The following is a 57,671-nucleotide window of genomic DNA, read 5'->3' as shown; positions in this document are numbered from 1 at the left end:
TTATAGCTTATGGACTAAAGAAGTCTTTATACCTCTTATTTCTTCGAATATACATTCACGTTCTCTTTTTAGCAAAAAATTCTGTAGTAATAAATTATCTATTGTTTATTAACAACAATTGATAATTTATAGTTAACATGTTTGTTTAATTCAATAAGAAACTGATCTAATGATTCATTAGATGAGAATTTACATTCGAGAAGATAACAACCATCTCCGCTAATTTTATAATTGTTGATCACATATTTTTCTTGCTTCTTTACAAAAGAGAGATATGGTTGATGGTGAGTATCTTTAGTATAAATATTGATTAATGCATGAACAAAGTATCCCATTTTCACTTCATTTACTTTGATGGTATATCCTTCAATCACACCGCTATCTTCTAATTTAGCTACTCTAGAAGCGGCTGCTTGTCCTGTCAAATGAACTTTCTCACCTAACTCTTTCATCTTGATTCGGCTGTTCTTAGACAGTTCTTCTAATATACGTATATCTGTATGATCTAACATGTATTCAAATCCTTTCAAAAATCAAGTGGAACGGCCAAAAGACTTGATTTAATCCCTGTATTTGCTATGTGTCCCTAGTATAAACTATCCGTATATTAAAAAAAAGGAGTTAGTAACCATGAATATTAAACACATTCGAAATGCAACACTAGTTGTAGAATATGCAAATAAAAAATTCTTAATCGATCCAATGTTAGCTGAGAAAGGAACATACCCTCCTTTCCCAAATTCACCAAGACAAGATCAAAAGAATCCTTTAGTAAGCTTACCAACATCTGTTGACGACATTATAAATGGAATTGATGCAGTCATTTTAACTCATCTTCATTTAGATCACTTTGATGAAGTGGCAAAAGAAGTGCTACCAAAAAACATTAAAATGTTTGTGCAAAATGAAGAAGATGCAAACGAAGTTAAAAATGCTGGTTTTCAAAATATAGAGGTATTAACAGAGGATACAGTCTTTGAAGGTATTCAATTAGTCAAAACAAAAGGCGAGCACGGAAGAGGAGAAATCTTAAAGCTTGCAGGTTTAGTATGTGGAGTTGTTTTTAAACATTCAAGTGAGAAAACATTATATGTAGCAGGAGATACAGTATGGTATGACGCAATTCAAGAAGAGATTGATAAGCATAACCCAGAAATCATTGTAGTCAACGGGGGCGATAATCAATTCTTTGAAGGTGGTTCTCTTGTTATGGGAAAAGCGGATATCTACGAAGTATACAAAGCAGCACCGAACGCTCAAATTGTTGTCGTTCACATGGAAGCTGTCAACCACTGGGGATTGTCTCGTGAAGATTTACACAGCTTTATTCAAGATAAAGGTATGTCTTCTCGTGTTGAAGTTCCAGAGGATGGAGAAGAATACATCTTTTAAGACAAGGGGAAGAAGAAATAAAAACGTCAGTCCAAGTAAATAAAGAATTAGTTCGACGTTTCTATGAAACCATTGAACAAGAAAACTATAGGGCATTGAAAGACTTTTTTTCTCAATTTTCCTCTTAAATAGCCAGAAGACCCTTAACGTAAGGGTCTTCTTTATAAATTGATTAAAATAGGTCTTTTTCATTTAGGAAAAGAAGATAGACATATAAATTTCATCTACATATTCATTATGAAAATAAGCTTGTTCTTTCATAATACCTTCTTGTTCAAACCCAACTTTTTTATATAATTGATATGCTACTTCATTAGAAGCAAAAACGGTTAAGGATAGTTTATGAAGATTATTTTCTTTACACCAATTTAGTGTATAGTTCATAAATTGCTTGCCAATCCCCATTCCTTGTGCTTTAGAAATCAGCCATGTACGGAAGAGACCTGTATGACGCTTCATCTTAATTTCGCCTCTTAGAACACGAGCAATACCTAGCACTTCACCTTCTACTTCGGCTACAACGTACATATGATTGTTCTTTTCTACTTTCGCAATGAAATTTTGCTCTTCTTGAATTGTACGTGGTTCATCTTTTTGAATGAATTCCCCAGCTTCAATAATTTCTCTGACTGCTGTTGTAATGTGCTCTGCATCACTTGCTTGCGCAGGACGAATAGTCACCTCACGTCCATCTTTTGCTTTAAACTTCACTATGTTTTTCTCAGCTGTAATCATCTATATCAACTCCTGTATTTCCAACTTTAGTATTGCTATTTCATATTCAGTGTGAGTAATTTCTTCACTTTTTGGTCTAACAATCAAGCAGAATAAACCCTTTTCGAAATGCTTATTTTTACACAGACCTACTAGAAATGCAATTAATTATGCTGAAGAATCATTATTTAGAATTTTCTTTGTGTTTTGTACTTTCATAACTTATTTTTGAGTGCTTCAGTCACAATGTAGAAAGAATCCTTAGAAAAAGCTTACATACAGTCTAATGATAAAACAGGCTCTTAAAAATATAATTTGTTTAAAGAGATCTAGAATTAAAACGCTGATGACTGATGCAACAAGAAGGAGAGATATAGATGTTTTTAAAAAAACTCACGAGCAAACATTCACTTACAGTTATTTATTGTAGAAATGGACTCCTACAAACGTGTAAAGGGGAGGTTCACCAGCTAGACTTGTATAAACAAACCCTTTTTATAAAAGATAAAAATCAGCAAATCTATTCTATTTCTTTATTTGAAATAAAGGAAATTTGTTAAATCTTCTCTTTATGAGGCTAATAAAACAGGTAATCCTAAAGTTATGATTTCATAATCATTTTCTATAAAACATAAGGAGACTGAGATGATAAATAGACAACTTAAAAATAAAAAGACGTTTAGAGAATTAGTAAAAGAAAACAAGGAGGCATTACTTCAAGATAAGCAAGCTTTAGAAAGGATTGAAAAGCGTATTGAAAAACGTCACGAGCTTTTAAATAAATATTAAGGACGTAGTGATCGTGCTTTTCACTTAATTTAGTTATAAAAAATATGGTAATAACGTTAGGTTCCTTTCCTAAGAAGAAGTACAACTATTAGTATCTATAAAATCAAATATCTAAAAAATGATGTTCTTCTACCCATGAATAAACATACTTGATAAATATTTTAGTTGCGGGAGAACTGTTAGGCTTAGCAGCAATACCGATAAGCCGAAAACAATCTTTCTCTAACTTAGCAACATGTACATTATCGGGAATATGAGTTAGCGTCATTTCTGGGCGGACACTAATACCTAAATTATTTTGCACCATCGCCATAATTGCTTGATCATCGGAAACTTCAAATTTCACCTTGGGCTTGATGTTATTTTCCCGGAAAATCTGACGTGTCTCGTTATCCCAAGATTCTTTAGGCATGATGAGGGGTTCTCTTTCTATTTGTTCAAAAGAGATTTTATCTTGTCTAGAAAGAGGGTGCTCGTTTGACAGGATACAAACCATTTTATCTTTTTTCAACGGTTGAAATTCAAAAGACTTAGATGAAGGTGAAACAAGGAAACTACAATCAATTATGCCTGTTGAAATCCACTGTTCTAATGTAGAATAATCCCCTTCAAGTAATTTTACTTCAATACCCTCATAATCATCTTGAAACTCTTTTATGATATAGGGCAACCATTGAGTGGCAACACTAGTAAATGAGCCTACTCTTACTACTCCAACTTCTAAATCCATTTATTGCTGCAGCTTCCTGCTTAATTGTATTATTTAAGGTCAAAATATCACGAATATATGGAAGCATATGTTCACCATTATGTGTTAAATGAATACCTGACCGATTTCTAGTAATTAAAGAAAAGCCTAACTCATTTTCAAGACTCGTAATCGCGTGACTTATGCCAGGCTGTGTTAACTTTAATATCTCTGCAGCTTTTGTTAAACTACCGCATTGCACGATCGTGTAAAAGACTTCGAATTATAAAGAGTATTAGATATTTCTATTCATTCTATAAAAGGGTATCTGTCCCTACAAAATTTAAAAGAAACCAACTTTTTTCACTATCGCTAAATTTAGCCTATAGGTCATTATACTCTTTCTTTTACTTGTATTAAGGATAATCACTTATAGGTAATTGTCTTCCTGAAGAGCACTTACATTAACTAATTTACAAAAAACAGGCGATTTTAACTATTGTATCCAAATACGATTGACGGAATAATGGAGAGGTAAAAAACGAAGGAGTGAGAGATTTGTCAAAATGGTTTCATGCATGTTTATTTTTAGGCATCTTTTGTCTATTCATTTTCCTCCCCAATCCAGCTTTTGCGAATGAAGAACAAAGTGTTTCAGAAACAGCTCAAAAGTATCTGGGGGTTTCTTATCTTACAGACGGTCAAGAACCCAATCAAGGATTCAGCACGGGTGGGCTAGTTCAATATGTTTTTAAAGAAGCTAAAGGTGTGGAGTTACCTCTGTATCCAAGAGAACAATTCGAGCTTGGTGAAGATGTAGAAAAGGAAAATCTCCAGGCTGGTGACCTTGTCTTTTTTAAAGGGGAAAATACAGAAAATGTCACAAGTGTTGGTATTTATAATGGTAATAATGAAATAATCATTAGTTCCGTCTCAAAAGGGGTTATAAAAGCTGAGTTAACAGAGGGAGGCTACTACGCTAATAAGTATATTGGAGCTAAACGACTTGATCCTAACAATCTTTATCAAGTTGAATCTCCTCTCTTAAAAGAAGCGATGAAGTACCTTGGAGTTGGTTACTCAAGCAATGGAAAGACACCTGAGGAGGGGTTTAATTCGGCAAGATTCGTTCAGTATGTATTTGATCAAGCTCTCCATCTCAAAATTCCGGGTAACTCTAGTGAACAATGGAGTTTAGGAGAAGACATATCAAAGGAAAATCTTCAGCCTGGCGACGTTCTTTTCTTTAAAAACGCTGATACAGGAAATATTACGACAACAGCTTTTTATGTAGGAAAGGGAAGAATGATTTATAGTTCGTCTACAAAAGGCATAACTCTAATTGATTTTGAAGATTCTTCCTATTGGAATCCCCGTTTTTATGGAGCTAAACGAATAACAGAGGTTCGGGACATTGATCGTGAAGACCCACTAATCAGTGAGGCCCTAAAATATATGGGAGCACCTTACGTTGAAAGTGGTAAAACACCAAGTGGTTTCGATTGTTCTGGATTCACAAAATATGTGTATGAAAAGGCGCTCGGCATTTACTTACCTGGAGCACCTGAACAACAGTGGGAGCTAGGTACACCTGTTAAAAAGGAAGATATTGAAGTAGGTGATCTCGTATTCTTCCAAAATACACATCGTCCAGGCATTTCTCATGTAGGAATATATGCAGGAAATAATCAAATGATTCATGCTTCACGAACAGGCTCAGCAGAAGTGAGAATCAATTACTTATCCTATAATTTCTACACAGAAAAATTTGCTGGTATTAGACGAGTGAGAAATCTAGTCATCCCTAAGGATATCCCAGCTGTTAAAGAAGCGATAGATCTTCTAAATGTTCCTTACAAATCAGGAGGTACATCACCGGAAGGATTTGATACTAGTGGATTTGTTCAATATGTTTATAAACAAATAGGCATTAATTTACCCCGTTATGGGAAAAACATGCTTCAAGAAGGAACAGAAGTAAAAGAAGAATATTTGCGACCAGGAGATCTTGTATTCTTCAAATCTAGCAGTATTATTCCCGCTATCTATGTTGGAAATGGACAAATAGCTGTTGTTTCAAGAACTGAAGGGGTTCGAATTACAAATTATAAAGTGAGTTCTTATTGGAATCCTATTTATTATAGTGCTAGACGTCTCAATGTCGAAGGATAACTCTTGGGTGTAGCTTTAAATGAAACTTCTCTTATAAAGTAGAGATCTATTTCAAAATATCATCTTTAACAAAAAAAGGCTCCTTTGCTCTCAATATGCAAAGGAGCCTTTTAAGTTTATGTTCGTATAGATACATTATTCGTTTTATAGATGGTTTACCTTTTCACAGCGTGAAGAAAATGAATCGTTTCAAAAGCTGATAAGTAATCTCCTCGTTTGGAAAAATAAAGCTCATGAATCTGAGAGGGAGATAAATGTTCATAAATAAGTAACCGTGATTTTTCTAACATATGCTTTAATTCCTTGTAGGAAAAACAAGACTTCATAGGTTCTCCGCTTGCTTCAGCCATTTTTATCATGTTTTCAACTCTATTGGAGAATCCTTTTTCTTTAAAAAGGTTTTCATCCCCGTAATCAAAGACAATGGAACTTCCTGCAGGGACTTCAGCAAATAAATGATTGATTAAGCTTGAAATTTCATCTTTCGTTAAATAATAAGAAACACCTAGAAGACTAAAAAACGTTTTTTTGTTACCAAACCCTTCGTCTATTAGGGGTTGATAAGAGAACGTTTGAGTGAAGTCCATAGGAACAAAGTGAAGATTAGCCGGAATCTCGAATTTAGCTTGTTTTAAGCGGGCCTTTTTAAATTGCTGTGTAGAAGGATGATCAATTTCAAATATCTCTAGACGGGGTTGCAACTCTGGATGCCTAAAACAAAAAGTATCCAATCCAGCTCCAAGGATGACATATTGTTCTAACCCTAACTCTATTTCATGTAGTAATACCTTTTCACAATATGCAGCACGTGCCAAGGGAGTTGGAGAAAGTTGAACTTGGTTAATCCACTTTAAAATTCCCTCTGCATTTCCTTTAAGTTTTTGTGCTATATCTTTGTTGAAAAAATGTATTCCTTGAATCATATTCTCTTTAATGTTATTGAACTCTTGTTGCGAAATTAACTCTTTAGCTAGGTAGTCGTCAAAGATTTTAGGGGTATTAAATTGACTGTGATAAGCTCTGCCAAAAGTAGATATCAATGAAGTTAAACTGGATTCATCTTTTTTCACGCAAACCCGCTCCTTCAATTTAGAACAAAAAAATAGGATTCTCCTGGCCAGGAGAATCCTATTATATACGTTAATTTATTAATTGTAAATTATAGCATAAAATAATTTTTTTGTCAAATTTCAAGTGGTAAGTACTGTTTTCTCCTTATTCATTGTATAAGGGTAAAGCTACTTTAAAAAATAGTTTTTTGTTTAGACAAACTGAATATTCATCACTTCACTTAATTTCATTTTCTTCTTTAATTTAGAGTTTTCATAAGTGAACATAAAGATGTCTCTAGAGGGATCAACAAACTGAATGAACCCCGTTTCCGTGATGTGTTTTCCATGCTTGTAGCAGGTTAGATATACTTTTTGATTCGTATATAAAGCTTCAACCAATACTTGATTCATCTGTTCCATTTGGTCTTCTGTTAAAAGGGGCTTAGGTATTTCTAATTGCTTATCTATAATTTCCTGTAATCCTATGTATTGTTCAGGTATGCTTGCAAAAGCCCTCCATTTTTTCATTCCTCTATCTTCTTGCATGTCATCATCCTCCTTTATGATTTATGTCCTCCCATTAAGCTATTTCGATAACGAACGGTTGAATAATCGAGAGAGCTTGAAGCGCGCAGAAGACTATTCTTCCCATAACGAAGACGAATCTCATCGATCGTTTTGGCTAATACATATGCTTTTTCGCGCTGATTGCTATCCTCAAACAAACTTATTTGTTCTTCTTGTTGAATGTTTGTATTCGATAGTGAAATGCCAATAGAGCGGATAGGTATTCCGTTGTCATATGTATGTAAGATTGTTAAACAATAGGGGGAAATATCTTGGCTTAAGTTGGAATCTCTTACCATTTTTTTGTCTTGAAAATCCTCTACCCCTTTATGTGCTATAACCAATGTATAAATGAACCGTTTGAGCGACTACGTGATGCATTCGTAAACGAAAGCATATATCATCTAATAACTCTAATAGCAATAATTCAATTTCTTTTCGATTTGTATAATCACGAAATAAAATTTGACTCTTCCCAAATGAACGAGAACGAGGAATGTATATCTCTGAGATACGATTATAATCAACGTCATTAGCATGCTGGTGGAGTTCTTCCCCTACGACACCGAATTCTTTTTTTAACATTTTTCTAGAAGATAGGGCTAGTTCTTTGATCGTATAAATGCCTAACCTGTTTAATCGTTTTTCTGTAGCGGATGAAATTCCCCAAAAATCTTTCATCGGATGAATGGACCATAACTTAAAAGGAACATCTTCATAGCGCCAATAAGCAACTCCTGTTGGGCTATGCTTTGCTTCATGATCTAAACTAATTTTAGCGAGTAAGAGATTCGAACCAATTCCAATTGTAGCTGCCAGCCGCGTCTTTTGATAAATCTCATGGATAATTTTATGAGCTAACTCCTCTGGTGTTCGAGCAAATAGATGTAAAGAAGCTGTGGCGTCAATAAATAACTCATCAATACTATATGCATGGAAATCTTCAGGAGCAACATATTGTAAGACTAGACTTGAAATATAGTTGGAAGCTTTAACATATCGCTCCATAGAAGGATTCACAACATAAATATCTTTCCTTTTCGGAATATCGAGGAGGCGACTTCCTGTTTGAATTCCTTCTCTTTTTAATAACGGTGTAGAGGCTAACACAATAGATCCTGACCGTTTTGTATCTCCTACAACAGCAAGTTTTGTTTTTAAAGGATCTAACCGTCGTATTACGCAAGAAACGGAAGCAAAAAAGGACTTTATATCAATACACATAATGACTCTGTTTGGTAGCTGCTTGTAATCCATAAAAATAACCCCTTGAAAAAGAACATTCGTTCTATTATATAAGAACAAATGTTCTTTTATAAACCTATTAAAAATTGGATATATTCCATAACCCTTAAAATTAAGTATAAAATAACCATTTTTTGAGCTTTAAGTTAGGAGTCTGTTAGTTTACTAATTTGTAGAAGATAAAATTATCAGCATGATAAGAGGTAACATTCAACATGATATTGATATTTCTTATCTATTACTAGGTTGTTTTATTTACGCTTCAGTCATCTCTGTTTATAGTATGTGAAGAGAGAGAACCAGCTGGGGATTCTATAAATATCAACACATTTTACCTTTTCGCTAATAGCGATTAAACAAGGTAAACGTATATATTAAGATGCGAAATATCTAGAAACTCTTATAATTAAGAGGATAAGAACAAATATAAGATGGGGGAATTTATATGACTAAAGATGTTAATAACTTTCCATTCATTGAAACAAATAGGCTACTATTAAGAGAAATTGTAAAAGATGATGCAAATGATATTTTAAAATATCTGTCTGATGAAGAAGTAATGAAATATTACGGTTTAGCACCTTTTAAAACCATCAACGAGGCTTTAAATGAGATTTCCTGGTATCAATCAATACTAAATGAACAAACGGGAATAAGATGGGGAATCACTTTAAAAGGAAAAGATGAAGTTATTGGGAGTTGCGGCTTTCTTAATAGAGTCCCCGAGCATTACCGAACTGAAATTGGTTATGAATTAAGTAAAGATTATTGGGGACATGGAATTGCGAGTGAGGCATTGGAGGCTGTCATAAGGTATGGGTTTAAATATTTAAAGTTTCAAAGGATAGAAGCTTTAGTCGAGCCTCCTAATATATCTTCACACAAATTAATAGAAAAACACGGCTTTATTAGAGAAGGGTTATTGAGGAATTATGAGTTCGCATATGGGAAATTTGATGATTTATATATGTATTCTTTGTTAAAGCAAGATTTTGAGAAACTGCAAGAAAGTAAGCTAAATATGTAAACAAACATGCACCCATATAGAAATTAAATTTTTTCTTCATATTATACTAGAACTCTTAATTTGTGTTAAAATTTACCTGGTTATTAATTGTGGCATATAGGAACAGTATCCTTAGATTAAATTTGGACTCTATCTTCTTTGCTTGTTGGTTGAGAAATAACAAGAAATTCAACATCTTCGTCAGAGCGATTCATCATTTGGTGGGCAACATGAGGAGGAACTTCTACTCCTTCAAGTGGTGTTATATTTCCTAATTGTCCATCTATTTCTAATGTAGCAGTTCCCTTTAATACAAAGAAAAACTGTCGAGATTTTGTATGGTAATGGCGTACTTCAGAGGTATTAGGGGGCATACGTTCATGGATAACACTTAAATCTTTTTGATTTACTAAACGCCATCCATCGCATTGATCTCCCCAAATATAATGTTCTGCATTTTTTTGACTGATTTTCATTTTTATCTCGTTCCTTTCAGTATGATCAGATAATTCTGTGAAATGAATACTATAACTATAACTTTTAGATTCTTACTTTACAATAACGGCTTTCTTGAATAATCCAAATCTACATCAGTATTTGGCTGGTTTTCTTGAGGTTATAAATAGAAAAGCTTATACTTGCGAGGTAAACTTTTTTACATATAGGGGGAATAGGCATGATTTTGAAACCTAAAGCAATATTTTTAGACATGGATGGGACAATTTTAAACCGCTATAATAAGGTGAGTGTGGCAACAAAAGAAATTATTGATGACTTGCGGGCTCAGGGAATATTTGTTTTTATTGCTACAGGAAGAGCCTTTGATGAAATAGAAGAATTAGTGCCAAAAGGATTTAAAGTTGATGGATGTATTACCTCAAATGGTATGGCAGGATATGTAGACGGAGAGGCCGTATTTAAACATTCTCTTTCCCTTGAGTTGGTAGAAACGATTATTAAAAAAGCGAGAAAAAACAAGGTGTACTATGAGCTTTTCCCATATGATGCTCAGCGTATGACATTAAAACAAGATAAACAATACGTGGAAGAAGAAATTCGAGAGCCAAAGCCAGACAGTGTTGAAATTAATGAGTGGCTTTCACGCAAGAATGCCCTTAAAGAAGAAATTGCTTGGAAAGATGACGTTGAGGGAAGTGAATTTTCGAAGTTCTATTTCTTTTCACGAACAAAAGAACATATTAATAAATGGAAAGATGAGCTTAACGAACTAAAGAAAGAAATAGATTTTACGACTTCTACTTCTTCTAATCACAATGTCGAAGTGATGGTTGCAAATGTAAATAAAGCAACAGGGATCAAGCAGATGTTAAATCATTTTGGATTGGCTGCGGATGAAATTCTTGCTATTGGGGATAGTAATAATGATTTACCAATGTTTCAATTTGTTAGCCATGCTGTAGCAATGAAGAATGCTTCGGCTTCTATTCAAGAAATTGTTGATGATGTAACAGAGTTCACATGTGATGAAGATGGAGTATATCACTATCTTTCTCAATTCAGACTGCAAAAGCCAAATCAAGAGATGATCACTTCTAAAAAAGATAATAAATAACCTAATTCATCAGTTCTTAAAAAAAGAAGACAAAAGCATAGCCCTGTTAGCTATGCTTTTTGTTGTTAGCTATGTTAGTTTATCAGTCTTAAGCAAAAATGAGGAGCTTTTATTATAAGCTATCCTCTTATAGTTGTTGAAAATAGGTTAAAACATATATACTTAATACATGTTTAAGGTTTTTAGAAAGAAATGAGGAGAGTATGTAAAGATGGGTCAAAACAACCAACTATATCATTTTTTATTAGAAAGAACACGCTTATTGACTGAACAATGGTATGAAGCTTTAGACAAAGACAATTCATCTGGTGTGTATGCATCTGATGACCCTGAAGTTGTTGAGATGGTAAAGAACCAAAATTATGAGTTTCATTTACGTTTTTGTAGAGTCTTTGATGAATCATGTTCTAAGGATGAGTTTTTATCTGCTTTCAATAAATGGATTCATGAGACTTCCCGGGAAGAAGAACATCAACATACACCAACTCACTTGATATTGCGAGAGTTCTTTAATAATCAAGAACAGTATCTAGATTACATACAAGAATTTGTAAAAACGAGCAAAGAGACCTATTCACAAGAAACGATTAACGGATGGAACCGTAAGATTATTGAAACCTTTAATCGTGTGATTTTAGCTTTTTCAAAAGAAAGTTATAAATATGCGGAAGAACGTCTAGCTGCTCAAAAGGATATGATTCATGAATTAAGTTCCCCGATTATTTCACTTAGTGAAGAGCTCGCTCTTCTCCCTCTTGTAGGAGATATTGATACTGATCGTGCTCAGAAGGTAATGGAAAATACTTTACAGCAATGTTCAGATCAATAAGTAAATCATCTTTTAATTGATTTATCTGGAGTACTCATTATCGATACGATGGTGGCTCATCAAATTTTTCAATTAATCAAGGCTTTGAAATTAATTGGTGTGACCTGTACACTTTCAGGAATTCGACCTGAAATTGCTCAAACCGCCATCCAAATTGGAATCGATTTTGATGAATTATCTGTGGTTTCTAGTATCCATCAAGCTTTAGCTCAACGCAATTTACTTCAGTAACCTGTTATTTGCATGCAGTCGGGTTATAGATATGAAAAGGGAATTTAGAGAAACGAAAACCTTTAAATAAGCAAGTTTTGTATTTGTCAATAAATAAAAGATTAAAAAGACCTTATTAATAATTAATAAGGTCTTTTGAGTGTGAGTAATCAAGATTATGTACACTAACGGTTATATGTAAACTGAATTTGTATAGAGTAGGTATTAAATAATGTCGTTTACACACCTCTTTATGGTAAAATTTAGAATGTAATCTTACATTTTAAGGAATGAAGAGGTGTTTACAGATGAAGCAAGTTGAAGATGTTGTAACTTTGTTTTCTAAGGAAGAAAGTAATGTTATTAAGGCTCTAAAATTAATTGCGAGAAATCAACAAGTAAAGACAAAAATTCAGGAATCTGAAGAACTTTATCCTTTATTGAAACGTGCAGCAAAAAGGTTTGTTGCGGGAGAAACAAAAGAAGACGGAATCCTAAAAGGAAGAGAATTGCTAAACAAAGGATATGCTATTTCTCTTGAATATATAGGGGAAAATACAGACACAGTTGAGGAATGTGAGTGTGCTAAGGAAAGGTTTATGGATTTAATGGAAAGTCTGGGGGAAGCATCTATGTCATCTACCATATCTCTTGATTTATCTCACATAGGCTTGTCCGTTCAATCCGATATTGCCCTCAAAAACCTTATAGAATTGGCTGCGAAAGCAAAGAAATACAGTTTATACATTATGATTAGTATGGAAGAATCAAATAAAACCGATAGGATCATTGAAATTTATAAAAAGGTATCTCGAGAATATGATAATGTCGGTCTTACACTACAAGCTCATTTGAATCGTTCCGAAGATGACATTCTTGATTTACTTCATTATCCAGGGAAAATTAGGTTAGTAAAAGGTGCTTATCAAGAGCCATCTAATCTTGCTATTACGAGGTCAGATGAATTAAATCATCGTTACCTTCAGTTTGCTGAGCTATTAATAAAGAAAAACCATCCTACCTCTATTGCAACTCACGATGAATCTATCATTCAAGAACTAAAAAAACGAGGCCATTTAAATCACGACAACGTAGAACTTGAAATGTTATATGGAGTAAGAGCTGATTTAATGAAACGTTTAAAGGAGGAAAATTATAAAACAAGAGTGTATCTTACATACGGAACAGAGTGGTACTTGTATTTGTGTCACAGACTTGCTGAATATCCGCCTAACATCTATGTAGCCCTCACAGATATGATTACTCCCCACAAAGGCAATCAGTCTCTATACTAAGCGCAGAATGAGTAAAAAAGGTTGTTAATTATCCAACCTTTTTTACTTTGTTGTGTCATTATTTTATGTAAGTACTAAAAAGTTACATTATAATCACTAAAAATGTGTAGAACATCCAACCTAAAAAGGGAAAGCTAAATGAGTTAATCGTTCACTAATCCTTTTAGGGGTATTAAATTTAATTTATTACACAGAATAATTCTAGTTTACCTTAATAGTAATGAGATTTTTATCTTTAATAGGAGTTGTTGTGTAATGAAAGGAAAATCAGTGTTGCTTGCTGTGCTTCTATTACCTTGGTTATCGCTTTTTAAGGTTGATAAGTTGACTTTTAAAAGATATTTACCTGTTTTAACTTTTAGTTCGTTAGTGATTGCTCTAATCAGTGAACTATCTAAAAGTTATACATGGTGGAAAGTTAAAACACCCATTTTTCCAAGACTTTCAAGTGACATTTCTTTTATTTTTGGGCCATTCTTTATAGCAAACTTTTGGGTTTTTAAATTAACGTATGGGAAATTTAGTCATTATATGCTCCTTAATATTTTATTTGATTATATGTTTGCTTATCCTTTAACAAGCATTGCAGAAAAATTAAAAATCTACAAAATGGTAAGCATGACTCATTTTCAATTATTCATCTTATCAATTGCTACAGCCGTTATTAATTATGGTTATCAATTTTTTATACAAGATGTTTTAAAGTCAGATAGGGAAATAAAAAAGCAAAACTAGGCATGTGCCTATTTCAATAATTTATGTCTGGTCATTGCCATTACTCTGATAAAAAGGCAATACTATATTCATTTTAAAAATAGAGGTCAATTGCTTTTACTATTATGCTTTATAAAAAGTGTGATATGGATTAGAAATGAATATGTAAAAAAGTATCTATCATTAAGCAGAGAAAGCTTACGAAATGTAGTCTCATAAACTAAAGGTCAAGGAACATTTCTGTTTGGCTTTCATTATAATTTAAGGAAGAGTCCAAACTCGTTGTTGATTAACGACTTTGGGCTTTTTTACTTTCTTAATTTTTGCTATTCTACACTGTCTTTATTCTATTATTTTCTCCTTTTCAAATAGACATTTATCATCAAATTCCAAATTCAGTAATCTACCTGTGCAAAAACCCATTCTATTTAATATAATATAGATAAGCTTATTTTAATTACATTATTAACAAAGGAGCATGGAGAGTGGAAGAAAGAGAATTACTTGTAAAAAATCTAGTACTAACCTTTAGGACACAAATCAAGAGAAAACGCTCAACTATCCAACCTATAGTAAAACATTATATCCCGTTAAATGAATTTTACGTGCTAAAAGTTTTATTTGAACATAATCAAAAGATGACAGTTTCGGAAATTTCAAATAAGCTTCAAGTAGCAACAAGTCATATTACAGGTGTTAGTGACAGGTTAATTAAAAAAGGGTTAATCACTCGAGAACGGAGTACAACAGATCGTAGAATTGTATACGTTACCATGACGGATAAGGGAATAGAACTTACTAAGGAAATGAAACAAGTGCTATATGAATGTTTTGATGAGAAATTTGAAGATTTCACAAATGAGGAACTAGAAGACTTTATTTATTTGTTAAAAAAGATAAAACTCGAAAGAACGTGATGATCAATAATATGACTTTAGCTATGCCTTCTACACTCAGTTCTAGAAGGTAGATCTAAGGGAAAGAAAAAGTACAAACTCCTTGTAAGGCAACGGAATTGTGCTTTTTCTTTTTATGACAAGACATAAACCATATTGAAAACCATAATCTCAACAGCTTTTTACGTACGATATTTTGTGTTAGATGAACTAGACGTAACTAGAATTGCCAAAGCTCCTCTCTCGTAATTATCTATGTAATAATCATAGAACTTTTGTTTAATGTGTTCGTATAAAATAGAGGGGAATAAATAGATGCTACAATAAAAATGAGTGCGGGAGATTAGTTCACGAATAGAATATGGTACCTTAGTAAAAGCAAATCTTCTTTTTTAAAATGAAGGGAAGTATAGATAGAAGATTTTTAGAGAGAGTTGGAAGAAACGATGGGAGACAACATCTAAACTGTTTTGTATTTTGTACATAATGCTCCTTCTTGGAATGATGATTTCTTTCTTTATTCAAGAATTTGATGCCTAGTTTTAAGAACATAAAATAAAACGATATGATGAAACCTAGATCGTGGAGGAGGAAAGATATGTTGAAAGGATTAAGAGTTTTTTTATCAGTAATAGTTGTTATTTTATCTGGATATGGCTTACTCACTCAAAGTTTTAAGCTTATGCCATATTCTATGTTACTATTGAGCGCTCTAATATTAATAACAGGATTCATTGAACTTCAAAAAAACAAAAAAGAATTTTGGGGTTATGTGTGCATTGTAGTTTCCTTATTTGCCTTATCTGGATCTATACAAGGGTTTTTATTAAATTAGTGGTTGTAACAGTTAAATATTTTGTTTGAGAAATTCTTAAAAGAAAAAGGAGTGGTTATCTAAAAGATCTCACTCCTTTTTCCTGCTTATAATCAAGATCATAGTCACTGAGTTTTATTATAATAAACAGTCAATTCTTATAATTGTGTTGTCTCAATTGAATTTAACTTTTGTATTACTTCTTCCGTTGTCAAAACTTTAGCAAACTCATTATCTAAAGTTGCTAAAGAAACATTATGGATTTGTTCAGCGGAATAATAGGTGTTGTCTGCTCCTTTGATGGCAAATGCAGCCGTTGCATCAGATACTAAGTAAGTTTCAAATCCTAAATTACCGCTCATTCGAGTAGTAGTAGATACACAATGAGGAGTTGTTAATCCTACGATGACAACTTTTTGTATGTTGTTTTCTTTTAAATGTTCCTCAAGACCAGTTCCTATAAAAGCACTGTTTACCTTCTTTTTTAAAATGGTTTCATCTCTTACGGGAACTACACTATCTTTAAAAGCTGAACTTTGTTTACTAGGATGGAAGATGGATTGATCGTTATCAGATAAATGCTGAATATGTACAATTGGATATTCTCTTTTTCTCCACGCTTTTAATAAGAGTTTAATATTGTCCTCAGCATGCAGGTTGTTTCTTGGGCCCCATTTTTCATCTTCAAAAGCTTTTTGGACATCAATGATTATTAAAGCCGTATTAGTAAAGTTTTCTCCCATGTGTCAATCTCCTTACGTCTTTTCTACATATTTTAACATTTATATTATAGAGATGGATTAAAAGTAAGAATTTTATTTAAACTTCCTAAAATATGTTTTTAGAAGTTTTATATCCATCGCTAGCTTATGAAGCTAACTTCTTGCATTCTTATGCACATGTTTGACAATGATCATGATCGTGTTTTTTGCACTCGTTCCCACATGCTTCACAAATAGCTGCACATACTTGAGCTAATTCAGAAACAAAGGGTGTCCCTCTTCCTAAAGCTTGTTCTAAATAAGCACAAATATCTACACACTCTCGATCCAAACGAATGCATTGAGCCATCATTTTAACTCAAGCAGGCATCATAACAGTGATTACAAGTAGTCATACATTCATGTAGAGTTTCAATTATAGATTGATAGTTTTCATTATGTGCAATTTCCTATAATAAATAACCTTTAATCAAAAGAAAATCCTTTGCTTGGTACAGCAAAGGATTTTTTCATTTATCCGAATAGGGGAGGGAATACATAATTAGTCTGTCCAAACTATTAGATTAATATACTTATATATTTTAGAAAGTTCCCTTTAGTAGTTTATGTACGATAAGTAACATTATGGTAACTAGGTTTATGTCCTTTATACAATGTAAAAACAAAAAAGGAGATGAGAGGGCTCCAGTATCCTTTTTTGCTTAGAGCAAGATAAGGCTTAAGGAAGCTGGAAAGCTCACAACCCCTTGAATAGTTTGCTCATTAATGTAGGATTTTATCGTGTATATAGAAATAGGTTTCACTAAAAATAATATAGAAAAGGAAGTTATATTATTTACAAAACAAAGGTATTTTAATATTTACCATGATAGGGATCATCAACTATTATGTTATGGTATTTAGATAATAACCTATAGTATAAATATAGGTGAACGTCCAGAATAAATACATATAAATTAAAGCAGTATTTATAAGAAAGCAAAATATCCTTTAAACATAGGGAGAAATAATGGACAGAGAATAAAAGGATATAGGGAATAGGTGAAATGAATGAATACAAGACAAAAGGAAGTTCTATTTTTATTGTTATCTGAATCTGATGAACATGTATTGGTGCAAGACCTTGCAGATCGAGTGAATTGTTCGGAAAAAACGATTCGTAATGACTTTAAAGCAATTGAGGATTATCTTATGAAGTATTCGAGTGCCCTTCTTGTTCGAAAACCCGGATTAGGAGTGTACTTAGAGATTGGGGAACCTGAAAAGATAGATTTATTTAATAGATTGTATCGTGTTCATAATCGTACAAAGTATGAATCAGATGAAGAAAGAATTTTAGAGATTGCTTATAATTTGTTGATGAATGTAAAGTCAGTTACAGCACAGGAGATGGCTACTCAGCATTTTGTCAATCGGGCTACTATAAAGAAAGATTTAGATAACATTGAAAAGTGGTTAAGTCGTTTTGGATTAACGATCATTTCCAAACAGAGAGTGGGATTGATGATTGAGGGAAGTGAAAAGGATAAAAGAAAGGCGCTAGCTAGATTGTCAGATTTAATTCGTAATTCGGATTTTACACATCAATTTATTAAGAAGCAATTTCTATATCATGAAGTTGAATTTGTTATGAATGAATTGAAAGCGCTACAAAAACGGCATTCCTTGTTCTTTACAGATGATACATTTGAAAGTTTATTGACGCACACGTTACTTATGATACGGAGAATAAAACTCAAGCAGTCTATTTCAATTTCTGCACAAGAAATTAAAATAATGAAAGAAACAAAAGAATACAAATGGACGTTGGAATTTTTAAAACAACTGGAGTTGGTTTTTACGATTCGTTTTCCAGAAGAAGAAGCAATCTATTTAACAACTCATATTTTAGGAGGGAAGCTTCGTTATCAGGAGAAAGCAGAAGGAGAGAGTAAGTTTAGTGAAAATAACCTGATTCTTTCCCAGGTTATTCAATATTTGATTACACGTATGTCACAGTTAAATGAAATAGATTTTAGTAAGGATCCAGTTCTTATTGAGGGGTTACATATTCATTTATATACCACATTGAATCGGTTGCATTATGATCTTTCACTATCGAATCCGATGCTTCATGATATAAAAAGAATGTATCCTTATATGTTCGATATGCTAATTCAAGTATTAGAAGAAATGAATGAAACGCTTGCTGTTTACATTCCGGAAGAGGAAGCAGCATATCTTACTTTACACTTTGAAGCAGCGATGGAACGTTTGGATCATCAAGAAAAATCTAAAAAAGTCATTATTGTTTGCCATATGGGAATCGGAATGTCCCAGTTGTTACGCACAAAGATTGAACGGAGATTTCGTCATGTTCACGTGATGGGGTGTATAGCGAAAGCAGATTTGGAGGCGTACTTAGCGACACATCAAGATGTAGAACTTATTATTTCTACAATCACCCTTCCTAAACTCGCTCTTCCTCACTTTGTCGTATCTCCGTTATTAGAGTGGACAGAAGAAAAAAAACTAGAAGATTTTATAAAGAAACTGAATAAAACACATTATAAAGAAAAAGAAGACTTTGTTATGTTAAACTACACAACGCCGTTCTTAGTGTTTTTACAACAAGAAGTGAAACACCCTTATCAGTTAATTGAAAAGTTAGCAGAAGCTTTGCATAGTAAAGGTTATGTTGATAAAGATTATGCAGAACATGCGATTATAAGAGAAAAAATGTCAGCAACAGCGATTGGGGCCGGGATTGCTATTCCTCATGCGAACGCTAAGTTTATTAAGGAATCAGCTATTGCCATTGCGACATTGAAAGAACCAATTGAATGGGGAACGGAGGAAGTATCACTTGTATTCATGTTAGCAGTTAAGAGCGATGAGAAAGAAGTAACAAAGAGACTATTCCAAGAGCTGTCTGTTATAAGTGAACAACCATCTTTTGTTCAAAAGCTGACAAAGGAAACAAATGTAATGAAGTTTTTATCCTATTTGCATAATTAAGCGAAAAGTGAGGTCGAGATACCTCACTTTTTTATTATGGTAAAAGGTCGATTTTTCCGGAAGTTACGGTAAAAAACGAAACTTTTGTCATCTTCATCTTGATATATATTAAATGTAGGCGCTTACAAAGGGAGTGAGGAGGATTGAAAATGAAAATATTAGTCATTACATCGTGTCCGAATGGGATTGCCCATACATATATGGCAGCAGAAAATTTGCAAAAAGCAGCGGATAAATTAGGAGTTCAAATGAAGGTTGAAACCCAAGGTGGTATCGGGGTAGAAAATGAACTGAATGAGCAGGATATCCGCGAAGCAGACGGTATTATTATCGCTGCTGATAGAGCTGTAAATAAAGATAGATTTGTAGGAAAGCCATTACTAGTTGTTGGAGTACAAGATGGTATTCGTAAACCCGAGGAATTGATCCAGAAAGTAGTAAGTGGTGATGTACCAATTTATCGTTCACAGTCTACAACGCTAGAAGGGAATCAAATAGCGAAAAAACAAAATCCAATATATCGTCATTTAATGAATGGAGTATCTTTCATGGTGCCGTTCATTGTAGTAGGTGGATTATTAGTTGCCATTGCGCTAACTCTTGGGGGAGAAAAAACACCAGGTGGTTTAGTTATTACAGAAGGTTCTTTTTGGAAAACAATTGAACAAATTGGCAGCACATCCTTTACATTTATGGTGCCAATTTTAGCAGGATATATTGCTTATAGTATAGCAGATAAGCCTGGCCTTGTTCCTGGTATGATTGGTGGATATATTGCGGCAACGGGAAGTTTTTATGGAAGTGAAAGCGGTGCTGGTTTCCTTGGCGGAATTATCGCTGGTTTCCTAGTTGGTTATATGGCGTTAGGAATTAAAAAATTAAAAGTTCCAAAAGCGATTCAACCTATTATGCCCATTATTATCATTCCAGTAGTTGCTTCACTTATTGTAGGTCTTGCATTTGTATTTATTATTGGTGCTCCTGTCGCACAAGTTTTTGAGTCATTAACAGCTTGGTTAGCAGGTATGCAAGGTTCAAGTTCTATTCTTTTAGCGCTTATTTTAGGAGCCATGATTTCTTTTGATATGGGTGGACCGTTCAATAAGGTAGCCTTCTTGTTTGGTTCAGCGATGATTGGAGAAGGAAACTACGAAATTATGGGTCCAATTGCTGCAGCAATTTGTATTCCGCCAATTGGAATGGGGCTTGCTACGTTTATAGGAAAGAGAAAGTTTCAAACGTCTGAAAGGGAAATGGGGAAAGCAGCATTTACAATGGGGCTATTTGGTATTACTGAAGGTGCAATCCCATTCGCAGCACAAGACCCACTTCGTGTCATTCCAAGTGTTATGGCGGGTTCTATGACAGGTGCCGTTATTGCAATGATTGGTCATGTAGGAGATAGAGTAGCACATGGCGGTCCAATTGTAGCTGTATTAGGAGCTGTAGATAATGTAGTGATGTTCTTTGTAGCTGTAATTGTCGGATCTAGTGTGACGGCTATTGTAGTAAATGTATTGAAAAAAGATGTGTCAAAGATAAAAAATCCGGAAGTTGAACAAATAAAAGAAGTTTCAGCAACAAGAGAAATGCCACAAGTACAACAAGAAACTCAAGTAGAAAGTAAACAAATTGTTATTCAAAAACTAACGGAAATTATAAATTTAGAGCTCATTGAAACGGATTTAACAGGGGAAACACGCGATGAGATCATTGATGAAATGATTGGAAAATTGAACCATGTTGGTGCACTTCATTCAGAGGAAGAATTTAAACAAGCAATTATGAATCGTGAGCAAGAAGGTACAACAGGTATTGGCATGAACATTGCGATTCCACATGGAAAATCAGATGCTGTTAAGAAACCAAGTGTTGTATTCGGAATTAAGCAATCAGGTGTAGATTGGAAAAGCCTTGATGGAACGGAAGCGAAGTTAATATTTATGATTGCTGTACCAAAAGAAAGTGAAGGGAATGAACATTTGAAAATCCTTCAAATGCTTTCTCGAAAACTGATGGATGACAGTTATAAAGAGCGATTATTATCTGTTCAAACAAAAGAAGACGCATACAAGTTACTAGATGAAATTGCATAGAATGGAGGATTTTAATTATGACTGAACCATTATTTTTTGCACCAGTTTTTCAAGAAAGAATTTGGGGAGGAACACAATTAATTTCTTTTGGATATGAAATTCCATCGAATCAAACTGGGGAGTGCTGGGCTTTTTCAGCGCATCCACATGGACAAAGTGTTGTTAAGAACGGAAAATATAAAGGATTATCTTTAGGTGAATTATGGGAAGAACATCGAGATTTATTTGGGAATGTGGAGGGAGAACGTTTTCCTCTTCTTACAAAAATCTTAGATGCTAATCAAGACTTATCCGTTCAAGTTCATCCAAATGATGAATATGCTAGTATCCATGAAGGAGAACTAGGAAAAACAGAGTGTTGGTATGTAATTGATGCTATAGAAGATGCAGAAATTATTTATGGGCATCATGCGAAAACAAAAGAAGAATTAATTGCTATGATTGAAAATCAAGAATGGAACAAACTATTACATCGAATAAAGGTAAAACCAGGAGATTTCTTCTATGTGCCAAGCGGCACGGTTCATGCAATTGGTAAAGGGATTTTAATATTAGAAACGCAGCAAAATTCAGATACAACTTATCGATTATATGATTATGATAGAAGAGATTCTGAAGGGAATTTACGTGAGGTTCATCTTGAAAAGAGTATTGAAGTGACTGAGACACCATTTACACAAAATCAACTATCAGTTATGCATGAAAAAGTAGAAAATTTGAGCATAACACACTTTGTTCAAGGAGATTATTTTTCAGTAGAAAAATGGGAGCTAAAAGGGTTAGCCCATTTGAAACAGCAAAAGCAATTTCTTCTTGTTAGCATAATTGATGGAGAAGGGGAACTAATAAAGGAAGATAAGAGTTATTTCTTCAAAAAGGGAGATCATTTTATATTGCCTACTAGCTTTGGAGAATATGAACTTGTCGGTGATACTAAATGTATTGTTTCAAGTTTGTAATAGTTGTATTTATTAATACGCGTAGTATATTACTTGTTACTGATAATACTAGAAAGTCTGTTTAATGACATTTTCCCTTTTTCTACTACAAAATAAGTATAAAAAAAGCTTTGGTCTAACCAAAGCTTTTTTTATTCCCATTACTACAGCTATTTTACTTAACTTGATAATACTTTCTAACAATAAGTCAAATCTATTTTTTTGGACTACGAGATAGAATCGTAGTCTTTTGAATAAGACCATCCATTACTTTTGACACAATTAACATTTATTTAGCAATAAAAAAATAACAATATTAAATAAAAATTTATTGTAAAACGATAAATTATGTGTTAAATTCAAATTGACAATAAATAAGTGAGGTGCTTTTTATGAACAAAGGAACAACCTTCTTTTTAAAGATAGCTGTTATTCTTATGGGAATTCCAGTTCTTGCTTTAGGCATATTTTTAGTGCCTGAGGTAGGGAGCTATGCAGCAGAATTGTATCCAGATATGGCGTATATAAAATATCTTATTTTCATCGATTTGTATGCAGCGGCGATCCCGTTTTACATTGCTCTGTATCAAGCTTTTAAACTTTTAAGCTATATTGATAAGAATAAAGCGTTCTCTACAATTTCTGTAAAAGCTTTAAAGAATATAAAATACTGTGCCATCACAATCAGTATCTTATATATGGTCGGCATGCCACTTTTATATCTCATAGCGGAGAAAGACGACGCCCCAGGTATTATATTAATTGGATTAGTAATTATTTTTGCTTCAATGGTAATTGCGGTCTTTGCTGCTGTTCTTCAAAAACTATTAAAAGAAGCGATTGATATAAAATCAGAAAATGACTTAACAGTCTGAGGTGAAAACAATGGCAATTATAATCAATATTGACGTGATGCTGGCTAAAAGGAAAATGAGCGTTACGGAACTTTCGGAGAGGGTTGGAATAACGATGGCTAATCTTTCTATATTGAAAAATGGAAAGGCAAAGGCAGTTCGATTATCCACTTTAGAGGCGATTTGCAAAGCATTAGAATGTCAACCAGGAGATCTTCTAGAATACCGAAGTGATGAAGATACCCAAGATTAATAAAATAGGAATATGTAACATAGAGAGGAAGAGAAAGTTGTTCAAGGGTGAACTTATGCATCTAACCCTAAATGTATTCAGCTACACTAAGCAGGACTTCCATCTATTTAGAAAAAAACGTTGGAGGACCAAATCATGAGGGCACTAAAACAACTCGTTCGTTTTGGTTGGGAGCAGGCCCTCTCGTGTTTGTTTCCTGTCGTTATTTTTGCTTCTTTGGCTTTTACACAAATCATGCCAATATCCTTCCTGCCACGATATGACTGGCTGCTCATCATCTGTCTGTTGATGCAGTGGTGGATGGTGCGTTTTGGGCTTGAAACACAGGATGAACTAAAGGTTATCACATTGTTTCACCTTATTGGACTCTTTCTTGAACTTTTTAAGGTACATATGGGTTCCTGGTCTTACCCAGAGGAAGGATATTCTAAAATTTTTGGAGTACCTTTGTATAGTGGATTCATGTACGCAAGTGTAGCGAGTTATCTTTGCCAGGCGTGGAGGAGATTTAAGGTTGAACTGATTAAGTGGCCACCGTTTTTGGTAGTTGTACCTCTTACAGCTGCGATTTATTTGAACTTTTTCACCCACCATTATTAGATTGACATTCGTTGGTGGTTATCTGGACTTGTAATTATCGTCTTTTGGCAATCATGGGTCACATACGAGGTTGATGGAACTCGTTACCGTATGCCACTCGCGCTTTCCTTTGTGCTCATCGGTTTTTTTATATGGATAGCCGAAAATATCGCAACATTCTTTGGAGCATGGGAATATCCAAACCAAACTGATGCATGGAGCCTCGTTCATCTAGGAAAGGTGAGTTCATGGCTCTTATTAGTGATTGTTAGCTTTCTTATAGTAGCAACGTTAAAGCAGGTTAAGGAAAAATCCCGCTAGGATAGATACTAGTTAATTTTTATACTGCTAAGAACGCTCTTTTTAAAAGTCAAATTCTTAGCATAATAAGGCATTGGGGTTTTGTAAGTTGAAATTCCTCTAGCGTACAAAATTGCGAATAAGATAAATTGGAAAAGGCAACGTTAGAATTGTTGCTTTTTTCTTTATAAATAGCTTTTCAAAATGCATTTAGTAGGGGATCTTGTGAAAATATTTACTTAAACTATAGGGGGGAGTTTATTTAAGTTCTTTATCGAGCGCATTTATGGAGTAACGAAAAAAGAAAAGACACAGAACTCTTAAATGATACGGGATTCGCTCCTCTCTAACTTTCCCAAAGATGTTTTATGTAAATTAAAAATACATAATTTATACATTTTCTAACTCACTAAGTTATGTTTTAGTGAGTTTTTGTATGGAAAATTTATAAAAAGAAGAAAAATGGGGATATCTAAATATCAGGATTTATGCTGTTTTACTATTGATTACTCATCGTTTTGTAAGTTGGTTTCAGGCAGAAAAAAGATACAACTAAATAATAAATAAAGGCCAAGGGAGATTCTCCCTTGGCTTTCGTCATAATAATTTAGATTCAACTTGTAAATAATATACATATCTTGAACAATTATTCTCTGGAGGTACCTAGATTATGACGACACATCCTACTCAGTTAACGTCAGCTGAAATAGCTTGTATATGGACTAACTATATGCAAGATAGTATGTCCAAATGTGTATTATCTTATTTCTTACAAACGGTAGAAGATGAAGATATGCGTCCCCTTATTCAGGAGGCGTATGATATCTCTTGTGCTCATATTGAGAAGTTAACCACATTATTTCAACAAGAACAGATTCCACTCCCAACAGGATTTACAGATGAGGATGTGAATGTGAATGCTCCTCGGTTATATACAGATGCTTTTATCCTTCAATATTTAGCCCATATGACTAGAGTAGGGATGCTTGGATATAGTGGATTCACCTCTATGGGGGCGAGGAAAGACCTCAAATCGTATTTTATAAAAGGACTGGGAGAAACATCTGATTTATTTGATAAAACTACAGATTTATTACTAGAAAAGGGATTATATATTCGAGCACCTTATATCCCGTACCCGACCGAAACGGATTTTGTAGATAGTCACAAATATTTAAGTGGTTTTTCTCTATTCAATAAACAACGGCCATTAAATGCTATAGAGATTTCCCATTTATACATGAATAGTGTCACTAACCATATCGGAAGTAAACTGTCCCTTAGTTTTGCCCAAGTCTCCTTTCATGAAGAAGTTCAAAATTGGATGTTAAGAGGAAGGGATATTTCCCGAAAACATATGCGGATTTTCACAAGGATTCTTCTTGATAGCGATATAGAATCCCCTATTTCATCTGATGTTGCCATTACCGATGCTACAACACCGCCTTTTTCGGATAAACTGGCTATGTTTCATATGGGAATGTTAAGTGCAACAGGAACAGGAAATTACTCCACAGCAGCATCAGCTAGTCAAAGAACGGACCTCATTCTTAATTATGAACGTTTATCCCTTGAGGTGGCTCAGTATGCTAAGGATGGAGCTGATATCATGATTAAGAATAAGTGGATGGAGCAGCCTCCTACAACATTAGATAAAGAGAAACTGGTAAAAAAGAAAAAATGAACCTCTAAGAGGAGTTTATGAAAGAACGAATCCATAAAAATATAATGATGTAAATAAACTTTGGATATCATCTAAAGTATAAAACGAGAAGAAACGACTTGAATCAGTCGTTTTCTCGTTTTTAAAGATGATAAATAACTTTATAGAAGTGTTATGGCTCAAGTTCACCTTGTTGATGTTGTATGAAAGCGATATGCGGATATCCCTATCAACTGTTTCAACGATCATTCCAGTGTCCTTCATTCGTTAAACAAGTATGACAAACCAAATCCTATATAAATCAATAGATGTAAGCAAAGAAGGGAGTTTTCAATGAATGGAGAAAGCGAAAATAAGCGGAATTCAACTCTTTGCTTTGATGTTTATCTTTGAGTTAGGAACAGCCTTGGTTGTCAGCTACGGAGGAGAGGCAGGAAAGGATGTCTGGCTTTCTATTCTCTTAGCAATGAGTGGAGGGATTATCTTATCGTTTATCTATTATTTTTTATTTCGTCAATATCCTAACTTGCTTCTTACTGGATATACACGTGAGATATTGGGTAAATACGTTGGATGGATTGTTGGTTTGTTATACTGTGTCTACTTCTTGTATATTTGCGGAAGAAACGTACGAGAATTCGGAGATTTATTAGTTTCATCTACCTTATCAGAAACCCCCTTATTGGCAATTAATCTTACACTTGTGCTAGTGATGTGCTATGTCATTCATCTAGGAGTGGAAGTAGTAGGGAGGACAGCAGAAGTATTTATTGTTATTTTACTTTTGTTAGGGGGAGCGGGGAATTTTTTTGTTCTTGTATCAGGAGATGTTGATTTTTATCATATCCTTCCTTTTCTTGAACATGGCTGGAAACCTATCTTTACTACAGCCTTTCCTCATCTACTCATTTTCCCATTTGGTGAAATGATAGCCTTTACGATGATCGCACCATATTTAAATCAACCTCAATTAGTAAAGAGAGTATGGCTGATAGCCTTAATTTCAAGCGGACTTATTTTAGGCTGGACCGTCTTGTTAAATATATCTGTTCTTGGTGTAGAAGTGATGAAAAAGTCTACATTTCCAACGTTAACAGCAGTTGGGAAGGTCAATCTGTTGGATTTTATTGAAAGGCTTGACGCAATTGTGGTTTTTACATTATTGATTACTGTCTTTTTCAAAGCATCGGTCTATTTGTATAGTGCAATTATTGGAATAGCTGATTTATTTAAATTAAAAAGGTATCATCCCATTCTTTTGCCAATAGGGACTATTGTTATTTTCCTATCTCTTACAATGGCTTCTAGTTTTTTAGAGCAAGGAGAAGAAGGTTTTATTACAGAGATCGTTTCTTTCGTTATGTTTGTCGTTGTTCCTTTGTTTATGCTGCTAATCTCTAGTATCCGTTCGTATTTTAAAAGGAAATTGAACGAGCAATAAATTTTATACTAATGCTATTATTAAACATGAATGAAAAGAGAATTTAGCATAATAACAGGTTAAATAGGGATTTTTACATTCGAATTAGAAACGTATTTAGTGGGATTTTTCTTTGGTTTATCTCGAATTACTAATCCTTATTTTTTATCAAGATTGAATAAAACACGGTAAAGAAGGTTTGATTAAATCAAACTTTCTTTACCGTGTTTTGTGAACTAGCCGTGTATATCGTATGTTTATTCTATTACTAAGGATTAGATTGTTTTTGGCTAAAATGTTAATTCAATGATATTAAATTTTACAATAGCGATATATCCATAATAATTAACACTCAGTATCTAATTTATACACTAAAACATTTTCCTGAATTTGTATGTATTACTCCATAAACTCATTTTTTGACACCTAAAGTATAGTGTTCATCTTTGCTTTGGTTATAAAAATAACTGAACTGATTTTTTCCTCGTTACTATGATTATCAATATCACCACATAACCTGGAAATGTATAATTGAATTCTCTTTCTTATTAGAAGTAGTTTTTGCTATTATTTAAAGCTATAGCGATTTTTTTAATTCCTTCTTCAATTTTATATTCTTCTATGTTAGAAATATTCAATTTTAAAATTCTTTCATTCAAAACGCCATCTAAATAATTTCCATCAATAGCTTCTAATAAAACTTTATGTTGATTTAAATGGGAAATAAGTAAATTTAAATTGACTCTCTTTGGTAATACAATGTGACTATGCATACAAATTTCTGAGGGAGATTGATATACAGACAAATGTTTTTTTAAAGCATGCTGAAGTATGGTTGCACGGGCCGCATAAGTACCGCTTACTCTAGCACGATAATGATTAAACATGCCACTCTTTATATAAAGTTCCAATGCTGCTTGTGAAATCATTGAGCTGTCAATATCCGTTGTTTTTTTATATCTCTGAAAGAGAGGCGTTAATAATGGTGGTAAGACCGCAAACCCTATACGTAATCCAGGGAACATAATTTTAGAAAAACTCTTTAAATAAATTACATGATTATGTGTATCATACGAAAATAGCGGATCTACTTTTGTATTTTGTTCAAAATCGGCTAAATAGTCATCTTCTACGATATAAACATCATATCTAGCAGCTAAAGATAGAATGGCTTCTTTTTCTTTTTTACGATAGGAAGTGCCTAAAGGACTATGGAATCGTGGCATCGTATAGAAAAATTTAATATCATGAGAACGGAAGATTTGTTCTAATTCCTCTAAATCAATTCCATTTACGGTCCTTCTAATCCCGACTACTGGTAGCTTATAGGTTTTTATAAAGTCCATATAAAGATGATAACTTGGCTGTTCAACAAGTATCGTTTTACGATGATTAGGAAAAGGCATGAGACTAAGAATCGCTAAAGCTTGCTGAACGCCTGAAGTAACGAAAATATGATCTGAATGTGTAAATATTTGATACGTCTCTAATAGTTTTCTAGCTTCATCAATTAAGGAAGGCAAACCATTTGGGGTTCCATAATGAAATAATTCTTCTTGATACGTATCAATTGCTTTATTCATGCAATGTTGAAAGTCTTTATAAGGAAAGGCATGCCATGTTGGAGATGACGTAGCAAAGTCTATAAAATCGGTAGTAGAAGGTTTATGTGGCATTTGATGATCTACTACATAGTAACCACTTTTAGGAATGGCGTAAATCAAGTGTTGATCTTCTAGTTTATTGAGAGCCGTTAATATCGTACTTTTGCTACAAGTAAATTGCTGAGATAAATCACGAATAGATGGCAACTTTTCACCCGCCTGTAAATCAGCTATTTGAATTCGATCTTTTATGTTATTGTATATCGATTCGTATTTAAACATATGAAGCCTCCTTTATTATCTGTATCGGTACAGATGCGTATTTATTATATCGCAAAAAGTTCTAAGATTAATTATGATGGATTTATCGATCAGATAAAAAATAGAAGGAGTAATTTGTATGACTGAAAAAAGTAAAGCTTATATTGCTGCGATAGCCTATGCATTTATTATTGGTCTATCATTTATGTTTGTTAAAATGACTTTGGTGGTGGCTACACCATTAGACACACTTGCTCATCGCTTTACCATTGCTTTTGTTGGAGCGACGATTTTTATACAATTCACTAAAAATAAATTAAAGATACATTGGAGAGATATTGCTAGAATCCTACCTTTAGCACTGTTATATCCAATGCTATTTTTCGCTTTTCAAATATTTGGGCTAGCTAGGACATCTTCTTCAGAAGCTGGAATTATACAAGCTACAATACCTATTTTTACATTGCTATTTGCTATTGTAATTTTGAAGGAGAGAGCAAAACGTGTGCAGCTTGTTTTTATATGTTTATCAGTGGTTGGCGTCATTTACTTACTTGTGATGAATGGGACAGGAGCTAAAACAGCAAATTTAGTTGGAAGTGCACTTATTATTATTTCCTCTATTGCTTCTGCCTTATATAATGTTTTTGCAAGAAAACTTACACAACAATATTCCTTATTAACGATAACGTATGTTATGACATTATTTGGTTTTGTTGTATTTAATAGTATGGCAATTGGAAGTCGTATGATAGAAGGAACAATGGGTGAATTTTTTCAACCATTTTTACATATGGACTTTGTATTAGCTATTTTGTATTTAGGAATATTATCATCACTTGTTACGTCATATCTTTCAAATTTTGCTTTGTCCAAAATCGAAGCAGCCAAAATGAGTGTTTTTAGTAATGTCGCTACGCTAATTACAATTGTAGCTGGCGTTTTATTTTTACAAGAAACGTTCCACTTCTATCACTTAATTGGTGGAATTATCATTATCATTGGTGTTGTGGGGACAAATTTTGTTGGTATAAGGGGTAAAATCAATAAAAAGGTATAGTTTCTTACTCTTATTTTGACAATTGATTTATATATTAAAATTTTAAACAATCTCAATGAATGAGATGGGAAACAAGCAAGAGATCTTTTGAAAAAAACTATGCTAGATTAGTGAGAGTGAAAGATATAAAAGTGAACAATGTATAATAGAACTATTAACAACTTATAAAGAAATTTCTAATATAATTAATAAAATAAAAACATGAACAAAGTAAAAAAGGGAAGGTGCAGACTCCTTGGGGAACAAGGGATCTACACCTTCGTAACTTTTTAGAACCTATACATTAAAAACCTATTTTTTTCAGTTGAAAAGGAATAGTTCTTTTCTATTCATTTAAGGATATCCAATAGAGAATAGACTTCTCTACTATTAAGGAAGAATCATCTTATTATCTCTCTCGCTCACTTTGAACGAACAATTCCTTATAGGAAAGAACCTAATAAATTATCAGTCATCCTCATTCAATCGTCTATCTTATTAGCATCCCATGTTCCAATTCTTCTTCTGTCTGCGCCTCCGTAAATTTGGTCATTTTCTTCATCAATAACAAGCGCTTGGACGCCTCCATAAAAAAATGGATTGTCTTTTATATACACGTCATAGCCTCTTTGTGAAAGTTCCCCGATGCTATCATCTGACATTGTTTCTTCAACATATATTTTGTTTCCTTCTATAATAAATCTCGGTGCATCAATTGCTTCCTGTAGATCTTCCCCATAAACAATGTGACGAAGTAATACTTGAGATAAAATCATAGGAATTCGTTTTCCTCCTGGTGAACCAATGCCAATTACCTTCTCATCACTGGCTAAAATCATTGGAGCAGAATGACTTCTTGGACGTTTTCCTGGTTCTTTTTTGTTTAGGGAGTTTTCATTTGTTGAAAAATGGCTAAGCGAATTGTTTATAAACATTCCATTAATCATTGTACCTGAACCAAAAAAGTTTCCAAGTGAGTGTGTAGCTGAAATCATTGTGCCTTCTCGGTCAGTAATGACGAAGTGAGTTGTATTATCATAGCCTTCTTTATCTGCTGTTGAATCTTCCAATAAAACATCACTTGGCAAATCAGAAAGATCAAGCTCTTCTTCTAAGGATTCAATGTATGAATCCGTCACAAGTTTGTCCATATCTTCTGAAAAATAACGTGGATCTGCAACCGTATCTAATCGTTTCTCATAGGCTACTTTGATAAATTCTCCTAAAGCATGAGGGAAATCAGCCTGATCTGGTTCGATATTGTTGAAATCAAACACCTCAGCTAATTTTAAAATTTGCTCAAGAGTTGTTCCTCCTAAAGGTGGTGGGGAGCTAAAAACCCGGTAACCAAACACCGTTGATTCTACAGGAGGTTCTTTTTCAATTTCATATTTGCGAAAATCACTTTTTTTCACGCCTAGCGCTTGAGCTAACTCGGTTGCCATCTCACCTTCGTAAAAATCTTTTGCTCCGTTTTCTTTTACTTTTTCTAACGTTTCAGCAAGCTCTGGCTGCTTGATCGTTTCACCAACTTTTATAACAGCATCTCCATTGAAAAATGGGGATGCTGATGATTTTGAAATGCGATAAGATGCAGCTTGGAGACGGTCAACTAAGTATTGATCGGCTTCAAAACCTTCTTTTGCTAACTTAATGGCTGGTTCCATTAGCTCGTCCATCTCAAGTGAGCCATAGTCTTCGTGAAGCTTTTCAATACCCTTCACAAAACCAGGAATACCTGCTTGAATTTCTGGAGTTTCTCCGGAATATGGAGCAATTTCTTTATAATCATAAGACATTGCTTTTTCATCTTGTAAAACAATAGCTGCACCTCCACCACCAAGCCCTGAACCAAAAGGCTCGACAACAGCGAGTACATAGGAAACAGCTACAGCTGCATCTGCAGCGTTTCCTCCTTTCTTTAACACATCCATACCTGCTTCAACAGCGAGTGGGTGATTAGCACTTACCGCAAAAGCTTGATCATCTTTGTTCTCAACTGGCTTTGGGTTATTCATCAATGGTTCGTATGAAGGCACACCAAACTGAATGAGACCTGCACGCTCATACCCCCATACAATGAGAATACAGGTAAATAAAATAAGTATGATCCATTTCCAATATTTTCTCATAGCTTGTTCTCCTGAGTTATGTATTTTTTTCTATTATACATTTCATCTTATAGCTTTATAATTATTTTGTATTCTCTTATTTTTATCATACTATAATGTATCCTTAGGTATGAATACTAGAAGAGTAGATAAGGAGAGAAAACGATGGCGTATAAAATCAGGTTAACAGGCCATCTGACAAGCTCCACTCGTACCTAGTTTTTGATAGAGAGAAAAAAGGGGAAGATAAGAAAGGAAGATTCGAAAAGATATATTTCATAAATTGAATCCGGATAAAAGTACGATAAAGTTGTTTATGATAGGGGTGATGGGGTTTTCTATTTTGAAAAAAGCACAAAAACAAAATAAAAACCTTTCTTTTTAGTGATCTGTTTTTTATTATTATTAATAATCCTTTATAAAGCCAAAGGAGTCCTTTTTTCTAGACCATGCTTGATGGGGAAAATATATTTTACTGAAATACGTTGGATATGTCCTATATTCATCAGGTTTATAATCTTGAAAAGACTAATAAATAATAAAAAGAACTCAACTAATATAAGGGTTTTCTTCTATGTTTTTTTAAAGCAGTGGGATTTTCATCGAGTGAACGTTAAAATCAAAGGAGTTGAAAGAATTTGCTAAAGAGGCACTTTTTAAACCTTTCATGATAAAATTATTAGACAGTCTCCCCTTATTTCCCGAGCAAGTTTCAAGGAAAGAGTGGAGTATCCAGTCATCATAGTAGCATGATATTTTTTGTTTAGCGGTGTTCATTATACACTTTAAGTACAAGTGACAATAGATCTCTTTTTTCGGAGTATGAAGTAATAAATCCTACATTTCTTTCTTGGTTCTATCGTAAGTAACGACAATAAGAATAGTAATACTGTATAATTTTTACTTAAGTTAATCTTATAAGATAAGTATTTAACCTCAATCTATTAGGCAGAAAATAAATGGTGAGTTTTGAAAGGGGATACATAGTCTTGAACACAAAATATCTAGATTTACTTGCACAAAAGTATGATTGTGAAGAAAAAGTAGTAACTGAAATTATTAACCTTGAAGCTATTCTTAATCTTCCAAAGGGGACAGAACATTTTGTCAGTGATTTACATGGGGAGTATCAAGCTTTTCAGCATGTGTTAAGAAATGGTTCGGGAAATGTAAAAGAAAAAATCAAAGACCTCTTTAAAAATGTTTTATCTGAAAAAGAAATCGATGAATTTGCTACATTAGTTTATTATCCTGAAGAAAAGTTACCGTTAATGAAGGCTAACTTTAGAAATAAAGAAGAACTATATCAATGGTATACGGAAATCATTGACCGTATGATTAACCTAGTTTCGTATGCTTCTTCTAAATATACGCGCTCTAAACTACGTAAAGCATTGCCAGATCAGTTTGTTTACATTATAGAAGAGCTGCTGTACAAGAAAAATGAGTTGGCAAATAAAGAACATTATTATACAAAAATTATCCAGCAAATTATTTCTTTAAAACAAGCTGACAAGCTTATTATAGGTCTTGCTTATACAACGCAGAGATTAGTTGTGGATCATCTGCATGTAGTAGGGGATATTTATGATCGGGGACCTGAACCGGATAAAATTATGGAAACGTTAATCAATTACCATTCCGTTGATATCCAGTGGGGGAATCATGATGTACTATGGCTAGGGGCTTTTGCAGGTTCAAAAGTTTGTCTTGCTAATATTATTCGTATTTGTGCTAGATACGATAATTTAGATATTATTGAAAATGTATATGGAATCAATCTTAGACCCCTATTAAATCTTGCGGATAAATACTATGATGACAATCCAGCCTTTAGGCCAAAAGTACAGTCAGAGAAAAAACTATCCCATCAGGAGTTATCACAAATTACGAAAATTCATCAAGCTATTGCGATGATTCAGTTTAAACTAGAAGCTCCTATTATTAAAAGACGCCCTTATTTTAATATGTCAGAAAGGCTTCTGCTTGAGAAAATCGACTATGACAAAAATGAAATAACGATATATGGGGAAACGTATTCACTAGAAAATGGCTGTTTTGCAACGGTTAATCCGCTACAGCCGGATCAATTATTAGAGGAAGAAGAGCAAGTGATAGAAGGGTTATTATTTTCTGTTCAGCATTCGGAAAAGTTGGCTAGACATATGAATTTTCTGATGAAGAAGGGCAGTCTTTATTTAAAATATAACGGCAATTTACTAATACACGGCTGCATTCCTTTAGATGAAGAAGGAAATATGGAAAAAATGGCGATTGAGAATAAAACGTATTCAGGACGTAATTTACTTGATGTGTTTGAACGCTACTTACGACATGCTTTTGCACATCCTCAAGAGACGGATGACCTTGCAACAGATATGATCTGGTATTTATGGACAGGAGAATATTCATCACTCTTTGGAAAGAGAGCGATGACAACTTTCGAGAGATACTTTATTAAAGATAAGAAAACGCACAAAGAGAAGAAAAATCCATATTACTATTTGCGTGAAAATGAAGAAGTCTGCCGGAAAATCCTAGCTGAATTTAACCTTAATCCGGATCATGGTCATATTATAAATGGTCATACACCTGTTAAAGAAATTGAAGGAGAAAACCCAGTTAAAGCGAACGGAAAGATGATTGTTATAGATGGTGGTTTTTCAAAAGCATATCAATCTACAACAGGTATAGCTGGATACACTTTATTATATAACTCCTACGGGATGCAGCTTGTTGCTCATAAACATTTTAATTCAAAAAAAGATATCCTCTTAAACGGAATGGATGTTTTGTCAGTAAAAAGATTGGTGGACAAAGAGCTAGAGCGAAAAAAAGTTATAGAAACCAACGTCGGAAGAGAATTACTACAGGAAATTTCTATTTTGAAAGATCTCAGGGAATATCGATATAGTTAAAAGTTGAAAAATTATTATAACAACATATTAAATTATAGAAGCTTTGCGGGCAGTTAGGACGTTCATTTAAGTTTTGATGATAGCTTAATTGTCCGTAAAAGTAGATTTGAGGAAATAGAAAGAGCACAAACTCATTGCCACTCAATGGGGTTGTGCTTTTTTACTTTTTCAAAGGTATGGTATGTAAATAAAGTATATTTTCTACCTACAACTAACAGTTTACGGAATGCCTCTGAAAAGTAGGGAAAGTAGCCATTTGTTCATCAATCCGCCCTATACACAATATTTTTTAGCAGAAGAAAGTAGTCTTTAAGAATCACTTTTAATCATGTTAAATTTTCATTTTTTACATTTAAGACCAAATAATTACAAAAATGTTTGGCATTAAATCACCCAATATATAGAATTATATTGAATTAAAGATAGTTTATTTTAGAATAAATGATACCAGGGGGAAAAATCTGATGACAAAAGATTTTTATTCAGTCTTAAAAGAAAGACGTTCGTATTATGGAATTAATAAAGATGTTCAAGTATCTGATGAGAGAATTAAAGAAATAGTAGAATTTGCTGTAAAATATACCCCGTCTGCTTTTAACTCCCAAACAGCACGTCTTGTTGTATTAACAGGAGAAGCTCATGATAAACTATGGAATATTACAACCGAGACTTTAAGAAAAGTTATGGGAGATAGAGATTTTACTAGAACTCAATAGAAAATGGATTCATTTAAAGCAGGATATGGAACGGTACTATTTTTTGAAGATGAAAAATTGATTGAAGGTCTTCAGGAACAGTTCGCTTCATATGCTGACAACTTCCCTCTTTGGTCACATCAAGCGTCAGGTATGCACCAATTAGTAGTATGGTCTGCATTAGAAGCGGAAGGTCTAGGAGCATCTTTGCAACACTATAACCCCCTTATTGATAATGAAGTGAAAAAAGAATGGAATATTCCTTCTAATTGGAGATTAATTGCTCAAATGCCTTTTGGAAATCCAACAGCAGAACCAGGTGAGAAAGAATTTAATTCTCTCGAAGATCGTGTAAAGCTTTATAAATAATAAAGGATAGCTAAATATTTCACTCTCTTGTTAGAGAACATAGATTACCACTCATTTAGTTTAGTTATAAATTGACTGAAATAAACGGTAGGTGAACCGTCCAATTAATGGACGGTTCATTTATGTTGGAATCATCTTTAGTAAAAAAGAATCCTTTGCGTATTGGTAGAAAAGGATTTTATCCTTTATATGAATAGAGGGATACATAAGTAGTCTGTCTAATTTTATATTTGTTAAATAATTAAATGAGGTGTTGAAATTGAAAAAGTGGATGTACCTTTTTATTTTTTTGTTGTTTACAGGAATATTAGGCTATACAGCTCAAGCTCAAACACCAACTAAAGAATATACTCCTAAAGAAAAACTCCATATTAAAAATCTAGATGTTGATGAATTTTTTTCCAATGAGAATGGAACCTTTTTATTACGTGATGTTAAAACGGGAAAAACCTTTGTCTATAATCGAGAGAGAGCAACTACAAGGCTCACACCAGAATCTACATTTAAGGTTCCTAATGCGTTAATTGGATTACAAGTTAAAGCTGTTCGAGATGAATATGATGTAAAACGTTGGGATGGAGTAGAAAGGGAATTTGAGACATGGAACCGCGATCATACTCTTGGATCGGCTATGCGTGAATCAGCCATTTGGTATTATCAAGAGATGGCTAGAGATATTGGAGAGTCGCGTATAAAAGAGTGGATACAGAATATCTCATACGGAAACGAAGATATTAGTGGAGGAATTGATCAGTTTTGGTTAAATAGCTCTCTAAAAATTAGTGCCCTTGAACAAGCTAACTTTATAGAAAAATTGTATAAAGAAGAGCTTCCTTTTGATAAAACAGTTATGAAAACGGTCAAACGAATGATGATTCAAGAGGAAGGAGATCACTATACACTTTATGGGAAAACGGGAACAAGGCTGTCTGATATGGGACTGGGATGGTATGTCGGTTTTATAAAAGTAGACAATCATTCTTATGTCTTCATAACAAATGTTGATGGTTCGGGAACAAAAGCTAAAAATATCACATTGAATATCTTAAAAAAGTACAACTTAATGACAGAATGAAAAATAGAGGATATTGAGGCCTATTTAAAATAAAGGATAAACAGAAAATAATTAAAATCATCTATAGAAAAATACTGCTAGTTAAAAACGTTTAGATAATTAATTATCTAAGCGTTTTTATTATAGATAAGGGTATTATGTGGAAAATTAGGGTGGTAAAATATAGTAGATGTGAAAATAATGCCTTTTATGGTGATGGATGTTTTGTACAGCTTTTTATGTTATCAATATAAATTATTAATAATTTTATTGATTTTCACTTAATTTTCACTTTTTCTCGATAAAGTATAGATTACAAAAGAAGCACCTACTTTGTTAGGTGCTTTTTCGGTTTCATGTAGAAGAATAAAAGGGGAGTATACGTTATGAAACACATGTTACTAAAATCAATGACTATTCTTACTTTACTCATGGTCTCGTTATGTGGAGTTACAGGTGAACAAATAGAAGCTAGCACAACAGATGATCAAGATCTCATTATTGTTAATAAGTATTACAATAAAATTGCTTATTTCCGTAATGGTTACTTGGAGATGCTGGAGCCTGTAGCTACAGGAATGAGTTGGGATAAGACACCGGTAGGTTTTTTTAAAATTGTAAACAAAATTAAAAACCGCCCCTATTATACAGGTAATATCTCTGGAGGAGATTCAAGAAATCCATTGGGTAAGCGTTGGTTAGGAATAAATGCCAATGGTACATCTGGTGATACGTATGCTATCCATGGGAACAACAATCCGAATTCTATCGGAAAATACGTGAGCCAAGGTTGCATTAGAATGGATAATACAGCTATTGAGAAGCTCTTTGATCAAGTTCAAGTAGGAACGCCAGTGGCTATTACGTATTCTTACAAAAGTTTTGTAGAATTAACCGATTTATATGGGTATGACATACATTCATAACCATATTTATTTTTTTTATAGGTATTTCACTTATTGAGAATACTGGAGGAATAAAGACATTGTGCTTTAATCAACATCACTATTTATAACATGCCTCATAATATAACCTTTAATGGATTTTAATTGATAGAAGAAAGAAGTTCATCGATATCCTCATAAATCAAATTGTTTACTTAGTCTAAGAAATTTTAAATTCTTCTAGTTTCAAATATTCGTCATTAATTAAGTTAATAAAAGGTAAGCTCGCGAAGATATCGGGGCATTCTATCCTTGTATATTGGGATGAAGTACATGAAATTGATTCTTTATCAAGATATTTAAGCATAACCTTATTCGTTTTCATTTAATTTTCACTTTTCCTTGATAGAGTATAAATTGTGAAAGGGGAGGTACAATTTTTAACCTATCTTCTTAGTTCTTGAACCTTTTATGAGTGGCACTAGATTCAACTTTTAAGGAAGAGAAGACATTCGAGAAGACCCCTAAGTTAAAATGTTGAGGAGGAAAAATATAATGATAAATAAGAAAAAGGTATTGGGATATGTGATGGTTGGAGCTTTAGGTTTGAACATGTTAGGAGCAACTTCTACGTTTGCAGCCGAAAAGGAAAGCTCAAGTAAAACTCATTCATCAACTCGAGTGGAAGCTTCTGTATCTCATGATAAGACTACAGTAAATATAGAGTTGAAAAAACTACAAACTGAGGCAAAGAAACTTAACATTAAAGTGGATGGGAAAAAAGCAGAGGTTTTAAAGAAAGAAATTGAAGAATGTCAAAACCTCCATAAACAAGCGAAGAAATTAGGTCTTGAGCCAGATGGAAAAACACCTGATACTCTAAAGAAAGAAATTGAAGAATATCAAAACCTTCATAAACAAGCGAAGAAGTTAGGTCTTAAAGTAGATGGAAAAACACTTAGCACTCTCAAGATAGAAATCCAACAACATCTTAAACTTTAAATATAGAAAGAGGAAATTCTTCCTTTGAATGTGGAATCATAGGAAAGAAGGAGAAAGATGAATCAATCTATGAATTCATGCCGTGTATCATATAATCGCCAGAGAATGACATTGAAAATTAAGCAGGAGTCCATGAGACAACTAAATGAATTAGCAAGAAACATGAAGTGTAGCCGAACAGCTGCAATAGAAGAATGTATTCAATTTTTCTATAAAGGAGGAGGGGTGGAAAAGAAAGCTCTGAATCAGAAAAAGATTAATTAGAATGAATCAGGTAACAAAAGAGGTTGGGCATCTTTCATGTGCCTAACCTCTTTTGATTAAATTTATAATTTTTCATTGAATATTATAAAAATCTGCTTTTTTGTTTGGGTTTTTCTTTATGAACAACCTTACTTACGCAGTAGGAAAGTGAAATGAGAATCAATTATAATAAACAATCTCATTTGAGGGGTCATAGAGTCTCAAAAACTTAAATTTCCTTGCTTTGTAAAATCCAAACCACTTTCACTTCTAAGGAATTCATATTTTATGTTTAAGTTGTTCTTACCTATTGTATAAACATCTTGATACTCAAATGATTTTTTTAAATTTTTTCCGGTTTCTTCTAAAAGATCTTTGTTATTTTCTTTATAAAACCGAGATTATATAAAAAAGAATAATAATATGGAATAAGTAAGATAGAGGAGTTAGTCAGAAATAATCTCCGATTTCAAACAATTTAGTTATTATTAGAAGATAATAAATTAATGGAAATATAAGATGGGGGAGCTATGAATTTGAGGCTTAATTTTTTGTTGAATATTCGTAAATCACGAAATAAAAAGAGAAAAGATATAGTTAGAAGCACTCAAACTAGCTTGACTTTTTTATTTAGTGCGATTCTTGTGCTATTTCTTATTCTCTTTATCGTAGGGATTTATTTATTGCTTTACATCAACATTTTTAATAACCAAGAACGTGAATTAGAATCTACAATTAAGCGGGAGGCAAATCTTGTAGAAAATTATTTAATAGAGAATGACAGAGAAACTTTTCAAGGGGAGGAAAGTCAAGGCCTCATTGCCGCGAATCATGATCACTTTTTCTACTATATAACCAATCCTCAAGGTAATTTACTTGTAGGAGATGAAATGGTTCCTCCACTACGTAATCAATTAACAAATTTAGTGAAGAATTGGACTCCAAAACATAATGAAATACATCAAGCCGTTGTTCAGGTAAAGGATATGAGAGATAAAGAAATCCTAAAGGATACATCACCTGATTTTACAAATGTTCAGGAAGTCCGGCTTATGATTGCAGGTCAATCGATTTATTATCAAGATCAATTAATTGGAACGCTTTATATGGGAAAGAATATCTCCTTTGTTTATGATTCATTTAAACGGCTGCCGCTTTTTTTAATCGGAATCATTATTTTATTTGGTGGTGTGGCGGTATATATTAGCCACTTAATGTCAAAAAAAGCGATGATACCGATTACGCAAGCCTTTTCTCGGCAAAAGGAGTTTGTTGCTGATGTGTCTCATGAACTGCAAACTCCTCTAAGTATACTGTTATCTTCCATTAATTCGATGGAGATGAACGAAAATTCAAGTAGAAAAGAATATGCTTCAAAATTATTAGAAACGATGAAAAAAGAAGTCAAGAAAATGACGAAATCAGTAAGCACTTTACTGACATTAGCACGTTCAGATTCGGACATAATAGAACGACCGGATAAAAGATTCAATTGCCTCCCTTCTGCCAAGAAAAACGTTCATTCTATTGAAAATTCAGCAACAAAAAAACAAATTAAGCCTCAATTACAAGACCAAGTCAGCTGCTCATACGAGGAGACCAAAGAAGACTAACCCTTATACATTTTACTAGGTAATGCAGTGAAGTATATACCAAACGGAGGAGGGGGTTACTTGATTTTGTCCATTGCCTCCTCTCTAGTCCTCAAATATTTCAAATAGTCGTACAAGACATAAGGATTGGAAATGACCGTGAGAGTGCTGAATATATAAGAACCATTTATAAAAAATACGAGAGTTTTAATAATTTACTACTAGATAAATAATAAAAAGGAGTTTGTTAATAATGAATATCCTCTTAGCAGAAGATGACTTGCAACTTGGTGAATTAATAAGTTTTATGCTTAAAAAGAAAGAGGGATATAAAGTAGATTGGGTAATGGAAGGAGCAGATGCCTATGATTATGCTCTTGCTGCTCACTATGAAATTTTAATATTAGACTGGATGATGCCAAACGGAGATGGAGTAGAAGTATGCCGCCGTTTAAGAAAAAAAGGATATTCAGGAGCAATTTTAATGTTAACAGCAAAGGATACTGTTCAAAATCGGATAGAAGGACTTGATTCAGGAGCAGATGACTATCTTATTAAACCATTTGAAATTGAAGAGTTACTTGCGCGTTTGCGTGCTCTTTCGCGTCGAAATTATGCTCCTATTAAGGAAGAAGAAATTCATCTTCTTGATATGGTGTTAAATCGCACAAGTCAGACAATTCTTCAAGATGATCAAGAGATTCAGTTAAGTCCGCGTGAATTTCAATTGCTAGACTTATTACTGCAAAATAGGGGACAAGTATTACCTCGTGAACTGATTCTTGATCGAATTTGGGGATATGATACAGATGTGTCCATTAAAACGATTGATGCAACAGTTAAGCTATTAAGAAAGAAACTCGGCCAATTTGGGAAGCATGATATGATCCAAAGTATAAGAGGGGTGGGATATAAGTGTGAAAATTAATTTTCTTTCACGTATACGCAATGTGAGGAAGCGGCGGGAAAGGGACCTTTTTAAAAGCACTCAAGCACGCTTAACACTTTTGTACAGTGGACTGCTTATTCTGTTTCTTATTGCTGTTGTGACAATTGTTTATTTAGTATTTTATACAGTTAATTTAAATGGTCAAAAACACGAACTAGGAGTGTTAGTTAGACGAGAAACAAATCTTGTAGAAGATTATTTAAGGGAAAATGGGAGAGAAGCTTTTCAAAATAGGGAAAGTCAAGATCTCATTGTTGCGGATTATGATCGGTTTTTTTATTATATAACAGATCCTCAAGGGAATTTACTTGTAGGAGATGAAATGGTTCCTCCACTACGTAATCAATTAACAGATTTAGTGAAGAATTGGACCCCAAAACATAATGAAATACGTCAAGCAGTCGTTCAGGTAAAAGATATGAGAGATAAAGAAATTCTGAACAATACACCGCCTGATTTTACGGATGTTCAAGAAGTCCGTCTTATGATTACCGGTCAACCCATTTATTATCAAGGTCAATTGATTGGAATACTTTATATGGGAAAGAATATTTCCTTTGTTTATGATTCATTTAAACGGCTGCCGATTCTTTTAATCGGAATCATTATTTTGTTCGCTGGTGTGGCGGTATATATTAGCTACTTAATGTCAAAGAAAGCGATGATTCCAATTACGCGAGCTTTTTCTCGACAAAAAGAGTTTGCGGCGGATGCTTCTCATGAGTTGCGAACCCCTTTAAGTGTCCTCCTTTCTTCAATTAATGCTATTGAAATGGTCGGAACCTTAAATGAAAAGGACTATGCTCAAAAATTATTAGGCACGATGAAAGAAGAAGTCAAAAGGATGACGAAACTAGTGAGTGCTTTACTAACATTAGCTCGTTCAGATTCAGGCCTAATAGAACGGGCAGATGAGATATTCGACTTTCGTCCTGCTGTTGAAAATACGGTTCATTCTATTGAAACGTTAGCAAAAAGAAAGCAAATCAAGCTTCATTTACAAGCTCCTAATCAGTTGCTGATAAGGGGAGATTCAGAAAGGCTAACTCAATTGTTATACATTTTATTGGATAATGCAGTGAAGTATACACCGAACGGAGGAGAGGTTTACCTGACTTTATCCATTGAATCCTCTAGTCCTCAAATGTTTCAAATGATTGTTCAAGATACAGGCATCGGTATTGCCCCCGAAAGTTATGATCTAATATTTGCACGCTTTTACAGAGAGGATAAAGCACGTTCAAAACAAATTGCTGGACATGGTCTAGGTCTCTCGATTGCGAAATTAATTGTAGACGTGCATCAAGGAACAATTGAAGTTTCAAGTGAACTAAATAAAGGGAGTACTTTTAAAGTCCAAATTCCTTTTTCAGTTAAACCTCACCAAAAAGCAGAAGGTAAGATTCATTAACCTTAAGCTTTTAGTGGGGTTATTGTGATTTTAAAATAAAGTTTGATAAAAAACGTATAAACGGGTGTTTTATGCAGAATTTATTTTAATTTAACACCTGCTTTGATTTTCACTATTCTTTCACCATTCTCTTTTAGAATGAGATTGAAAGAAGAGAAAGAGAACCTTAAAAATATTGTATTTAATAATAGAAATAATTAGGAGAGATACAATGAACCGATCATTATACATAGACTGGCTTCGTATTCTTGCTACGATAGCCGTTGTTACGATTCATCTAGCTTACGAAACTTTAGCTGTTAATTTGCATGATCAGCCTTTATCCAATTGGTTAACTGGAAATTTATTTGATTCAATGTCTCGTTTTGCCGTTCCTATTTTTGTGATGATTAGTGGTGCTTTATTGTTAAACGATAAGAGGGAGTTAACGTATAAATTCTTTTTTCAGAGGCGTTTTAATAAAGTACTCATTCCTTTTATAGGTTGGAGTGCTATTTATTATGTATACGAAGTTCATGAGGGGAATTTTCAACTTTCAATATCTGAGTTTATCCAATTAATCTTATCGAATAGTATTAGTGTTCATCTTTGGTTTATGTATATGATATTGGCCATGTACATCGTTACCCCTCTATTAAAGATTTTTGTAAAGCATGCTTCTAAGAAAGATATACTATATTGTTTATCATTATGGTTCCTTGTAGCCGTACTGCTTAGAATTTTAAATCAATACGTTGAACTTAGTTTTTACATTGAGCTTAACTATACCGCAAATTATATAGGATACTTTATTCTAGGCTATTATTTGTCACATTATGAGATTCCAATAAAGTGGAGAAGAATGAGTTATATAGGGATAGTGATTGGGGTGTTTTCCACATTCATTGGGACTTATCTTGCTACTATGCAAACAAAAGGAGTTTTGAATGAATTTTGGTATGAAGATCAATCTCCTAATGTGCTTTTAGTATCCATTGGTTTATTTATCTTCTTTAGATATCAACTTACAAAGAGAGAAATGAAGATTCCTTATCTCGCTCAACTTATAAATACATCAAGTTTTGGAATCTACTTAATTCACATTCTAGTAATAAGAGTTCTCTATGATTCTGTCATTATGAAGTTATTCTTGAATTTACATGCATTTATTGCAATACCTATCAGTATATTAATCGTCGTATGTATTAGTTCCATCACCGTTTTCATTATGAGAAAAACCCCTGTAGTAAAGAAACTCGTTCCGTAAATCAAGTATTAATATAAGCAAGAAAATGAACAAATGTCTTTACTTTTAGAAAGTATAGAAAGCTCAGATTGGTAAAATCTGAGCTTTTTTATTTTGTTAAAAACTATTTTGTTTTCACCGTTTTTTCACTTTTAAGAAGTAAAGTTACATGTATAACTCATAACAATTAATATTTCATCTTAGGAGGTCTTCATATGATAAAGAAAAAAATATTTGGCTATGTAATGTTCAGAGATTCATCTGCACGTTTAGGAATAATATATGAGTACTCTGCAAACCAACAAACCGAAAGGCAGGATATGAAAACTTTATTCAAATATTTAAACAAAAATGTTGAGGAAGATGACTACAAACATTTTATTAAGTCCTATTCTTCTGAAGCGGCAACGGATATAGCTGCACTTTATGATAAAGCGCCTTTAGAACTTAAAGAATTAATAGATACGTTATATCAAGAAACTGGATCAGACTTTGCAGTTATGAACATGTTAGGAATAAAAGTACCGAAGTCATAAAACAGAAGTTAAAAATAAAAAATGGCTAATTAAACTATAAAAAAAATGACTAGAAGCATAGAATTTTTACAATTTGTCATATAGATGACTATTTCACTTTAAACGATGACTTGATGAACATGGACAAGTTAGATAGGCACCGTTTATAGAGAATAAGTCATTAATTGACTGTAGATTGTAGTCTACATATCCGTACTAAAAATTCTTAAGAGATTTGTAGATATATTTAAAAGTTGAAACTGTTTTGTTTATAGAATCAAGGAGTGGTAATTCTGTTTAAGAAAATTCTTTTGAAGTTGCGTGACTATAGATTGTCAAGAAAATCGAAAAAAACAGAGGGAACAAGTTTTATCTTTCAGGATTTATCTGGAAAACGATGGTCAACAATTAGGATAGCTACAATTATACTTATGCTATTTACTGTTGTCGTTAGTTCAGTGATTGGTGTAAGTTTGTTCAAAAATCCAAATTTATCGGCATTAGAATTAGAAGAGGAAAGCAATATTACATCAATTAATGAATCAATTACATCTTCAAGTGAGGATTCATTCCAAGTAAGTTTAAATAATCAAAACGCTGTTTCTGAAGTAAGTGAAGATGAAATATATGCTTTCTATCAAAAAGACGATGATACTAGTAAATCTTCGTTAGTAGAAAATATTGAGTCCCTCGGCGTTGTCATGCCTGACTGGTATAATTTAACCTCCAATCAAACAATTACAAAATCCATAGAAGACGAAATTGATGCGTTAGCTAAAAAAAATAATGTAAAAGTAATACCTCGACTAAGTTTAGAAAGTACATCAGATCAAGAAACATTACATGAGTTACTTCATTCATCTAAATCACGTACAGCATTCATTAACTCTTTATACGAACAAGTGAAAGAGGACAAGTACGCTGGAATTAATATTGATTTTACAGGGTTGAATGAGGATGATAGAGAACTTTTTACAACGTTTATGTCTGAGTTGTATGATCTATTTCATAGCCATAATCTACAGGTTATCTTAACTGTGCCACCAGATGATGGAGCCTATGATTATTCTTCCCTTTCAGAAACCGTAGATCGTATGATTCTGATGCTTTTTGATGAACATTACGAAGCAAGTGAGCCAGGATCTGTAGCTTCTGCTAATTGGTCTCAACAAATATTGGATGAGTTCCCTGTTTCCTCCGATAAGCTAATCGTTTCCTTAGCGAACTTCGGATATGATTGGACTGTAGATAGTGAAAAACAAGGGGAATATTTAACATATTCAGAAATTATGGAAAAAGTATCTGAATCAGACTTGAAAGTCCAGTGGGATCAAGACAGTAGAACGCCTTACGTAAGATATACAGAAGATTATCAAGAGCATATCATTTGGTTTTTAGATGCAGTAACATCCTATAACCAATTAAAATTAGCTATGGAACATGGGATAAAAGGAGTTGCTATCCAAAACCTTGGTTATGAAGAGAGTAGTTTTTGGGATATTTTAGATGACACAACTTCTATAGAGGATAATGTTAGTAAGCTGAAAACGATAGAAAATGTAACACCGATCCAATTCATAGGAGATGGGGATATTATCAAAATTTCTTCAGATTCTGAGGAAGGATTAAGGAGTATTAAATTAGATAGAGAGGGGCTTATTAGTCTCGAAACGTATAAAAAATACCCTGTTCCTTATTATATTGAACGGTTTGGAGGTACGGAAAGCAAAAAGGTAGCCTTGACCTTTGATGATGGACCTGATCCAACTTTCACACCACAAATACTTGATATTTTAAGTGAAAAAAATGTAAAAGGGACGTTTTTTGTTTTAGGAAAACAGGCCGCCCTTTATCCCGAAGTAGTAGAACGAATATATAGAGAGGGGCACACAATAGGAAGTCATACGTTTAGTCACTCAGATATAACAGAAGATAGTTCTTTGACATTAAAAGCAGAATTAAATTCTACTCAACGACTTATCGAACAAATCACAGGTCATTCTACAAATCTGTTACGTCCGCCTTATACTACGGATGCTGATTATTCGGTAGATGAACTTTCGTCCGTATTTGAGTTTCAGGAAATGGGTTATACCATGGTTGGTTCTTTAATTGACAGTAGGGACTGGGAATCTGAATCGAGTGATGAGATTGTCAAACGAGTAACAGAGACAAATCTCGGTAATGGTAATATCATCCTTCTCCATGATGCTGGAGGAGACCGGTCTACTACCATTGAGGCTCTTCCTGAAATTATTGATACGTTGCGTGAGAAGGGCTACACATTTGTTACACCTAATGAGTTAATAGGAAAAGATCGTAACGATGTCATGCCTACAGTTGAGGAAAGTTCGAATTTATATATGGTGTTTTATAAAATAGCGGATACTGTATATATTTTCTTATCCAAGTTTGGAACTTTATTCTTTGCGCTCGCTATTATTATTGGGATTACTCGTTTGTTATTCTTAGTGTTCTTTAGTTTTAAACATAAAAAAAATTATAAGAATAGACAAAGAAAAGAAGGGTTTAATCCATCTGTCAGTGTTATTTTACCAGCTTACAATGAGGAAAATGTAATCGAAAATACGATTCATTCTATTCTAAAAAGTGACTACTCTAATTTCGAGCTTATTGTTGTAGATGATGGTTCTACTGACCAGACAGCTAAGATCGTTTCTGATCGATTTTATCATGATGAGAGAGTGCGTCTTATTACGAAAAAAAATGGTGGGAAATCATCGGCTATTAATAGAGGGTTTAACGACTCTAACGGAGAAATTATCGTTATTTTTGATGCTGATACTTCCATTGCCCATAATGCCATCTCACTACTAGTTAATAATTTTAGTGATGAGCAAATAGCAGCTGTCGCAGGTAACGTTAAAATAGGAAATGTCCGAAATCTCCTAACCTTATGGCAACATGTGGAGTATGTAACAGGTTGTAACCTTGAAAGGCGTTCTTTTGATGAACTGAATTGCATCACGGTTGTACCGGGTGCTATCGGAGCTTGGCGTAAAAAAGCTGTTGTCGAGGTGGGGTATTTTGAAGATGATACATTAGCAGAAGATACAGATGTTACCTTAAAACTGTTGCGTAAAGGATATCGGATTACTTATGAACCGAATGCTTATGCCTATACTGAAGCACCGGAAAATCTAAAAAGCTTTATAAAACAACGTGTCCGATGGTCTTATGGGATCTTACAATGTTTATGGAAACATCGAGGGGCTTTATTTAATCCAAAACAAAAAACGTTAGGATTTGTTGGCCTTCCAAATATGTGGTTACAGTATGTTCTGCAAGCATTGGCACCTTTAGCTGATTTAATTTTTGTGGTTGGCTTGTTTGGAGATACAACTAAAATTCTTACTTTCTATGCTGGATTTCTAGTTGTTGATCTCTTAGCTTCGCTCTATTCGTTTAAATTAGAAAAAGCAAATGTGAAACCTCTTTTATTATTATTTGTCCAGCGTATTGTTTATCGTTACTTCTTAACTTATACAGTCTGGAAATCAATTATATCTGCTTTCAAAGGGATTCTAGTAGGCTGGAATAAGCTAAAACGTTCAGGAAATGTTAAGCTGCCTGACAAAGAGATAGAGAAAGGGGCATAAAGATAAATCATTACGACATGTATTTTTGGAAGTTAGTCAGGAGATGAGGAAAAAATCAAATGCAGAAAATAAAAGTATATCTTTTACTTATAGTCATTGCAGTAGGTGCCTTTATTTTTTACGAGGTAAATGCAGCTCCATCTGAGGAGGATAAAAAGTTTATCATGTCTTACCTGTATGAAGGAGATACTAGTGACTATCTTCAAAATGTTAAAAGGACACAGGGGGCTTTAAACGAAGTCTCCCCTGCCTATTTTAACTTGAATGATGATGGCACACTTCAGGAAACCAAAAGTATTAACTCCTCATTCATAAAAGAAATGCATGAACAATCGGTTGCGGTGGTCCCATTTTTAAGTGATCATTGGGACGCGGATAAGGCTAAAGCCGCTCTAGAAAATAAAGAAGAGTTAACTTCTCAGATTGCTAGTACAATCGAACAATATAACCTTGATGGAATCAATGTTGATATTGAAAATGTTACAGCAGAAGAAAGGGAAGATTATAGCGAGTTTGTAAAACTTCTAAAGGAGAAACTGCCTGACGAAAAGACAGTTTCAGTCGCAGTCGCAGCAAATCCTAAGGGATGGAATACAGGATGGCAAGGAGCTTATGATTATTCTACATTAGCTCAATACAGTGATTATCTAATGTTGATGGCATATGATGAGCATTCGGTTGATCACGAGACTTCTGGACCAGTAGCAAGTTTTCCTTTTGTAGAAAAAACAATCAAATATGCTTTATCACAGAACGTGCCATCTGAGAAAATTGTTTTAGGAATACCTTTCTATGGAAGGCTTTGGAATGATGATGGAACAATTCTCGGAATTGATGTTCCAATGAAAAACGTAGACGCTCTTATTGAAAGATATAATGGAGAAATTGTTTACGATGAAGAGTATCAGTCAGCTAAGGCTACCTTTACAGTTAAATCAACTGATGAGCCAAGTACGATAAATGGAACAAAACTTACGCCTGGAACTTATACGCTTTGGTATGAAAATGAACAATCTATTAAAGCGAAGCTTCAATTAATCCAAAAATACAACTTAAAAGGTGCAGGAATATGGAATTTAGGTAAGGAAACTGCTCAAACATGGGATTATTTTGAACAGTCATTAAATGCATCATCCGAAAAATAAAAAGATATTTAAATGTATTTAAAATAAACTAGGACAGTAAAACCGTTTTTTTACTGTCCTAGTTTTTTGGATGAGAAAACCTTAAACCTTCATACATTGCGATTTCCTTGTAGAATTGATAGCTCTAGGAAACCTTCTCATGGAATCTTTTTTCTAATTGTTGTTTCACTATCTTTTTTTCCCATTGGGGATAGTCATGAGTTAGAATCCAGTGAAGTTGGTGATAGTCCATGAATGATGCTAGCTGTTTGAAAAAAATTTTTCTCCATTTCTTCCTATACATAAATGATCTCCTCGTCCTTTCTCTTCGGAAATAAATGATTGATCTTTTACAGTTTAAAATTTTTTTAAATTAGTCATCAAGTGAATATTCTCAGGAAAAACTCTGATAATCTTAGGACTACTATAAGATGAAAGTTACTATCTATTTTGTTAAATTTAACTAAAAATACTATATATTAAGATTATTATTAATTTTGACGAATTATGGTTAATAAAGCAAGTTTAAATAAATGGTAATTTGATGGTGGGGGATTAGTAACGATGTAAAAGATGATTCCCATATAAGAATTTTATGAGTTAGAAAGGGGTGTAGAGATAGCTGCTAAATCTGTCCCATATTATATCATCATTCTAAATAATTAATAAACAGGGAGTGAAAAAAGCTTATTTTTATGGAGAACAGTCACTGAGCTCATCATCTAAATTCATTTTATTCATTATTTCACGTAGGAGGTATTGAATTTTACATAATCATATTTCTTTTCATTCTATGACCTAGAATGCTCATTATGTGAACTATAAATTATAGTTTATATAGGATATACTACATAGCATTATTATTATTGTAGGTTAACAAACCACATTTTTTATAAGGTAGGAACACAAATATAATATTGATAGAATGGAGCAGGCTGCTAGGATGTAGTTTCTCAACAAATTGAAAAAAGCTATTGAAATTAAAAATTTCAATAGCTTTTAATGCAAAATCTAATGTTTAATTGTTTACTCTGTAAATTCTCCAGCATAATCCATTAGTTTATCACGCCATACAGTGTGGAAATGAGCATCATCTGAAACATCATCTTGGTAGGCAACACCTTCTTGTGAAGCTATTTCTAACCATAGACGAGGCCCATCAATTCGTACATATGAACCCACTTCGTTGTAGTCTGTTGATCCTGACCATCCAATATAAGTTTTAGCTAATGCTTCTTTGGATAAATAAGCTTTTAAAAGTTTATTAGCTGTTTTGGAGTCTGCATCTTTTACCCAAGCTTTAATAGCTTTTTGAACTAATTTTTGTTGATTTTTAGTTAAATCTGTATATAAAATCCCTTCGCTTTCTTCTGGGAACTGTCCATCCTTGTCTGCTCCTACTACTACATCTCGAAATGTTTCTGAAATTTTTGCTTCATTAAGCTGATTTGTTGTAAGTGATTCGAGGATAGAGTACATTCCATCTCGACGTGTTTCAATAGGAGAATAAGTTGTGCCATCTAATTCAAAAGTTTGAGGTTCAGAACCTGTAAATTGAGGCGTAGCACTTACTTCTTCTTTCCCATTAAATACGATATTTTCAGCTAAATGATGGCCACTAATTTGCAACATCCATTCACCATTTTCAGATGGTGTACCTAATATTGCAATATAATACAAACCTGATCCCCACTCTGTTCGCCCTGTATCGGTTGTTAGAAACTCATCTGCCTTAATAATTTCAGTTAATGTCTCATATCCTTGCTTACTCAGAGAAGCCTTTGCGAGTTTTAAAGCAGCCTCTACACTTTCATCAGATAAATCACCTAATGCTACTCCATTTCGATTTTGAGAATTTGCAGGTAAGTTTGTCCAATGTTCAGCATTTTCTTCTGTAAATTCATATTGAACGGTACTTTTTTGCTTATCTGTCAAAGTTGATAAGAATTTATTAGCCAATTTCACCTCGTTTGCCCCTTGTTGTGTTCCCTTACTTTCTGTTACTTGATTAAGCACGTCAAGGATAGAATCTTTGGGTTCCGACTGAGGAAAACCTCCTCCTGGTAGGGCAGTAGTACTTTGTGTAGTTGATTCGGTTGTATCACTTGCTGCGAAAGCTGACATTCCTGCCCCGCCTATCACTCCTACAGATAAAGCTCCGGTCATTATATATCCTACTAACTTCTTTTTCTTCATTCTACTCATTCCTCCTTCATTGAATTAGTAGGGGACCAAATGCAATGGATATCCCTTACCTTTGCTATGTTACTATCCAATGGTGAAAAAATGATGAAAATTAGATAGAGAGGAAATTAAAGGACATTTCATTATCCCATTAGATATGCTTTTTATCGCCTAGAAGTCATGTTATGTTTATTATGATTTAAGATAATAAGCCCCCAATATTTATCTCTAAATATTGGAGGCTTATTTGTCCGTAAAAAATGTATTTTTTTATATTAGTTCGCGAAAGTCAATAAGAATCCAACTTACTCTGTAGCTATAGAAGCAATACATATGTTTAAAAAGAAACAAGTTCACCACGAAGTGAAGTCTATACAAAATAAAATAGAATTCATACATCAATTATTTAGAATTACTTTATAAATTAAAAAATAACAGTTAAATCAACTTGTATGTTTTTGGACAATTATTTTTTGCTCCCAAATCTATTATTGTACTTCCTCATAATACTCTCTGCTTGCTCTAACTGTTTTCGATCATTAATACCCAGCACTTGTGCATTATCAAACAATAAATAGGAGCCAAACTTTTTGTTTTGTTTATTTAAAATAGATACCATATCAGTTAAATAGTATTCATTTTGTACATTATTATTTTCAACAAGTGGTAGACCTTCTATTAACGCTTTATTTTTAAAAACAAAAATTCCTGTATTCACTTCTTGAATTTTCCTCTGTTCATGATTGGCATCTTTTTCCTCGATTATATCAATTACTTCTCCATCTCTGTTACGAATAATTCGGCCGTAACCTGTAGGATCTTCAAATTTTGTGATTAATACTGTCCCCTCATTATTAGCTTGTTGGTGTTTTTCTAATAAAGATAATATCGTTTTTTCTTGAATAAGAGGTGTATCACCTGTGATAATCAACGTATTGCCTTCATCTCTAAGTTGAGGAATCGCTTGCATTACCGCATGGCCAGTTCCTTTTTGCTCCAATTGATACGCATATTTGACACCATTTCCTATTGTTTCTCTTACCATTTCACCTTTATGCCCAATTACAACTATCTTATCCTGAATTCTAGATCTCTCTAGCTTTTCGAGTATATGCATAATCATAGGTTTTTCGCAAATAGGGTGGAGAACTTTTGGTAGTTCTGATTTCATTCTTGTGCCTTTTCCAGCTGCCAACACAATTGCATTTGTCATAATAAAATTTCCTCCAATATAAATAAAGATTAAGTTAGTTAAAACGATAAACTTGCTTTAATTTATACTCTATCTAAAAAAAATGAAAAGTAGGTGAAAATCAACAAGATCATTCATAATGAAGATCTATATTATAACAATGTTTTTTCAATATTAACTATATTGTTTTTACCTTTTAAAATGTTAGTGATAATAATTTGTGTTATGGAAACATAAGAAATTTGCTGAGAAGTTACACAATGTTCTAAAGAGTATGTAACATATATTTCTATAATAAGGTGTAAGAGTGTTCTTCAAGATGGAGGAGGATTTTTTGAAGTAAAGGGTTAGGTTAGATGTAGAAGAGCGGTTAAGAGGACTGGAAATTTTAAATAAAAAAGCAGAGTTTAATTAGAGCTTCAGTAAATTTTTTTACCATTTCAGCTATGATATTCATCAATAAGAAAACATAGCGGAAAAAACACAGCTCTTGCTCGCTGGTGGAAAAGGGTTAAATTTAGGGGGATTATTAAAAATTCAAGGAATACAGGAGCCTACAAGTACCAGAAGGATGTTATGTTACAACATTTATAATATATATGAAAAATGTTGATATATAGGGTTTTTTAAAACTGAAAACTCTATACTGGATGCACTTATTTTTTTATTTGTGTACCAAAGGTTGATGCAGAGTTTTTCTTCTCCTTCAACAGTAAAAACCTAGAAAACAAAAATGAATATATCTCTCCCAGTTTAATTATAAAACATAAATAAGATAAAATATAGACTGTTTATGTTTAGAGTTAAGTTCTAGAATTTATACATATGTCATTGATCTGATTTATGCATAGGCTTTGCAACTTGCAAAGGTATCGAACCAACTCTAATGAAGACACACTCTATAAAATTAGAGATATGCTCCAAATTATCAAAGGTGGAATTGTGACATATAAAGTTTAAAAGAAGGGGAGAGTTGAAATGGGTTCTTATGTTCTCAGTTTTCAGGAGATTGATAAAACACAGCTTTTGCTCGTCGGAGGAAAAGGATTGAATTTAGGAAAACTATCGCAAATTCAAGGAATACAAGTACCAGAAGGATTTTGTGTTACAACAGAAGCCTATCAAAAAGCCCTCGAACAAAACGAAGCGTTTCACGCATTGTTGGATCAATTAACACTGCTAAAAGTAGAGGATCGAGTTCAAGTTCGTGAAATCAGCAGGAAGATTCGGAAAATCATTATGGAAGTAGAGATTCCTTCCGACGTTGTGAAAGCTGTTGCTCACTATCTCTCCCAGTTTGGCGATGAACATGCTTATGCAGTGCGTTCTAGTGCCACAGCTGAAGATTTACCACATGCCTCTTTTGCCGGTCAGCAAGACACCTATTTAAATATCATCGGAAAAGAAGCCATTTTGCAGCATATCAGCAAATGTTGGGCTTCCCTATTTACGGATCGTGCGGTAATCTACCGTATGCAAAATGGATTTGATCACAGCCAAGTGTATTTATCCGTTATCATCCAAAGGATGGTGTTCCCACAGGCTTCAGGAATTTTATTTACCGCAGATCCGATTACTTCCAATCGAAAGTTGCTATCAATCGATGCCAGTTTTGGACTTGGAGAAGCACTAGTCTCTGGCTTGGTATCTGCCGATTGTTACAAAGTGCAGGAAGAAGAAATTGTCGATAAGAGAATAGCAACCAAAAAATTGGCTATCTATGGACGAAAAGAAGGTGGTACAGAGACAAAGCAGATTGATCCTGATCAGCAAAAGACTCAAACGCTTACTGAACAACAAATTTTACAACTAGCACGCATAGGAAGACAGATCGAAGCTTATTTTGGTTACCCACAAGATATCGAATGGTGTTTTGTTGATGATACATTTTATATTGTCCAAAGTCGGCCAATCACGACTTTATATCCGATACCTGAAGCAAATGATGAAGAAAATCACGTTTACGTATCTGTCGGTCATCAACAAATGATGACTGACCCCATGAAACCATTGGGATTATCTTTTTGGCTGTTAACGACTCCTGCCCCCATGCGCAAAGCTGGTGGAAGGTTGTTTGTTGATGTTACACAAAATCTGACTTCACCTGCCAGCAGGGGAATTTTATTAAATGGCATGGAAAAACACGAGCCACTCTTAAAAGATGCATTAATGACCATAATAGAGCGAAGGGATTTCATGAAACCGTTACCAAATGATAAGAAAGAACAGAGTCCTAGTATAAGTAATAAAGGTATGCCGACAGCGGATTTTCAAGCACAAATCGAAAACAATCCGACAATTGTTTCTGATTTGATTAAGAGTAGCGAAACATCGATAGAAGTGTTAAGACAAAACATCCAAATGAAATCAGGACCGGATTTATTTAATTTTATTCTAGAAGATATCCAGGAATTAAAGAAGATTTTATTTAACCCACAAAGTTCGAGTGTGTATAGGGCTGCTATGGATGCTTCATCATGGATCAATGAAAAAATGAAAGAGTGGTTAGGTGAAAAAAACGTAGCAGATACGCTTTCTCAATCTGTGCCAAATAATATTACTTCAGAAATGGGTCTGGCGCTATTGGATGTCGCAGATGTAATTCGCCCTTATCCAGAAGTAATGGATTATTTACAACATGTAAAAGATGATAACTTTTTGGATGAACTGGCTAAGTTTGATGGTGGACAGAAAACCAAAGACGCAATAATGGCTTATCTTAATAAATACGGAATGCGATGTGCTGGAGAAATTGATATTACTAAAACTCGTTGGAGCGAAAAACCAATTACACTCATTCCTATGATTCTTAGTAACATCAAAAACTTTGCGCCTAATGCTAGCAATCAGAAATTTGAGCAAGGGCGGCGTGTTGCTTTGAAAAAAGAACAAGAGTTATTAGATCGATTGAAGGAATTACCGGATGGTGAACAAAAAGCTAAAGAAACAAAACGAATGATTAGCCTAATCCGGAATTTTATCGGATATCGGGAATATCCAAAATACGGTATGGTTAATCGCTACTTCGTTTATAAGCAGGCTTTACTGAAAGAAGCTGAACAACTTGTACAATCCAACGTTATTCATGAAAAAGAAGATATATACTATCTCACTTTTGAAGAATTTCACGAAGTCGTACGCACAAATAAACTAGATTATGGGATCATCAGCAAACGAAAAGACGAGTATAAATTATATGAAAAACTAACTCCCCCACGTGTTATTACGTCTGATGGTGAAATCATTGTAGGTGAGTACAAACGAGAAAATCTCCCATCCGAAGCTATTGTAGGTCTACCGGTTTCTTCCGGAGTTATCGAAGGAAGAGCACGTGTCATCTTAAACATGGAAGATGCTGATCTAGAAGATGGAGATATCTTAGTCACTACCTTTACTGACCCTAGTTGGACAACATTGTTTGTATCGATAAAAGGACTCGTCACCGAAGTTGGCGGACTGATGACCCATGGAGCGGTTATTGCACGTGAATATGGCTTGCCAGCTGTTGTTGGTGTTGAAAATGCCACCAAGCTGATAAAAGATGGGCAACGTATTCGAATAAATGGAACAGATGGCTATATCGAAATATTGTAATTGCTGAATACATCTCTAATTGACTTGATCCTGTTTCATTTCCAATAAGTTGTTTTTCAACTGGAACTAATCCAAAAACTCATCTGGATTCCAATTTTGGTTCATAAGTTTTTCCTCCAATCCGAATCACTATTTTTGATTCTAATGGATTCTCAAAAAAGAGTATTCAAATTAGGAGAATCATTTACATCATACTGTTACTTTGCGGTCTATGATAGGAACCCTATCGCTGGGCCATTAAGTATACTTGAAAGGAAAGAAAAAGCGCAAACTCATTGCTGTTCAATGATATGATCCCCTTATAGTA

Annotated in this window: 45 protein-coding genes and 4 pseudogenes; 35 read left to right on the top strand and 14 right to left on the bottom strand. The window is 33.6% G+C overall.

Annotated elements, in window-relative coordinates; translation table 11 throughout:
* Positions 1-98 precede the first annotated feature (98 nt).
* Positions 99-512 (bottom strand): Lrp/AsnC family transcriptional regulator, encoded by a 414-nt coding sequence (locus MOC86_RS18685; protein ID WP_268585492.1) that lies wholly within the window; start codon positions 510-512, stop codon positions 99-101.
* A 118-nt stretch (positions 513-630) separates the two neighbouring features.
* Here MOC86_RS18685 and MOC86_RS18680 point away from each other — a divergent pair, with 118 nt between their 5' ends.
* A complete protein-coding gene (locus MOC86_RS18680) occupies positions 631-1,392 on the top strand; it encodes an MBL fold metallo-hydrolase (protein ID WP_268585491.1) in 762 nt (253 codons plus the stop codon).
* A 192-nt stretch (positions 1,393-1,584) separates the two neighbouring features.
* Here MOC86_RS18680 and MOC86_RS18675 read toward each other — a convergent pair whose 3' ends face one another.
* Positions 1,585-2,127 (bottom strand): GNAT family N-acetyltransferase, encoded by a 543-nt coding sequence (locus tag MOC86_RS18675; RefSeq protein WP_268585490.1) that lies wholly within the window; start codon positions 2,125-2,127, stop codon positions 1,585-1,587.
* Positions 2,128-2,483: 356 nt separating this feature from the next.
* Between MOC86_RS18675 and MOC86_RS18670 the strand changes: the two genes are divergently transcribed.
* Both MOC86_RS18670 and MOC86_RS18665 read left to right on the top strand, forming a co-directional pair.
* Entirely contained in the window at positions 2,484-2,666 is a 183-nt protein-coding gene (locus tag MOC86_RS18670) for a YolD-like family protein (protein ID WP_243512805.1), read from the top strand.
* 85 nt (positions 2,667-2,751) lie between these two features.
* On the top strand, positions 2,752-2,895 hold the full coding sequence (locus MOC86_RS18665) for an FbpB family small basic protein (protein ID WP_268585488.1): 144 nt from the start codon (positions 2,752-2,754) through the stop codon (positions 2,893-2,895).
* Between the two features lie 103 nt (positions 2,896-2,998).
* On the opposite strand, the gene MOC86_RS18660 is transcribed toward MOC86_RS18665, so the two are convergent.
* Positions 2,999-3,625, bottom strand: a complete 627-nt coding sequence (locus MOC86_RS18660; RefSeq protein WP_326847744.1) for a LysR family transcriptional regulator substrate-binding protein — start codon at positions 3,623-3,625, stop codon at positions 2,999-3,001.
* Entirely contained in the window at positions 3,582-3,845 is a 264-nt protein-coding gene (locus MOC86_RS27400; protein WP_326847743.1) for a LysR family transcriptional regulator, read from the bottom strand. The genes MOC86_RS18660 and MOC86_RS27400 overlap by 44 nt, the downstream gene beginning before the upstream one ends.
* A gap of 296 nt (positions 3,846-4,141) precedes the next feature.
* On the opposite strand from MOC86_RS27400, the gene MOC86_RS18655 reads away from it, so the two are divergent.
* The gene (locus MOC86_RS18655) at positions 4,142-5,755 is read left to right on the top strand and encodes a C40 family peptidase (RefSeq protein WP_268585487.1); all 1,614 of its coding nucleotides are present in this window, start codon (positions 4,142-4,144) and stop codon (positions 5,753-5,755) included.
* A gap of 155 nt (positions 5,756-5,910) precedes the next feature.
* Here MOC86_RS18655 and MOC86_RS18650 read toward each other — a convergent pair whose 3' ends face one another.
* The 3 genes and pseudogenes from MOC86_RS18650 to MOC86_RS18640 form a co-directional block, all read right to left on the bottom strand.
* Positions 5,911-6,825, bottom strand: a complete 915-nt coding sequence (locus MOC86_RS18650) for a class I SAM-dependent methyltransferase (RefSeq protein WP_268585485.1) — start codon at positions 6,823-6,825, stop codon at positions 5,911-5,913.
* A 192-nt stretch (positions 6,826-7,017) separates the two neighbouring features.
* Entirely contained in the window at positions 7,018-7,353 is a 336-nt protein-coding gene (locus MOC86_RS18645) for a YolD-like family protein (RefSeq protein ID WP_268585484.1), read from the bottom strand.
* Between the two features lie 14 nt (positions 7,354-7,367).
* Positions 7,368-8,631: pseudogene (locus MOC86_RS18640) on the bottom strand (damage repair protein).
* Between the two features lie 433 nt (positions 8,632-9,064).
* Here MOC86_RS18640 and MOC86_RS18635 point away from each other — a divergent pair.
* On the top strand, positions 9,065-9,646 hold the full coding sequence (locus tag MOC86_RS18635) for a GNAT family N-acetyltransferase (protein WP_268585483.1): 582 nt from the start codon (positions 9,065-9,067) through the stop codon (positions 9,644-9,646).
* 116 nt (positions 9,647-9,762) lie between these two features.
* On the opposite strand, the gene MOC86_RS18630 is transcribed toward MOC86_RS18635, so the two are convergent.
* Positions 9,763-10,101 (bottom strand): cupin domain-containing protein, encoded by a 339-nt coding sequence (locus MOC86_RS18630; RefSeq protein WP_268585482.1) that lies wholly within the window; start codon positions 10,099-10,101, stop codon positions 9,763-9,765.
* 200 nt (positions 10,102-10,301) lie between these two features.
* On the opposite strand from MOC86_RS18630, the gene MOC86_RS18625 reads away from it, so the two are divergent.
* The 7 genes from MOC86_RS18625 to MOC86_RS18600 all read left to right on the top strand — a co-directional run bounded on the left by MOC86_RS18625 (position 10,302) and on the right by MOC86_RS18600 (position 15,977).
* On the top strand, positions 10,302-11,198 hold the full coding sequence (locus MOC86_RS18625; protein WP_268585480.1) for an HAD family hydrolase: 897 nt from the start codon (positions 10,302-10,304) through the stop codon (positions 11,196-11,198).
* Positions 11,199-11,409: 211 nt separating this feature from the next.
* Entirely contained in the window at positions 11,410-12,027 is a 618-nt protein-coding gene (locus tag MOC86_RS18620; RefSeq protein WP_326847742.1) for an RsbT co-antagonist protein RsbRB, read from the top strand.
* A 15-nt stretch (positions 12,028-12,042) separates the two neighbouring features.
* Complete coding sequence (locus tag MOC86_RS27395) at positions 12,043-12,258, top strand: STAS domain-containing protein (RefSeq protein WP_326847745.1); 216 nt, start codon at positions 12,043-12,045, stop codon at positions 12,256-12,258.
* 287 nt (positions 12,259-12,545) lie between these two features.
* Positions 12,546-13,532 carry a proline dehydrogenase family protein gene (locus tag MOC86_RS18615; RefSeq protein WP_268585478.1) on the top strand — a complete coding sequence of 329 codons (987 nt, stop codon included), beginning with the start codon at positions 12,546-12,548 and terminating at the stop codon, positions 13,530-13,532.
* Between the two features lie 255 nt (positions 13,533-13,787).
* Positions 13,788-14,267: a hypothetical protein gene (locus MOC86_RS18610; RefSeq protein ID WP_268585476.1), complete on the top strand. Its 480-nt coding sequence runs from the start codon at positions 13,788-13,790 to the stop codon at positions 14,265-14,267.
* Between the two features lie 464 nt (positions 14,268-14,731).
* Positions 14,732-15,163: a MarR family winged helix-turn-helix transcriptional regulator gene (locus MOC86_RS18605; protein ID WP_268585474.1), complete on the top strand. Its 432-nt coding sequence runs from the start codon at positions 14,732-14,734 to the stop codon at positions 15,161-15,163.
* Positions 15,164-15,740: 577 nt separating this feature from the next.
* A complete protein-coding gene (locus MOC86_RS18600; protein WP_268585473.1) occupies positions 15,741-15,977 on the top strand; it encodes a DUF3953 domain-containing protein in 237 nt (78 codons plus the stop codon).
* 137 nt (positions 15,978-16,114) lie between these two features.
* Here MOC86_RS18600 and MOC86_RS18595 read toward each other — a convergent pair whose 3' ends face one another.
* The gene (locus MOC86_RS18595; RefSeq protein ID WP_268585472.1) at positions 16,115-16,699 is read right to left on the bottom strand and encodes a cysteine hydrolase family protein; all 585 of its coding nucleotides are present in this window, start codon (positions 16,697-16,699) and stop codon (positions 16,115-16,117) included.
* 148 nt (positions 16,700-16,847) lie between these two features.
* A pseudogene (locus tag MOC86_RS18590) lies at positions 16,848-17,073 on the bottom strand (four-helix bundle copper-binding protein).
* Between the two features lie 655 nt (positions 17,074-17,728).
* Here MOC86_RS18590 and MOC86_RS18585 point away from each other — a divergent pair.
* The 8 genes and pseudogenes from MOC86_RS18585 to MOC86_RS18550 all read left to right on the top strand — a co-directional run bounded on the left by MOC86_RS18585 (position 17,729) and on the right by MOC86_RS18550 (position 27,799).
* Positions 17,729-19,675, top strand: a complete 1,947-nt coding sequence (locus tag MOC86_RS18585; RefSeq protein ID WP_268585471.1) for a BglG family transcription antiterminator — start codon at positions 17,729-17,731, stop codon at positions 19,673-19,675.
* 149 nt (positions 19,676-19,824) lie between these two features.
* A complete protein-coding gene (locus MOC86_RS18580; RefSeq protein ID WP_268585470.1) occupies positions 19,825-21,771 on the top strand; it encodes a PTS fructose transporter subunit IIABC in 1,947 nt (648 codons plus the stop codon).
* A 17-nt stretch (positions 21,772-21,788) separates the two neighbouring features.
* Positions 21,789-22,730: a mannose-6-phosphate isomerase, class I gene (gene manA / locus MOC86_RS18575; RefSeq protein WP_268585469.1), complete on the top strand. Its 942-nt coding sequence runs from the start codon at positions 21,789-21,791 to the stop codon at positions 22,728-22,730.
* Between the two features lie 371 nt (positions 22,731-23,101).
* The gene (locus MOC86_RS18570; protein WP_268585468.1) at positions 23,102-23,584 is read left to right on the top strand and encodes a DUF2975 domain-containing protein; all 483 of its coding nucleotides are present in this window, start codon (positions 23,102-23,104) and stop codon (positions 23,582-23,584) included.
* Positions 23,585-23,594: 10 nt separating this feature from the next.
* Positions 23,595-23,816 (top strand): helix-turn-helix domain-containing protein, encoded by a 222-nt coding sequence (locus MOC86_RS18565; protein WP_061806037.1) that lies wholly within the window; start codon positions 23,595-23,597, stop codon positions 23,814-23,816.
* Between the two features lie 135 nt (positions 23,817-23,951).
* Positions 23,952-24,716 (top strand): annotated as a pseudogene (locus MOC86_RS18560) (DUF817 domain-containing protein).
* A 649-nt stretch (positions 24,717-25,365) separates the two neighbouring features.
* Positions 25,366-26,379 carry a DUF3231 family protein gene (locus tag MOC86_RS18555; RefSeq protein ID WP_268585467.1) on the top strand — a complete coding sequence of 338 codons (1,014 nt, stop codon included), beginning with the start codon at positions 25,366-25,368 and terminating at the stop codon, positions 26,377-26,379.
* Between the two features lie 316 nt (positions 26,380-26,695).
* Complete coding sequence (locus MOC86_RS18550) at positions 26,696-27,799, top strand: GerAB/ArcD/ProY family transporter (RefSeq protein ID WP_268585466.1); 1,104 nt, start codon at positions 26,696-26,698, stop codon at positions 27,797-27,799.
* A 527-nt stretch (positions 27,800-28,326) separates the two neighbouring features.
* Here the strand turns inward: MOC86_RS18550 and MOC86_RS18545 are convergent.
* Positions 28,327-29,664 carry a PLP-dependent aminotransferase family protein gene (locus tag MOC86_RS18545; RefSeq protein WP_268585465.1) on the bottom strand — a complete coding sequence of 446 codons (1,338 nt, stop codon included), beginning with the start codon at positions 29,662-29,664 and terminating at the stop codon, positions 28,327-28,329.
* 118 nt (positions 29,665-29,782) lie between these two features.
* Here MOC86_RS18545 and MOC86_RS18540 point away from each other — a divergent pair, with 118 nt between their 5' ends.
* Entirely contained in the window at positions 29,783-30,703 is a 921-nt protein-coding gene (locus MOC86_RS18540) for a DMT family transporter (RefSeq protein WP_268585464.1), read from the top strand.
* Positions 30,704-31,164: 461 nt separating this feature from the next.
* On the opposite strand, the gene MOC86_RS18535 is transcribed toward MOC86_RS18540, so the two are convergent.
* Positions 31,165-32,814: a gamma-glutamyltransferase family protein gene (locus tag MOC86_RS18535; protein WP_268585463.1), complete on the bottom strand. Its 1,650-nt coding sequence runs from the start codon at positions 32,812-32,814 to the stop codon at positions 31,165-31,167.
* A gap of 968 nt (positions 32,815-33,782) precedes the next feature.
* Here MOC86_RS18535 and fbp point away from each other — a divergent pair.
* From fbp to MOC86_RS18470, 13 genes and pseudogenes are all read left to right on the top strand, one after another.
* Positions 33,783-35,711 carry a fructose-1,6-bisphosphatase gene (gene fbp / locus MOC86_RS18530; RefSeq protein ID WP_268585462.1) on the top strand — a complete coding sequence of 643 codons (1,929 nt, stop codon included), beginning with the start codon at positions 33,783-33,785 and terminating at the stop codon, positions 35,709-35,711.
* Positions 35,712-36,175: 464 nt separating this feature from the next.
* A pseudogene (locus tag MOC86_RS18525) lies at positions 36,176-36,775 on the top strand (nitroreductase family protein).
* 259 nt (positions 36,776-37,034) lie between these two features.
* Positions 37,035-37,850, top strand: coding sequence for a class D beta-lactamase (gene blaOXA / locus MOC86_RS18520; protein ID WP_268585461.1), 816 nt, complete (start codon positions 37,035-37,037; stop codon positions 37,848-37,850).
* Positions 37,851-38,215: 365 nt separating this feature from the next.
* The gene (locus MOC86_RS18515) at positions 38,216-38,755 is read left to right on the top strand and encodes a L,D-transpeptidase (RefSeq protein ID WP_268585459.1); all 540 of its coding nucleotides are present in this window, start codon (positions 38,216-38,218) and stop codon (positions 38,753-38,755) included.
* A gap of 513 nt (positions 38,756-39,268) precedes the next feature.
* Entirely contained in the window at positions 39,269-39,715 is a 447-nt protein-coding gene (locus MOC86_RS18510) for a hypothetical protein (protein ID WP_268585457.1), read from the top strand.
* A 57-nt stretch (positions 39,716-39,772) separates the two neighbouring features.
* Positions 39,773-39,979 carry a CopG family transcriptional regulator gene (locus MOC86_RS18505; protein WP_268585455.1) on the top strand — a complete coding sequence of 69 codons (207 nt, stop codon included), beginning with the start codon at positions 39,773-39,775 and terminating at the stop codon, positions 39,977-39,979.
* A 509-nt stretch (positions 39,980-40,488) separates the two neighbouring features.
* A complete protein-coding gene (locus tag MOC86_RS18500) occupies positions 40,489-41,571 on the top strand; it encodes a histidine kinase dimerization/phospho-acceptor domain-containing protein (RefSeq protein WP_268585454.1) in 1,083 nt (360 codons plus the stop codon).
* Between the two features lie 232 nt (positions 41,572-41,803).
* Positions 41,804-42,478 (top strand): response regulator transcription factor, encoded by a 675-nt coding sequence (locus MOC86_RS18495; protein ID WP_268585453.1) that lies wholly within the window; start codon positions 41,804-41,806, stop codon positions 42,476-42,478.
* A complete protein-coding gene (locus MOC86_RS18490) occupies positions 42,468-43,910 on the top strand; it encodes a sensor histidine kinase (RefSeq protein WP_268585451.1) in 1,443 nt (480 codons plus the stop codon). Before MOC86_RS18495 ends, MOC86_RS18490 begins: the two co-directional genes overlap by 11 nt.
* Before the next feature lie 211 nt (positions 43,911-44,121).
* Complete coding sequence (locus tag MOC86_RS18485) at positions 44,122-45,156, top strand: acyltransferase (protein ID WP_268585450.1); 1,035 nt, start codon at positions 44,122-44,124, stop codon at positions 45,154-45,156.
* Between the two features lie 194 nt (positions 45,157-45,350).
* Entirely contained in the window at positions 45,351-45,671 is a 321-nt protein-coding gene (locus MOC86_RS18480; protein ID WP_268585449.1) for a hypothetical protein, read from the top strand.
* Positions 45,672-45,982: 311 nt separating this feature from the next.
* A complete protein-coding gene (locus MOC86_RS18475; protein ID WP_268585448.1) occupies positions 45,983-49,270 on the top strand; it encodes a polysaccharide deacetylase family protein in 3,288 nt (1,095 codons plus the stop codon).
* A 59-nt stretch (positions 49,271-49,329) separates the two neighbouring features.
* Positions 49,330-50,415 (top strand): glycosyl hydrolase family 18 protein, encoded by a 1,086-nt coding sequence (locus tag MOC86_RS18470; protein ID WP_268585447.1) that lies wholly within the window; start codon positions 49,330-49,332, stop codon positions 50,413-50,415.
* A gap of 1,005 nt (positions 50,416-51,420) precedes the next feature.
* Here the strand turns inward: MOC86_RS18470 and MOC86_RS18465 are convergent.
* Positions 51,421-52,590, bottom strand: a complete 1,170-nt coding sequence (locus MOC86_RS18465) for a DUF3500 domain-containing protein (RefSeq protein WP_268585446.1) — start codon at positions 52,588-52,590, stop codon at positions 51,421-51,423.
* A gap of 454 nt (positions 52,591-53,044) precedes the next feature.
* Entirely contained in the window at positions 53,045-53,791 is a 747-nt protein-coding gene (locus MOC86_RS18460) for a sugar phosphate nucleotidyltransferase (RefSeq protein WP_268585445.1), read from the bottom strand.
* 957 nt (positions 53,792-54,748) lie between these two features.
* Here MOC86_RS18460 and ppsA point away from each other — a divergent pair.
* Positions 54,749-57,364 carry a phosphoenolpyruvate synthase gene (gene ppsA / locus MOC86_RS18455; RefSeq protein WP_268585444.1) on the top strand — a complete coding sequence of 872 codons (2,616 nt, stop codon included), beginning with the start codon at positions 54,749-54,751 and terminating at the stop codon, positions 57,362-57,364.
* Positions 57,365-57,671 lie beyond the last annotated feature (307 nt).

Source organism: Priestia endophytica (assembly GCF_026790145.1).
GTDB lineage: Bacteria > Bacillota > Bacilli > Bacillales > Bacillaceae_H > Bacillus_I > Bacillus_I endophytica_A.
Note: the sequence above shows the minus strand (reverse complement) of the source record. Positions and strands in the feature narration are given on the sequence as shown.

Coding starts and splice junctions, on each gene's coding strand:
- MOC86_RS18685 (WP_268585492.1), bottom strand. CDS start 512: ATGTTAGATCATACAGATATACGTATATTAGAAGAACTGTCTAAGAAC.
- MOC86_RS18680 (WP_268585491.1), top strand. CDS start 631: ATGAATATTAAACACATTCGAAATGCAACACTAGTTGTAGAATATGCA.
- MOC86_RS18675 (WP_268585490.1), bottom strand. CDS start 2,127: ATGATTACAGCTGAGAAAAACATAGTGAAGTTTAAAGCAAAAGATGGA.
- MOC86_RS18670 (WP_243512805.1), top strand. CDS start 2,484: ATGTTTTTAAAAAAACTCACGAGCAAACATTCACTTACAGTTATTTAT.
- MOC86_RS18665 (WP_268585488.1), top strand. CDS start 2,752: ATGATAAATAGACAACTTAAAAATAAAAAGACGTTTAGAGAATTAGTA.
- MOC86_RS18660 (WP_326847744.1), bottom strand. CDS start 3,625: ATGGATTTAGAAGTTGGAGTAGTAAGAGTAGGCTCATTTACTAGTGTT.
- MOC86_RS18645 (WP_268585484.1), bottom strand. CDS start 7,353: ATGCAAGAAGATAGAGGAATGAAAAAATGGAGGGCTTTTGCAAGCATA.
- MOC86_RS18635 (WP_268585483.1), top strand. CDS start 9,065: ATGACTAAAGATGTTAATAACTTTCCATTCATTGAAACAAATAGGCTA.
- MOC86_RS18630 (WP_268585482.1), bottom strand. CDS start 10,101: ATGAAAATCAGTCAAAAAAATGCAGAACATTATATTTGGGGAGATCAA.
- MOC86_RS18625 (WP_268585480.1), top strand. CDS start 10,302: ATGATTTTGAAACCTAAAGCAATATTTTTAGACATGGATGGGACAATT.
- MOC86_RS18620 (WP_326847742.1), top strand. CDS start 11,410: ATGGGTCAAAACAACCAACTATATCATTTTTTATTAGAAAGAACACGC.
- MOC86_RS18615 (WP_268585478.1), top strand. CDS start 12,546: ATGAAGCAAGTTGAAGATGTTGTAACTTTGTTTTCTAAGGAAGAAAGT.
- MOC86_RS18610 (WP_268585476.1), top strand. CDS start 13,788: ATGAAAGGAAAATCAGTGTTGCTTGCTGTGCTTCTATTACCTTGGTTA.
- MOC86_RS18600 (WP_268585473.1), top strand. CDS start 15,741: ATGTTGAAAGGATTAAGAGTTTTTTTATCAGTAATAGTTGTTATTTTA.
- MOC86_RS18595 (WP_268585472.1), bottom strand. CDS start 16,699: ATGGGAGAAAACTTTACTAATACGGCTTTAATAATCATTGATGTCCAA.
- MOC86_RS18585 (WP_268585471.1), top strand. CDS start 17,729: ATGAATACAAGACAAAAGGAAGTTCTATTTTTATTGTTATCTGAATCT.
- MOC86_RS18580 (WP_268585470.1), top strand. CDS start 19,825: ATGAAAATATTAGTCATTACATCGTGTCCGAATGGGATTGCCCATACA.
- manA (WP_268585469.1), top strand. CDS start 21,789: ATGACTGAACCATTATTTTTTGCACCAGTTTTTCAAGAAAGAATTTGG.
- MOC86_RS18570 (WP_268585468.1), top strand. CDS start 23,102: ATGAACAAAGGAACAACCTTCTTTTTAAAGATAGCTGTTATTCTTATG.
- MOC86_RS18565 (WP_061806037.1), top strand. CDS start 23,595: ATGGCAATTATAATCAATATTGACGTGATGCTGGCTAAAAGGAAAATG.
- MOC86_RS18555 (WP_268585467.1), top strand. CDS start 25,366: ATGACGACACATCCTACTCAGTTAACGTCAGCTGAAATAGCTTGTATA.
- MOC86_RS18550 (WP_268585466.1), top strand. CDS start 26,696: ATGGAGAAAGCGAAAATAAGCGGAATTCAACTCTTTGCTTTGATGTTT.
- MOC86_RS18545 (WP_268585465.1), bottom strand. CDS start 29,664: ATGTTTAAATACGAATCGATATACAATAACATAAAAGATCGAATTCAA.
- MOC86_RS18540 (WP_268585464.1), top strand. CDS start 29,783: ATGACTGAAAAAAGTAAAGCTTATATTGCTGCGATAGCCTATGCATTT.
- MOC86_RS18535 (WP_268585463.1), bottom strand. CDS start 32,814: ATGAGAAAATATTGGAAATGGATCATACTTATTTTATTTACCTGTATT.
- MOC86_RS18515 (WP_268585459.1), top strand. CDS start 38,216: ATGAAACACATGTTACTAAAATCAATGACTATTCTTACTTTACTCATG.
- MOC86_RS18510 (WP_268585457.1), top strand. CDS start 39,269: ATGATAAATAAGAAAAAGGTATTGGGATATGTGATGGTTGGAGCTTTA.
- MOC86_RS18505 (WP_268585455.1), top strand. CDS start 39,773: ATGAATCAATCTATGAATTCATGCCGTGTATCATATAATCGCCAGAGA.
- MOC86_RS18500 (WP_268585454.1), top strand. CDS start 40,489: ATGAATTTGAGGCTTAATTTTTTGTTGAATATTCGTAAATCACGAAAT.
- MOC86_RS18495 (WP_268585453.1), top strand. CDS start 41,804: ATGAATATCCTCTTAGCAGAAGATGACTTGCAACTTGGTGAATTAATA.
- MOC86_RS18485 (WP_268585450.1), top strand. CDS start 44,122: ATGAACCGATCATTATACATAGACTGGCTTCGTATTCTTGCTACGATA.
- MOC86_RS18480 (WP_268585449.1), top strand. CDS start 45,351: ATGATAAAGAAAAAAATATTTGGCTATGTAATGTTCAGAGATTCATCT.
- MOC86_RS18470 (WP_268585447.1), top strand. CDS start 49,330: ATGCAGAAAATAAAAGTATATCTTTTACTTATAGTCATTGCAGTAGGT.
- MOC86_RS18465 (WP_268585446.1), bottom strand. CDS start 52,590: ATGAAGAAAAAGAAGTTAGTAGGATATATAATGACCGGAGCTTTATCT.
- MOC86_RS18460 (WP_268585445.1), bottom strand. CDS start 53,791: ATGACAAATGCAATTGTGTTGGCAGCTGGAAAAGGCACAAGAATGAAA.
- ppsA (WP_268585444.1), top strand. CDS start 54,749: ATGGGTTCTTATGTTCTCAGTTTTCAGGAGATTGATAAAACACAGCTT.